Consider the following 53979-nt stretch of genomic DNA (forward strand, 5'->3'; position numbering starts at 1 on the left):
ATGGTGTCGCTGATGTCAGACGACAACCATTCGATCCTGCAGCGCAACCTCTATCTGGAATTTATCCTGCACGAGGATTGAGGAACGCTGCTGGCTGCCGAACGGTCACCATTCAGCCCGCCCTCGCCCCCGCCGTCGTCCTTTGAGTTCGCCCTTCGAAACCTTCCGCTGGCCAAGGCAGAGCGGGATGGCTTGCGCTCCGCAAAATACTTTAGTCCAAACTTGACAATTGACATTGATAGCGCAATACTCAAGTCCATGCTTAACTATCCAAAGATCGATGGCATCCTTCGTGCTCTTGTCGAGCCCAACCGCCGGCAGATCCTGGAAAGGCTGACTCGCGGGCCGGCCACGGTCAGCCAGTTGGCGGAGCCGTTCGGCATGACATTCGCCGCCGTGCTCCAGCATCTCCAGACGCTGGAGGCGTGCGGGCTGATCCGCAGCGAAAAGATCGGGCGGGTTCGCACCTGCAGGATTGAGCCCGGTGGGCTTGCCCCGCTTGCCGACTGGATCGCCGAGCGCCGCATACCGGCAGAACGCCACCTCGACCGTCTCGGCCAGGTTTTGGCGGAGACAGATCAACCGAACTCGAAAACTCAGAATGAACAAAAGGACGAAACGAAATGAACCAGATAGCCTCTGTGAAAGACGAGCATTCCGTCATCCACTCCACCTTCACCATCGAGCGGACCTACCCGCAATCGCCAGAATGTGTCTTCTTCGCCTTTGCCGACAAGGCAACGGTGCGGCGCTGGCGGGTGGGGGGCGATGGCTTTACGATCACCGAATTCAGCTTCGATTTCCGTGTCGGCGGCGGTGAGGTGTCGCGGTTCAGCTATCAGGGCGGCCCGGAGATCCGGCTCGACGCGCAATTCCAGGATATCGTCCCCGACCAGCGCATTGTGTTTTCGTACCGAATGGCGATCGGATCCCAGCCTCTGTCAGCGTCGCTCACCACCGTCGAACTGGCGCCTTCAGGTGATGGCACCCGCCTGACCTATACTGAACAGGGCGTCTTTTTCGACGGAGTCGATTCAGCGCAAGGACGCGAAGAGGGCACCCGTGGACTGCTGGAAGCCCTGGCTGCCGAACTCGAGAAGGCAAAATAGGGTTGTTGTTGGCGGCTGGTATCTGACCGGCATCTGGAAAATACGGGCCATTCTGCGCAAGGTGCAGGGTGGCCCTATCGCGCTGCCGGAGCGGTCGCGATCCAGATGACGTGGCGCGTGCCGCGCTTACCGTTGGCGCGCGTGTTGACCTCCTCGACCGCGAAGCCCGCCCGTTTCAGCCGCCGCGTAAAGCCACTGTCCGATCCTTGCGACCACACCGCCAGCACGCCGCCGGGCTTGAGCGCGGCACGAGCGGCACCGAGGCCGGCCGCACCGTAGAGGGCGTCGTTGCCCTTGTAGACGATGCCTTCCGGGCCATTGTCGACATCAAGCTGGATGGCGTCCCAGGCCGAGATACCCGAGCGGATGATGTGCCCGACGTCGCCCTCGCGGATGGTCACGCGGGGATCGTCGAGCGAACCGCCGAAGATCTCAGCCATCGGGCCGCGCGCCCAGGCAACGACTGCCGGGACCAGCTCCGCGACAACGACGCTGGCATCATTCGAGAGTCCTGCGAGGGCGGCGCGCAGGGTAAAACCCATGCCGAGGCCGCCGATCAGGATTTTTGGCTGCTTGCGGCCAGCAATCCTTTCACAGGAGAGCCTGGCCAGCGCTTCCTCGGAGCCGCTGAGGCGGCTGTTCATCAGCTCGTTGGTGCCAAGCATGATCGAGAATTCAGTGCCGCGCCGCTTCAGGCGAAGTTCTTGTTCACCATCAGGCGTTTTTGCCGAGTCTAGCTGGACCCAGGGTATCACTGGCTGACTTTTTGTTTGACCATGATCTTGCCCGAAAACCGGACTCCACTTTTCGGGATCATGGTCTAGGTCGCCAACGCCGGCTGGCTCCAGCGGGCGGCGAGCAGCCGGTAGGGGATCAGTGCCGCCACGGCGATGATCAGCTTCACCGAAAGGTCGCCGAGCGCCCAGGACACCCAGCGCATGGTCTCGACCGGCAGCACGCCCATCAGCGGCGCCGTTTCGAGCGCGAAACTGTCGTTCGGGCCGGCAAAGGCGAAGGCAGCCGAAAAAGCGACGGTGAAGAACACGACAGTGTCGAACACCGAGCCGACCAGCGTGCCGACGATCGGCGCGCGCCACCAACTCTGCCGGCGCAGCCGGTTGAACACGGTGACGTCGAGCAGCTGCGCGGTCAGGAAGGCAGCGCCCGAGGCAGCCGCAATGCGGACCAGCCGGTCGGCGGCGGTCTCGAACTCGATCAGGCCGTGGCGGAACAGGAAAGGCGGGACCAGGATTGAGCAGATCACCGCCGTCATGAAGCCGACAAAGACGATCCGGCGCGCCACGACCGGGCCATAGCGGCGGTTGGCGAGGTCGGTGACCAGGAAGGAGAAGGGGTAGGTGAAAGCGCCCCAGGTCAGGATGTCGGCCAGCGACAGGCCGCCGATCTGGCCCTGCATCGGGAACTGCACAAGGATGTTCGACGCCACGACGACAAGCGCCATGGCGGCCACGAAAGGCAGGTATCGCGAGAAGGAATTCATTTTTTTATCCTGGGTAATGAAACCAGCAAAGCGCTACCCAATCCGGACGGCGCTGCATTGCTCAAATATCTAGCCGAAAACCGTTTCGCGCCTTTCGGTGAGATGCCCGGACGGCAATCCGTCCGAACACGTCTCAGGCGGCGGGCTGCTCGGCGAGCTTCTTGGCGATTTGCTTCTTCAGCAGGCGCGCGCGCTGCGACAGCTCCTTGGCGTCGGCCTTGGCCAGGAACGCATCGAGGCCGCCGCGATGCTCGACCGAACGCAGCGCGTTGGCCGAAACGCGCAGGCGCACGTTCTGGTTCAGCACTTCGGAAATCAACGTCACATTGACCAGGTTCGGCAGGAAGCGGCGCTTGGTCTTGTTGTTGGCGTGGCTCACATTGTTGCCGGTCATGACGGCCTTGGCAGTGAGTTCGCAGGTGCGGGACATGGTTCTAACCTTCAGTTCTCGGTCTGGCCAAACCATTCAACCCGCGCCGGGTGGCGCGCGGTCTCGGTCAGGCGGCCTTATGGAAAAAGTTGGCGTTCCATAGTTGCATTTCGCTGGCGCGTCAAGCTCCGGCATGCCCAGCGCCTGTTTCATATAAAGGCCGGATTCTGGCCTATAAGCGGTCGCAAAGGGACATGCCAGCCTGAAGTTGTCCGCCTTCAGGCTGAAATCGAGGATCGATCCGCCGTCATGCTTCGTTCGTCATATGCCCTCTGCTCCTTGCTTGCCATTGCCCTGCCGGATGCAGCAGCCGCAGCCGCACCGCAGTCCTTCAAGGGCGAATATACGGTGTCGTTCCTCGGTCTTTCGGTGGCCAGGGCGACGTTCTCCAGCAGCTATCAAGGCGATACCTATTTGATCAATGGCACGGTCTCCGCCGCGGGCCTTGCCAAGCTGTTCGACGACACGAAGGGCACGATCTCGTCAAAAGGCACCATTTCCGGCAAGAAGATGCAGCCGCAGGCTTTCCGTGCCGATTACACGTCGGGCAAGAAGGCATCGGTTGTCGACATCCGCTTTGCAAATGGCGCCGTCACCGCCACCAAGGTCATCCCTGCGCCAGGCAAGCGCGATCCCAAAAGCTGGGTTCCGCTGGGAACCGGCGATCTGTCGTCGGTGCTCGATCCGATGGCGGCCACCGTCATCCATGCCGACAGTCTCGACAATGTCTGCGGGCGCACGGTGAAATTCTACGATGGCGAGATGCGCGCCGACCTGACGCTGACTTACGCATCGAAAGGTTCGATCTCGGTGCAAGGCTACAAGGGCGACACGGTGACCTGCCGCATGGGCTTCGAGCCGGTGGCGGGCTATCGCAAAGGCCGCAAGGCTTTGAATTACCTGAAGAACCGCAGCAGGATGATGGTGACGTTTGCGCCAGTTGGCCAAAGCGGGGTATATGCGCCGATCCGCGCCACGGTCGGCACGCAGATCGGCACGCTGACCATCAGCGCCGGGCGGTTCGAAGCAGTTAACTAGGCGCCGTCGCGCGCCGCCGGAGACGGGCATGGGGCGCGCAACACTGATCGGGTTCTCGGCGGTTGCCATGTGGGCGCTGCTGGCGCTGCTCACCGACGCATCGGGTGCCGTGCCGCCATTCCTGCTGTCGGCAATCACCTTCGCCATCGGCACCTGCGTCGGGCTCGCCGCGCGGTTGGTGATGCCAGCCGCCGACAAGAGCCAAAAAATTCCGCCGCAAGTGTGGGTGATCGGTATTGCCGGCCTGTTCGGCTACCACTTCTTCTACTTCACCGCGCTGCGCAACGCGCCGGCGGTGGAGGCGAGCCTGATCGCCTATCTGTGGCCGCTGCTGATCGTGCTGGGCTCCGCGCTAATGCCGGGCGAGCGGCTGGCCTGGAACCATGTCGTCGGCGCGCTTCTCGGTCTGGCCGGTACGATCCTGATCGTCACCAAGGGCGGCGGGCTCGCCTTCGACGCGCGCTATGCCTTCGGCTATGCGATGGCCGGCGTCTGCGCCCTTCTGTGGTCGGCCTATTCGCTGCTGTCGCGGCGGTTCCCGTCGGTGCCGACCAGCATCGTCACCTGGTTCTGCGCCGCGACGTCGGCGCTTTCGCTGGTCTGCCACCTCTTGCTGGAAAAGACGGTGTTGCCCGATGGCGCCGGCCAGTGGCTGGCCGTGCTTGGCCTCGGCCTGATGCCGGTGGGGGCGGCCTTCTACGCCTGGGACATCGGCGTCAAGCGCGGCAACATCCAGGTGCTGGGGGCAGCAAGCTATGCCGCGCCGCTTTTGTCGACGCTGGTGCTGATCGCCGCCGGCGTCGCCGAGCCGTCGCTGCGAATCCTCGCCGCCTGCGTGCTCATCACCGGGGGCGCTGCACTGGCGGCGAAATCGCTGTTCACGCGCAAGCCGGCGACAGGCGAGGCCAGCGCATGACGATGCCGTTCCCCGGCGGCATCGACGCCAACGCCAATGCGACACTGGTGTTTTCGCTGGTGGCGGCAGTGATCTATGCTTTCACACTCAGCATGCCGCCGAGGCTCGCGCGCTCGGCGGCAAAGACGCTGGCGGTGGCGATGCTGGCGGTGTTGGCCTTCATGCAAGGCGGGCCGTTTCTGCTCGTCGCGGCGCTGGCGCTGAGCGCCGTCGGCGACGCCTTCCTGTCACGTGACGGCGAGAAGGCCTTTCTCGGCGGGCTGGCCAGTTTTCTCGCGGCGCACATCTTCTACGTCGCGCTGTTCCTGCGCAGTGGCGGCGGGACAGGGCTGCTCGGCGCCGAGTCATGGCGCGGGGCGATCGCGCTGGCGATGGCGGCATTCGCGATCGCAATGCTGGCCGCCCTTTGGCGCCGTGTCGGCCCCACCTTGCGTCTTCCGATCGGCGTCTATGTCGCCGCGATCCTCGCCATGGGGATATCTGCGCTCACCACCAGCAACAGCCTGATGATCGGCGGCGCCATTCTGTTCATGGCGTCGGACGGGCTGCTCGCCACGGAACAGTTCCTGCTTGCCGCCATCTCGCCGCACCGCGTCTGGATGCGCTACGCGGTCTGGGGGCTTTACTATGCCGCCCAGCTGGTCATCACCTTGGGATTCCTGCTCAGCTAAGACTTTTCGGCTGCCAGCCAGGCTCGGCGAGCTCGAAGGCGGCGAAGTCGAAGCCCGGCGCCACGGTGCAGCCGACCAGCGTCCATTCGCCAAGGCTGCGCGCCGACTGCCACCAGCCGGCGGGCACCACGATCTGCGGCCGCTCGCCCGCCGCAAGCGCGGTGCCGAGCACCTGTTCGATGATTGTGCTGCCTTCCCCATACATGGACAGCGCCAGCGGCGCGCCGGCATAGAAATGCCAGACCTCGGCCGCATCCTTGACCCGGTGCCAGGCCGACAGCTGATCCACTTCCAGAAGGAAATAGATCGCGGTCGAGTGGCCGCGCGTGCCTTCCGCGCCATCGCGAAAGGTTTCGGCATACCAGCCGCCTTCCGGATGCGGCTTCAGGCCGAGCGTGGCGATGATTTCGGCGGCACTTGTCATCGATTGCAGGTTAGCACCGAGCTCAGAAATTGTCCTTGCGCTTGCGGATTTCGGCGAACACGTCGGCGTCGCTGGCCTTCTCCATGCCGAGATGCTTGCGGATTGCAGGGTCGTGCCAGCGCAGGAACGGATTGGTCGACAGTTCCTCGCCGATTGTCGTCGGCAGGGTCGGCTTGCCGTCGGCGCGCAGCGTCTCGATCCTGGCGGTGCGCTCCTTCAGGGCCGAATTGGTCGGGTCGACGGTCAGCGCGAAGCGGGCATTGGAAAGCGTATATTCATGGCCGCAATAGATGACCGTCTCGGCGGGAAGCGCCGCCAGCTTCTTCAGCGACTCGTACATCACCGGCGGCTTGCATTCGAACAGCCGGCCGCAGCCCAGCGCAAACAGCGTGTCGGCGGTGAACGCTACTTTCGAGGCCGGCAAATGGTAGGAGACATGGCCGGCCGTGTGGCCGGGCGTGGCGATCACGTCGACCCTCTCTTCGCCGAGGTGGACGACCGAGCCTTCTTCGACCGTTTCGTCAATGCCGGGGATCTTCGCCTGTTCCGCTTCCGGTCCGATGATGCGCAGCTTGAAGCGCTCCTTCAGCGCCAGATTGGCCTCGACATGGTCGACATGATGGTGGGTGGTCAGGATCATCGTCGGCATCCAGCCGGTGCGCTGGATCGCGGCCAGGATCGGCGCCTCTTCGGGCGCGTCGATGATCGCGGTCTGGCCGCTTCTGGGGTCATGCACGAGCACACCGAAATTATCGCTGCGGCACATGAACTGTTCGATTTCGACCGGCATTGCAACTCTCCATTTGTCGTCGGAGACATAGGGCGCTTGCCCGCCGATGTCATCTGGAATTGAGCTTTGTTGAACTCGGCAGATATCGCGGCTACCGTCCCGGCCATGCATTCCGATATCGTCGATCTCCGTTCCTTCTATTCGACCACGCTCGGCCGGCTTGCCGAACACTCGATCACCATGGCGCTGTCCTCGATATGGGCCGCGGTGCCGAATGAGCGGCTGGTCGGCCTCGGCTACACCCTGCCGTGGCTGGAGCGGTTCGGCGCCGATGCCGAGCGCGTCTTTGCCTTCATGCCGGCCACGCAGGGCGCCGTGGTCTGGCCGGCGACGGGTCCGACGGCGACGGCGCTGGTCTTCGACGAGGAATTGCCGCTGGTCGATTCCTGCATCGACCGCATGCTGCTCGTCCATTCGCTCGAGCATGTCGAGAACCCGCGCGAGACGCTGAACGAGATCTGGCGGGTGCTGTCGCCGGCCGGGCGCGTCGTCATCGTCGTGCCCAACCGTCGCGGCGTCTGGGCGCGTTTCGAGCATACGCCGTTCGGCAATGGCCGGCCGTTCTCGCGCGGGCAACTCACCGAATTGCTGCGCGAGGCGCATTTCACCCCGGCGGCATGGTCCGACGCGCTGTTCTTCCCGCCATCGCCGCGGCGCTTCATGATGCGGTTCCACAATGTGCTGGAACGGGCCGGCCGGCGGTTCTGGCCGATTTTTTCCGGTGTCATCGTGGTCGAGGCGCAGAAGCGGCTTTATCAAGGCGTGCCGGTCGCCCAGCGTGCATCACGCCGCGTTTTCGTGCCGGTGCTCTCGCCGCAAGGCGCGACCAGGCTCGGCCGGTCGCGCGGCGGGGAGGCGGCTCCCCCGGCCCGGGTGACGCGTTCGTGATCGGACCTGGGCTTTGTCAGTCCCTATCTGTCGGGTGCGGGGCCGCCGCCTGAACATGGCCGGTCATGGTTCTGACCGGCTCCACCACTCTTCCGAATGCAGGGAATATCACGCATGGCGGATCAAGCGGATGTCATAGCCGGTGCGGGACAGGCCGCCGTGTCGGTCGAAGCCAGCAGTCTCGGCGACCAGTTGAAGACGATCCGGCAGGCGCTGAAGACCTCGCCGGTGCGCAAGCCGCTCGCCTGGGCCTGCATCGGCATCGTCGCCGTCATCGTCGCGACCGCGATCGGCCAGGTTCTGCTCAACCGTTGGAACCAGCCTTTCTACGATGCGCTGGCGCGGCGCGACATGCAGGGTTTCCTGCATCAGCTTCTCGTCTTTGCCGAAATTGCCAGCGGGCTGCTGGTGCTCAATGTCGGCCAGACCTGGCTCAACCAGACGATCCGGCTGAAGCTTCGCGAGGCGCTGACACTTGACCTGATCGATGAATGGATGCGGCCGGCGCGCGCCTTCCGGCTCGCTCATGCCGGAGCCATAGGCGTCAATCCCGACCAGCGCATGCAGCAGGATGCCGCGCATTTGTCCGATCTGTCGACCGATCTCGGCGTTGGCCTGCTGCAGTCCTTCATCCTGCTTGCGTCCTTCATCGGCGTCTTGTGGGCGCTGTCCTCGGGCTTCGTCTTCCACATAGGCGGCCGTTCGCTGGCGATACCAGGTTACATGGTGTGGGCCGCGATCCTCTACGCCGGCATCGCCTCGTGGCTGAGCTGGCTGGTCGGACGGCCGCTGATCCGCTTCAACAGCGATCGCTATACGCGCGAGGCGGAGCTCAGGTTCTCGATGGTGCGCGTCAACGAAAATGTCGACGCCATCGCGCTGGCGCATGGCGAGGCTGACGCCAAACGGCAGCTTGAGCTCGATCTTGGCACGGTGCTCGGCGCCATGAAGCGCATCTACAGCGCGCAGATCAACCTGTCCTGGGTCACCGACGCCTATGGCTGGATCACCGTCGTCGCGCCGATCCTGGTCGCGTCGCCGGTCTATTTCGCCGGCGATATCAGCTTCGGCGGGCTGATGATGGCGGTCGGCGCCTTCAACCAGGTGCACTCCTCGCTGCGCTGGTTCATCAACAACATAGGCGGCATCGCCGACTGGCGGGCGACGCTGATGCGCGTCGCCGATTTCCGCATCGCGCTTGGCGAAACCGATGTCTGGCACGACAAGGAAAAGCGGATCGCATTCGCCGAGAATCCGGACGGCAGGCTGACCTTTGAGAAGCTTGAGGTCGCCTCGCCGGATGGATGCACCAAGCTCGCCGAGCCGGATGTTGAGATACGGGCGGGCGAACGCGTGATGATCACCGGCGACCCGCGCGCTGGCAAGACGCTGTTCTTCCGCGCCATTGCCGGCCTGTGGCCGTGGGGCAGCGGGCGGATCGGCATGCCGGCCGGCGAGGTGCCGATCTTCGTTCCACGCACCCCTTATTTTCCGCTCGGCACGCTGCGCGAAGTACTCAACCATACCGACGGCACGGCACCGGTCGAGGATGCCGAGATCGCGGCGGTGTTGGCCGAGGTCGGTCTCGGCCGGCTTGCATCTTCCCTCGACCGTTCGGCGCGCTGGGAGCATGAACTGGCCGATGACGAGCAGCGCCTGCTGGCTATTGCCAGGCTTGCGCTCAGGCGACCGAAATGGGTGATCATCGACGAGGCGCTGGATACGTTCGACGGCGCGACGCTGAGGCAGGTGCTGTCGATGCTGGCGCGGCGCCTGCCCGACGCCGCCATCCTCAACATCGGCCGCGGCCAGCACAACAACCAGTTCTTCCCGCGCTCGCTGACGATCGTGAAGGATACCGGCGGATCGGCACTCAAGCCCGCCCGCGTCAGGGCCGGCGCTATCGAGCCGCCGCCGGCTGCTGTACGCAGGAAGAAGTAGACCAGCTTTATTTTGCCGTGATCGCGGCGAAAATTGTCAGTATCACTCGGACGCACGCAGCCATGCTCGACATGCTCAGCCTGCTTGCCTGTTTCGCCTGTACCCAGGCAGCACCCCTGCCTGTGCCGGCCGACACGATTGCCGTGGATGTCGAACTGGTGCTGGCCGTCGACATCTCGCTGTCGATGAACGAGAAGGAGTTTGCCCTGCAGCGTGCCGGCTATGTCGAGGCGCTCAGGCATCCGGACTTCATCAAGGCTGTGCGTTCGGGCACAAACGGGCGCATTGCGCTGGCCTATTTCGAGTGGGCGGGCACCGTTCGCGACGACGCCATTCTCGCCTGGCAGATCATCGACGGCAGCGACAGCGCCAACGCCTTCGCCGACCGGATCGCGGCCCGCCCGTTCCGCAGCTTTCGTGGCACCTCGATTTCCGGCGCGCTTGCCTTCGGCACCGGCCTTTTCGAGAAAGCCGCCTTCGCCGGCGCGCGGCGCGTCATCGACATTTCAGGCGACGGCCCCAACAATATCGGCCCGCCAGTCACAGCGACGCGCGATGCGGCGCTGGCAAAGGGCATCGTCATCAACGGCCTGCCGATCCTGATCAGCCCTTCGCCGACCTTCAGCCATCTCGACAGCTACTATGAGCAATGCGTCACCGGCGGCCCAGGGTCCTTCGTGCTGCCGATCTATGCAGCTTCCGAATTTTCGACCGCCATTCGCCGCAAGCTCATCCTCGAAGTGAGCGGTATCGCCAACGCGACGACAGTCCGGATCGACGCGGCGGCGCCCGTCGACTGCCTGCAGGGCGAGCGTGACCGGCGGTTTTTTTCAGACCCGTATTTTCCGGAACTCGATCGATGAACCGAGAGTTTCCCGAGCCTCCGTTCTCGGGATGGTTCAGGCCGGCCGCGTGCCGTATTTCTTGCGGAACTCATCGTAGAGATCGCGGCGCCAGCGCCGACCGCCGACATAGCCGCGCAACAGTTGCGGCAGCGAATAGCCGAGCGCTTTCGACGACCGGTTGGCGAGATAGCCGGCGAATGCCTGGGAAACCCTGCCCTTCATAGCATCGGCGATGATCTGGCGCGCGATCATGTAAGGCGGGACGTCGGGATAGCGATCGGCGATGTAAGGGTGTTTGTCGATCAGGTTTGCGTAGGCTTCGACATAGCCGTCGCGGCGACCCGAGATCGAATTCTCCGAATTGTACTTCTTCCAGTCGATGTCCTCGGACAGCAGCGCCCCAGTGCGACGGGCAAACCGCAGCAGCAATTCGCGATCCTGCATGCGCGCGATGTCGCTGTCGTAGCCGCCGATCGCCAGCAGGGATTCGCGGCGGGCGGTTATCGCCGAGCCGGCAATGAAGATCGTCTGCCCGACCAGCGCCTTCTCCAGCGAACTGCGGGTCAAGAAGGCTTCGCGATTGACGCATTTGGTGCTGCGGCCGCCTTTCACCGAGACGAACGAGCTGATGAGGATTTCCAGCGATGGATTCTCGTCGAAGCGTGCCAGCGTCCGCTCCAGCCGGTCCGGCAGGTAGACATCGTCCGAATCAAGGAAGGCCACGATCGGCGCTCGCGCACGCTCGATGCCGGCGTTGCGGGCAGCGTTGGCGCCGCGCCATTTCGCGCCGACATAGACCAGCCGGGGATCGCGGATGGCGGCAAGCGCCGCGGCCGTGGCGTCGGTCGAGCCGTCATCGACAACGATGTGCTCGAACTGGGTAAGGCTTTGCGCCAGCACGCTTTCCACCGCGCGCACCACCTGGTCGCGACGATTGTGGGTCGGTGTGATCACCGTGATAAGGGGAGCCGGGTCGATGGTTTTGCCCATGCGGCTATGCCCCGGGTTCTACGATGTGCGGATAGATTTGATGACCGCCTTCCATGCCCACCCCGGGATTGCATTCGGTTCGAATGTACAAAAAAGAAGCGCCTGTGTCATCCCGACTGTCGGCGGGCAAGCCGTGCGCCCCGTCGAATTTCACAAGCCGCGCCTGAACTGCAACACCGTCTGTTGGCTGGCAAGCCCATCCGGAAGGAATGTCGGAGCCGATCCAACTGCCGCCAGGCGAAGTAGCTGCCGCTATTACCCGTCACGTAATCGACCTGCCTACCGCATGTCGGCAAGACTGCTCCAGTTGCACAAAAGGAGTTCAGCCATGACCGCTTACGCCGTTGCCCATATGAGCCAGGCCACATTGGGACCTGAGATTGTCGAATATCTGCACAAGATCGACGCCACGCTGGAACCCTTCGGCGGCCGCTTCCTGGTGCATGGTGGCGAGGTGGAGGTCGTCGAAAATAACTGGCCGGGACATCTGATCGTCATCGAATTCCCCGACCGCGACCATATACGCGGGTGGTACAGTTCGCCCGCCTATCAGGCGATCCTGGCGCTGCGCACCGAAAACTCGCAATCCGACGTCATCTTCGTCGACGGCGTCGAACATCCGCACAGGGCTACCGACGTTCTGGAATAGCGGCATGGCCGGCAGCCGGCCATGATCATCGCTTCAGCAGGAACACCGCCTGCTGGCCGAAGAAGTTCCAGAACCACCACGGCATCGAGAGGCCGATCTTCTGGCCGTTGGCGTCGAGAGCGGTCGCCCTTTCCACCGTGGCGCCGAGCTCCTCGACCAGATTGACGAAGTCGCGGATGGTGCAGAAATGGATGTTGGGTGTGTCGTACCAGGAATAGGGCAGGTCCTTGGTCACCGGCATCCGTCCCTTGACAAACAGCGACAGCCGCACCCGCCAGTGGCCGAAATTGGGGAAGGAGACGATGGCGCGGTTGCCGATCCTTAGCAGTTCGTCGAGCACCAGCTTAGGGTTGCGGGTGGCCTGCAGGGTCTGCGACAGGACGACGAAATCAAAACCCTTGTCGGGATAGAATTCGAGGTCCGTGTCGGCGTCGCCCTGGATGACGCTGAGACCGCGCGCCACGCATTCGTTGACGCCGCGCTGCGACAATTCCAGGCCGCGGCCGTCGACGTGCTTGGTCGCCTGCAGCAGTTCGAGCAGCAGGCCGTCGCCGGAGCCGACGTCCAGCACCCGCGACCGCGGCGGGATGAGACCGGCGACGACTTCAAGGTCGACGCGCTGGGCGCGGTTGACGCTCATGGCTTCGCCTCCTGCCTGGCGCGTGATCCCGGTCCGAAAAGTCCGCAACTTTTCGGGGTCATGCGCTAAGCCCTCTGGCCCGGGCGGCCGAGCCGATGAAGCCGTTGATGGCGGCGAACAATTCCGGTTCCTCGAGCAGGAAGGCATCGTGGCCGCGGTCGGTGTCGATCTCGACGAAGGATACGGAGGCGCCGGCGGCGTTCAGCGCATGCACGATCGAGCGGCTCTCCTCGGTCGGGAACAGCCAGTCGCTGGTGAAGGACACCAGGCAGAAGCGGGTCTTGGTGCCGGCAAAGGCATCGGCCAGCCGGCCGCCATGGTCGGCGGCGAGGTCGAAGTAATCCATGGAACGGGTCATGTAGAGATAGGAGTTGGCGTCGAAGCGGTCGACGAAGGTCATGCCCTGATGACGCAGGTAGCTCTCGATCTGGAAGTCGGCGTCGAAGCCGAACGTCAGCGCCTCGCGGTCCTGCAGATTGCGGCCGAACTTGCGGTGAAGTGCCGCTTCCGACAGATAGGTGATGTGGGCGGCCATGCGCGCCACCGCCAGGCCCTTTTCCGGGCGCTTGCCATGCTCGAAATATTTGCCGCCATGCCATTCCGGGTCGGCCATGACGGCTTGCCGGCCGACCTCATGGAAGGCGATGTTCTGCGAGGAATGGCGGGCGCCGGTGGCGATCGGCAACGCAGAGAAGACGCGCTCCGGATAGGTCGAGGCCCATTCCAGCACCTGCATGCCGCCCATCGAGCCGCCGAGCACGCAGAACAGTTTTTCGATGCCGAAATGGTCGACCAGCATAAGCTGTGCTCGCACCATGTCGCGGATGGTGATGATCGGCAGGTCGAGCCCGTAGGGCTTGCCGGTGGCCGGATTGGTCGAGGCCGGGCCGGTGGACCCGAGACAGCCGCCGATGACGTTGGAGCAGATGACGAAGAAACGGTTGGTGTCGATGATCCTGCCGGGGCCGATCAGCGCCTCCCACCAGCCCGGCTTGCCGGTCACCGGATTGGTGCTGGCAACGTGCTGGTCGCCGGTCAGCGCATGGCAGACGAGGATGGCGTTGGAGCGGGCATCGTTCAGCGTGCCATAGGTCTGGTAGGCGATCTGGAACGGCGACAAAAGCGTGCCGGCGTCGAGCTTCAGCGGCTTGTCGGCGCCGAAACGCAACACCGGGCTCGACGGTGCGTCGATCTCGTTGTTGGTTCTTCCAGGGCGCGGAGCGGCCATTATCTCTCTCTTGCATTACCCATCGTCCGGCCGGCGGCGGACAACAAAAAACCGGCAATGCCCTCGCAAAGCCGGTTACAGGATGCAAACGGCCCTTTAGCGAGTTGTTTAACGTGGCTGCAAGCCGACCGGCCAAATCACCACGGAACTGTCACATTCTTCTAGAACTCGCGCGCCTTGCCGTCAACGGCCGGTCGCTCGCGCCACTGCCGGCTCTCGACATTCCGGGCCACGGCTAGTATTTCCGCTGCGGCTTCCGGCGGAAGAATTCTCGATGGATTTGTTAGACATGAACAAGAGACCGGATCAGGCACGGCCAACGCCCCGCGCGGGCATCATGGACATCGACGCCTATGTGCCCGGCAAGAGCACGGCGCCGGACGGTGTCGCCAAGGTTTACAAATTGTCGTCGAACGAGAACCCGCTCGGCCCTTCGCCGAAGGCGATCGAGGCCGCGCGCGAGGTCGCGGCAAAACTCGATATCTATCCCGACGGCACCGCCAGGCGGCTGCGCGAGGCGATCGCCGAGGTGCACGGGCTGAATGCGGCAAACATCATCTGTTCCAACGGCTCCGACGAGATATTGGGCCTGCTGGCGCAGACCTATCTGGCGCCTGGCGATGAAGCGATTTTTACCGAACACGCCTTCATGGTCTACAAGATCTACATCCAGTCGGCCGGTGCGACGCCGGTCGCTGTCAAGGAGACCGACGAGCGCGCCGACATCGATGCGATACTGGCCGCCGTGACGCCGCGCACCAAGATCGTGTTCCTCGCCAATCCCAACAATCCGACCGGCACCTATGTGCCGTTCCAGGAGGTGCGCCGCCTGCATGCGAGGCTGCCCAAAAACGTGCTTCTGGTGCTCGATGCGGCTTACGCCGAATATGTCCGCCGCAACGACTATGAAGCCGGCATCGAGCTGGTCGGCGGAACCGAGAACGTGGTCATGACCCGCACCTTCTCCAAGCTCGGCCTTGGCGGGGCGCGGATCGGCTGGATGTATGGTCCGATGCACGTCGTCGACGCGATCAACCGCATTCGCGGCCCCTTCAACGTCAACGCCACGGCGATCGAGGCCGGGATCGCCGCCATCCGCGACCGCGCCCATGTCGAGCGCAGCGTGGTGCACAACGAGACCTGGCTGACCTGGTTGACTGAGGAACTGACAAAGCTGGGCCTCAGGGTAACGCCGAGCGTCGGCAATTTCCTGCTGATCCACTTTCCCGACGACAAGAAGCATTCGGCGGCGGCTGCCGACGACTACCTTACTGCGCGCGGCTTCATTTTGCGGCGCGTTTCCGGTTACGGCTTTCCCAACGCGTTGCGCATGAGCATCGGCACAGAAGAAGCCAATCGCGGAGTCATCGACGCCCTCACGACATTCCTGAAAAGCTAGAACACCATGACATCACCGCTGTTCGAAAAGATCGCGCTGGTCGGCATCGGCCTGATCGGCTCGTCGCTGGCCCGCGTCATCCGCCGCGGGGGCCTCGCTCGCCATGTCGCCATCTCGACGCGCAGCGAAACGACGCTGGGGCGTGCCAGGGAACTTGGGCTGGGGGATTCCTACACAACCGATGCGAAGGAAGCGGTGCGCGATGCCGACCTGATCATCGTTTCGGTGCCGGTCGGCTCCTCCGGCGCGGTCGCGGAAGAAGTCGCGCCGGCGCTGAAGAAGGGCGCCATCCTCACCGATGTCGGCTCGACCAAAGCCTCAGTCATCGCGCAGATGCAGCCGCATGTGCCGGAGGGCGTTCACTTCATTCCCGGCCATCCGCTGGCCGGCACGGAAAAATCGGGGCCGGATGCCGGCTTCGCCGACCTCTTCGACAATCGCTGGTGCATCTTCACGCCGCTGCCGGGCACCGATCCGGAGGCGCTGGAGCGGCTGTCGGAATTCTGGCGGCGTTGCGGCTCCAACATCGACACGATGGACCCGCAGCATCACGATATGACTTTGGCCATCGTCTCGCATCTGCCTCATATCATCGCTTACAACATCGTCGGCACCGCCGACGATTTGCAGTCGGTGACCAAGTCCGAAGTCATCAAATATTCGGCTTCCGGTTTTCGCGACTTCACCCGTCTCGCCGCTTCCGACCCGACCATGTGGCGCGACGTCTGCCTGCATAACAAGGATGCGATCCTCGAAATGCTGGCGCGATTCTCGGAGGATCTCGCCTCGCTGCAGCGGGCGATCCGCTGGGGCGACGGCGAAAAGCTGTTCGACCTGTTCACCCGCACGCGTGCCGTGCGCCGCTCGATCATCGAGGCCGGCCAGGACATCGATGTGCCGGACTTCGGCCGGCAAGCCGTCGAGCATCCGGCCAAGGGGTAGGGCTCACGCCTCCAAATTTGCCGGCCAGTGGGCCGCCATCATCGCCAGCGTCTCGGCCCGGTCCGGCGCGCCCAGCCGGCCGCCGAAGCGCAGGCATTTGAGCGCGGCGGCAGCACTGGCAAAGCGCAAGGCCTGCTCGGGAGGCATGGCCTCCGCGAGGCCGACGGCAAAGGCGCCGTGAAACACATCGCCGGCGGCAAGTGTGTCCACCGCCTTGATCCTCGGCGCCTCGACATGGCGCACACAGCCGGCGGAATGGTCATGCCACCAGCTTCCCGCCGCCCCGCCTGTCACCGCGACAAAGGCATCGGTGCGGCTGGCGAGGTCGGCGCAGGCAGTCTCCGGATCCAATGCCTGGCCGCAAACGATGCGTGCCGCAGGCTCGGAGGCGACGATGTGCGTGGCTAAAGGCAACAATTGCTCCAGCACCTCCAGCGGCGCGGTATCGGCGTCGAGGATCGCCGGACGGCCGGCGGCGCGTGCCGCGGTCAGGGCCAGTGCGGCAGCGCCCGGCCAGCGGACATCGACCAGCACGGCGTCGAAACCGGAAAGATCGGCAGGCAATTTCTCGGGATCGGCCTGCGCCTTCGGGTCGTAAAAGGGAACGATGATGCGTTCGCCGTGGGCGTCGACCAGGATCGCCGCCAGTGCCGAGCGCGCGCCACTGACGCGCCGGACAAGGCTGCAATCGACACCCTCGGCCTCGATGCCGGCAATGAGTTGGTCGGCGACGGCATCGTCACCGGCGCTTGCCCAGAGCGAAACCTCGGCGCCGAGACGCCGCGCGGCGCAAGCGGCGCTGGTAGCCATGCCCGAGGCCATCTGGGCAGCGTCGGAGGCGATAAACTTGCCCTGATGCATGGGCAGCGTGTCGAGGCGAAGGATCGTGTCCAGCGTCAACGCGCCAACGCTCAGGAGCCTTACCGGTCTGCTCATTCGTTGTTTCTAATCGACCGGCTTGATCTTGCCCAGCGGAATGAAGCCGAGCGACGCCTTGCCCTTGACGATCCGGAGCGGCATCGACGGTTCGTTGCCAAGCATTGCCAAGCCGGCAAAACCCTGTTCGATCTCGCTCTTGCGCTCAGGGATGGCGGCGCCGAGGATTGCCGCCACCGCCTTGGGATCTTTCAGCCTGATCGTCAGATCGGCGTCGATCAGACCCTCGGCATCGACCGACAGCGGTCCGGAGACCGTAACCCGCGCGGTGCCTGACGAGAGGTCCAGCTTGGCGATGTCGACGGCCTGGCCGCGCAGGCTCTTTACCTGCTTCCCGATCAGCGCGACGCCGTTCCTCAGCGTCGCCTCGCCGCTGCCGTCGAGCGCCGGCAGCACGCGGCCGCCGATTGCGTCTGAGTCGATTTCAAGATCGCCAAAATTCCCGAGATAATCGAGGTCCTGGCCGTTCGGACGCAGCTCTCCAGCCGCCGTGCCTGCGCTGAAGAGCTCGACCGGATCGGTGTCGTCGATCGGGTCGGTCTGGCCGGACAGCCCCTCCGCCTTCAGCGCAATACGCCGGGGCAGCGGCCAGGAGAGTTTGACGTCTGCCTGCAACTTATCCCAGTCGATCCAGAGCGGTGTCATGCCCGGCACGGAGGTCCTGAGCGGCCCGCGCAGGTCGGCGACCGGCGACAGAGGCCGGGTGATCTGCGCGACGGCATTGAAGCTGCCGGTCGAGGCGGCGACATTCCTGGTGTCGTCCTCATAGGCAAGCGTGTCGCAGGAAACGGCGAAGCTGAACGGATAGCCGCTGACGGTCAGGTTGGAGCAGCCGGCCTCGATGCCGTTGCCGTTGAGCGCGGCCACCGCCTTGTCGGCCCCACTCCTGACGCGGTCGGCCAGAAAGAACCAGCCGCCGCTGTAGATGGCGAACAGCACGGCAATGAATGCCGCAAGCCAGAACAGCCGGCGGCGAAAGTTCGGCGGGCGCTCGTCACTTGACGTCATGCTGCAGCTTTCATTAACGCCGCGTGTTGCGGGTGGACTGTCGCTTAGGCAACAAGCAGATAGGCGGAAAAACACCGATTCCGATTTGGAGTCGTCACTCTCGTGCAATCAGGCTTGGCGATATGGGCGATTTTTGGGTTTTTGGCTATGGGTCGCTGATCTGGCGACCGGGATTCGCGCATGTCGAAACGCGGCGCGCCCGTCTTTACGGCTACCGCCGGTCGCTCTGCGTCCATTCCTTCGTGCATCGCGGCACGCGTGAGCGGCCGGGCCTTGTGCTCGGCCTCGACCGTGGCGGCTCCTGCGTCGGGCTGGCGTTTCGCGTGCCCGGCGAGTTGCGCGACGAGGTGCTCGCCTATCTGCGTGAGCGCGAACTGGTGACCAGTGTCTACCTCGAACGCACGCTTGATATCCGCCTCGACAAGAACGGCACGACTGGGGGCGAGACGGTTACCGCGGTCGCCTATATCGTCGACCGCGCGCATGAGCAGTATGCCGGCGGGCTCGATGCAGCGCATGCGGCTGATATTGTGCGCGGCGCCGTCGGGCAGTCCGGCAGGAACGAGGACTATCTGCTCAGCACGCTGGAACATCTGAAGGCGCTGGGCATAAGCGACCACTGGCTGGAAGAGGTGGCCCGGCGCCTCTCACCTTTGTGAAGCGCTGGCCTGCAGGAAAGGGCAGCCAGGCCTTTGACCTTGGCATGGCGAGACCTAGCTTAGCTTCAGCCCCCGAATCCTTCGGGTTTCACCCGCCCCATTCCAGCATCACGGAGCCAATCTTGCAGAAACGCCGTCTCGGTCGTACCGACCTTTCCATCGCGCCGCTGGTTCTGGGCGGCAATGTCTTTGGCTGGACCGCCGACGAAAAGACCTCCTTCGACCTGCTCGACCGCTTTGCCGGCGCCGGCCTCAACGCCATAGACACGGCCGATGCCTATTCGCGCTGGCATGCCGGCAACAAGGGTGGCGAGTCCGAAACCATTATCGGCAAATGGATGAAAAGCCGCGGCAACCGCGACAAGATCATCGTCATCACCAAGGTCGGCTCGGACATGGGTCAGGGCAAGCGGGATCTCTCCGCTGCCTACATCGAAAAGGCAGTCGACCAGTCGCTGAAGCGGCTTCAGACCGATGTGATCGACCTTTATCTGTCGCATTGGCCCGATCCGGCCACGCCCTACGAAGAAACGCTCGGCGCCTACCAGAGCCTGCTTGCCAAGGGCAAGATCCGCCATGCCGGCTGCTCGAACCTCGACGCCGGCCAGCTGCGCGCGGCGCTGGATGTTGCAAGCCTGCGCAGCCTGCCGCGCTACGAAGCGCTGCAGCCGGCCTACAATCTCTATGACCGCTCATCCTTCGATGGTTCGCTGCGCGATCTCTGCCTCGCGGAGGACATCGGCGTCATCAGCTATTACGGTCTCGCTAAGGGGTTTCTGAGCGGCAAATACCGCAGCGAGACAGACCTCGGCAAAAGCCAGCGCGGCGGCGGCGTCAAGGACTATCTCAATCCACGCGGCATGCGCATCCTCTCAGCACTCGATGCCGTGGCCGAGCGTCATTCAGCCAAGCAGGCGGAGGTGGCGCTAGCCTGGGTGATGGCGCGGCCAGGCATTACGGCGCCGATCGCCAGCGCCACGACGCTCGCCCAGGTGGACAGCCTGGTGCGCGCTGCATCGCTGGCGCTCGGCGCCGACGATATGGCCGCGCTGGACGAGGCGAGCGCATAGCCGCCGGCGGCCTTGCGCCGACGCACGATCGTTCAAGACGCGCTGGGCTGTCTCGTCATAGCGTTTCGCATCGTGGCAAGATGCGGGAAGCCGAGATGGCCGCAGAGGTTCTTTCGCATACGCAGCAATTGCAGCAATTGCTGGTATTGGTGCTGGCGGCAACCGTCGTCATGGGCAGTCCGGGGCCGGCGACGATCAGCGTCACCGCCGTAGGCGCTGCGTTCGGCCTGCGCGATTCGCTCCGCTATGCGTCGGGGATCATCGCCGGCACGATCGCCGTGCTGCTGGTGGTGGCCACCGGCATCATGGCGGCGCTTGCCTCGATGCCGACGTTGGCGCCGCTGCTGGCGATCGCTTCCGCTGCCTACATCCTCTACCTCGCCTTTAAGATAGCGACGGCGCCGCCGCTGGCCGCGCGTGACAGTGGCGCTGCCCGTCCCACTTTCCTCGGCGGGTTCCTGCTCGCCGTCGCCAATCCGAAAGCCTATGTGGCGATTGCCGCCGTACTCGCCGGCTCTTCGTCGGGAGCCGGGGATCTCGGCATCTCGGCCAGGCTGGCGGTCCTTGCTCTGATGATCGTCGCCATTCATGCGCTGTGGCTTCTCGCCGGGGCGGCATTCGCCCGCTTCCTGCGTCAGCCGCTGGCTTCGCGGATCATCAACCTGGTGTTCGCGGCAACGCTGGTGCTGACCACGGCACTGGCGGCATGGCCATGAGCCGACCAGCGGGACTGTTGGGAATCAGGCCTTCGCCTTCTTCGCCGCGCCGAGTTCCGCCAGCCGCTTGACCGCCGTCGGCGGCATCGGCGGCGGGTTTGGCACGCGCGCGGCCTCGACGAGGAGCTGATCGCAGGCGGCTTCCGTCTCGCCGATCAGCCGCTCCATGAACTCTTCCCTGTCGAGCCCGGCCGGGATCGGCGGCAGGAAGCGAGCCTTGATTGTGCCGGGGTAGCGCAGGAACTTGCGGCGTGGCCAGTAGAGGCCAGCAACATGCGCAACGGGCACCACGGGGACGCCAAGCTGGGTGTAGAGCTCGACGATGCCGTACTTGTAGGCCGGCTCGTCGCCCGGTGCGCGACGCGTGCCTTCGGGATAGATGATCAACTGACGCGGATTGCGTGCCATCTCTTGCCTGGTCGCGGAGACCACCGCCTTCAGCGCCTTGGAGCGGCTGCCGCGATCGACCGGGATCATGCGCATCTTCATGATGTACCAGCCGAAGAAGGGAATCCAGGTCAGTTCCCGCTTCAGGATGTAGAGGGGGTCCTGAAGGAAAGGGAAAAAGGCGATCGCGTCCCAGAACGACTGGTGCTTCGGCGCCAGGATGAAAGAACCCTCGGGCAGGTTTTCCAGGCCGGTGATCTCGCCCTTTGTGCCGGCGATCTTGTCGTAGAGCCACATGCAGGTGCCCGACCAGAATTTCGGCACGAACCAGGCACGGTGGCGCGGCGACAGGAAGTAATACGGGGTCCAGAGGATCATCTGGACGATCAGGTTGATATAGAAGACGAAGTTGAACGCCAGCGAGCGGATATAGAGCATGCAGGAAGGGCCCGGTGAGGAGGTGTGCGTTGGTTACACCAAGCGCGGGCAAAAAGGAAACGCGCGATGCCGGGAACGATCCCGGGCTCGCGCGCCATCCGTCTACCACATGGCCTGCGTCAGGCGCTCCTTCAGGCGCGGCGCGGCGAAATCGAGAAAGGCGCGCAATTTTACCGGCAGCAGGCCCTGGCCGGCATGGACGAGACTTACCGGCCATGGCGGCGGCTCGAACTCCTGCAGGATGGGGCATAGCGTGCCGGAGCGTACCTCGGCGGCGATCTGGTAGGACAGCAGCTTCGTCACCCCGACACCGGCGACCGCAGCATCGATCGCGGCGTCCGCCGTGTTGACCCGAAGCCGGGAGCGGACCGGAATGGCAAGTTCGCTCTTGCCCATACCGAAGGTCCACGCGGCGGGAGCGGAGAGGTTCTCGAAGGTGATACGGCTATGCGCCGTGAGGTCTTGCGGGGTTTTCGGCGTGCCGTGGGCGGTAAGATAGGCGGGACTCGCGCAGACGACGCGGCGGATCGAGCCGACGCGGATGGCGACCAGGCTGGAGTCGGGCAGTTCGCCGATACGCACGGCAAGGTCGATATGCTCCTCGACCAGTTGGGTTATCCGGTCGGCGAGCGTCATCCGGACCGCCACTTCGGGGTAGGCCGCGAGGAAGGCGGTGACGACCGGCAGGACATGCAGTCGGCCAAAGACGATGGGCGCGGTGATGATCAGTTCGCCGGTGGGCGCGCTGTATTCGCCGGCAGCGCTGCGTTCGGCCTCGCCCACCTCGTCCAGAATGCGACGGCATGCGGCCAGATAGGCCTGCCCGGCATCGGTTAGCGTCAGCCGTCGCGTCGACCGGTTCAAAAGACGCGTCTTCAGATGTCTTTCCAGGTCGGAGACCTTGCGGCTGACCGTCGCCAGCGGAATGCCGAAACGGCGTCCCGCCGCGGAAAGGCTTCCGGCCTCCACCGCGGCGACGAACAGCGACATGGCCTCGAGACGATCCATAATTCTCCCAAAAAATGGAAGGTTAGATTGCAGATATGCCATCTACATCCGAAGGATGGAAGGCCATAGTTACTGTGGGCAATAGCCATAGGGTGCGGCCGCGAGGAGGGCTTCTCATGAATGCTCACAGCTTCACCAGCGATGTCGCCTTCACACCGACCGTCAAGGCGATCCAGAGCCGCAAGGGTTCGCGCGACGCCTATGCCCGCGTCGAGGCGCGCGGCGGCTGGCAGGCAGTGATCACGGCCGATCTCGCCGGTTTCATCGAGGCGCAGACCAGCATTTTCCTGGCGACGGCCAACGGCGAGGGCCAGCCCTATATCCAGCATCGCGGCGGGCCCGCCGGCTTTCTGAAGGTGCTCGACGAGTGCACAATCGGCTTTGCCGACTTCTCCGGCAACAGGCAGTTCATCACCCAGGGCAATCTGAGCGACAATTCTCGGGCTTTCCTGTTCCTGATCGACTACGCCCGCCGGCAGCGCATCAAGATCTGGGGCACGGCCCGCATCGTCGAGGACGACGCCGACCTCATGGCGAAGCTGATGCCCGGGGGCTACAAGGCGCGTCCCGAGCAGGTCATCCTGTTCACGGTGTCGGCCTGGGACGCCAATTGCCCGCAACACATTCCGCAGCGCTTCGAGGCGGCCGACGTGGCAGCCGCACTGGCCGAGCGCGACCAGCGCATAGAACGTCTCGAAGCGGAGATTGCCGACCTGCGCGCCGCCCTGGGCACTGCTGCCGCAGGTTGATGCCGGCCAGAGCGGTTCATCGTTTCGCGGAAACGCATGGCCGCTCTATCTCTTTGTTTTGACGCAATTCCGGACGGAAAACCGTTTCACACTTTTCCTGGAATTGCTCGAGCAGTGCTCAGTCGTGCGCTGTCGCGGCTTGCGCCACCGCGATGCTGCCGGTCTGGCGAGCCGGCACGATGCCGCGCGCCAGCGCCAGCACATATTTGCTGTATTCGGTCAAAAGTACGCGCAGCGCCTCCGGCTTGGTCAGCCAGCCGCCATTGCCGAGATTGGTGTTGACCACCGGGTAGGGTTCGAGCCTGGCGCCATGCAGCAGCCGGCTCATCTCCAGCAGGCTGCGCGGCATGTGATAGTTGTTGGTAACGAGGATGACGGTGCCGTAGGCGTGGCTCTCCACCCATTTGGCGCTCTCCTCGGCGTTGCCGATCGTGTCGAGCGCGGCGCGGTCGATGTCGACGCAGCAGGAAAACAGCGCCTTGTCGCCGCCGGTTGCGGCCTGGAGCTGGCGGCGACTGGCCGAAGGGTGGACGCCGCTGATCAGCAGCCGCTCACCCTTGCCGGAGGCCAGCAGGTCCATCGCGGCATCGAGGCGCGACTGGCCACCGGTGAGCACGATGATGGCGTCGGCCTTGGCCGGATTGGCCGGAGTCGTCATATGGCTGACGGTGCTGGCGAACCAGCCGAAGCCGCCGGCAAACAATGCGGCCAGCGCAAGAATAGAGAAAGCGGAGATGCGCAGGGCTCTTGCCAATCGGCTCGGCCTGCCTCGGGCATGCAAAAGGGAACCAACCACTGGCATCTGTCCAGCCGTTCCGGTTGAGTCCATCGCGTCCATCATCCTATGGTTAATCCTGAAATGTGGCCTTTGATAGGAAAAAAAGCGCACATTGCGTTACGTCAGTTTTCTACCCGTGATCGTTCCTGAGCCTGTTTCGTTCATGCATGCCGCCATCCCATGCATCAGCCCGCGTCCGGCTGACGGATGTCGATGTCGCTGAGATAGGTGACCACGGTGGCGTGCGACGTCGCCGCCGTCAGCGCGCCGATTACCAGGACCATCAGGCCGACGCCGAGATAGCCTGCCGATCCGATGGCGAAATTGCCGAACAGGGCGGTCGCCTGGTCGGCCTGCGGCGTCGCCATGTTGCGCGACGACCACCAGGAAAAGACGATGAATACCAGAATGGCGGCGGCCCCGCCGGCGGCGGCACCCTTCATGCCGGTGACCAGGAAGTGCCAGCGGAATTCGCGCGCGATGAAGCGCGCTTCGGCGCCGACGAAATGCAGCACCTCGATGATGTGGCCGTTGCCTGCCATGGCGCCACGCGTCGCGAACACCACCGTCAGCACGGTGGCCGACAGCATCAGCGCCAGAACGGCGATGCCGATGGTCACCGTCGTGCGGGCCATGGCCACCAGGCGGTCGACCCAGGTACGATGATCGTCGAGTGCGGCACTCGGCAGCTTGGGTGTGATCGCGGCGCGCATGGCGGCGAAATCGGGCGGGTTGTTCTCGTCGATGGTGACGATGACCAGGCGCGGCACCGGCAATTCGTCGATGTTCAGGCCCGAACCCAGCCACGGCTCCAGCAGCCGGGCGGTGGCGTCGCGGTCGATGATCTTGGTCTCCTTCACGCCGGGGAATTCGCCAGCGATCTGCGAGGCCTGGGCAAGGGCCGCCTCCATGTCGAGGCCGTCGACAGGCTTGATCTGGATCGTCGCCTCGCGCGAGATCTGGTTCTCCCAGACCGAAGCGGTGTCGCGCACCAGCGTTACCGCGCCGAAGGTCAGGCAGGACAGGAAGGTCATGATGGCGATGACCAGCACCAGCGCCCGGCCGGCAATGTTCTGCGCCGGCACGATTGGCGCCATCTTGCGCTGCACGCGCTGCACCGCTCCGGCCATCTCGGTGGGCTGTTCGTGAAGGTGTTCGACGGAAAGTTCAGTCATAGACGTCCAACCTTCCGCCGGCCAGGATCATGCGGCGCGCGTCGACCTGCTCCATCAGGCCGAGATCGTGGGTTGCAATCACCACCGCGGTGCCGAGACGGTTGAGCTCGATGAACAGCCGTAGAAGCCGGCGTGCCAGCGGCGGGTCGACATTGCCGGTCGGCTCGTCGGCAAGCAGGATCTCGGGCTGCTCGATCAGCGCACGCGCGATCGCCGCGCGCTGCTTCTCGCCACCCGACAGCACGGGCGGCAGCACATGCATGCGCTCGCCGAGGCCGACCCATTTCAACAGCTCGGTGACGTCGGTGCGATAGCTCGCCTCCTCGCGCCCGCGTACGCGCAGCGGCAAGGCCACGTTCTCATAGGTGGTCATGTGGTCGAGCAGACGGAAATCCTGGAACACTACGCCGATGCGCCGCCTCAGATGCGGCAGCTCGCTGCGCGAAATGCGCGAGCGGTCCTTGCCGAAGATGGTGATCAGCCCGCGCGTCGGCTTCAGCGACATGAACAGAAGGCGCAGCAGCGTCGTCTTGCCGGCGCCCGACGGGCCGCTCAGGAACTGGAAGGAGCGCTCCGGAATGTGCAGGGAAATGTCGCGGAGGATTTCCGGACCCATGCCATAGCGGAGGCCGACATTTTCGAAGCGGATCACGTTCGACGACCTGAAACTTGCGGCGGCGAAACGCCTGCCTTTTCTCTTATAAGACCATCGGTCGGCATGGTTAACCGTCGGTTAATTTTCGGTGTTTTTCGGTTCGTCACAGCGGTTCCGGTGGGGAAGCGTTAACCATTTCCGTTTACGCAAAAGAAACGAAGACTAAACAAGGGCCATAATGGCTGAAGATCGAACCGCGCGCCCCGTTTCCGGCGAAATCATGACCGGCACGGCATCAAATGCCGCGCCGGAACGCTTTGCGCGCGATGCTTCGGCCGACGTCGTCGATGCCGATTATGAGGTGCTGCCGCGTTTCACCGCCAATGCGGAAGCCTCGGCCGCCAGACCGCAACCGCACGTAGCCGCTCCGCCGCCGATCGAAGGCATGGAGATGCTGCGCAAACCCGAAGCCGCTGCAGAGCGGCCGCCGGCATCGCGCGGCGGGCCGATCTTCTGGATCGCCGGCGTCGGTGCAGCACTTGCCGCCTTCTGGGTCTCGGGCGGCCACGCGCTGGTGCGCCAATCGCCGTTCTGGGCCGCCGAGCAGCCAGCCGGTGTCGCGCTCAGCATCTCGAGCGTCACCTCCCGCATCGACGCTTCAGGGCCGAAGCCGGTCCTGTTCGTCGATGGTGAAGCCGCCAATGACGGGGCGAAGGCCGCGCCGTTGCCGCCTCTGGAGATCCGGGTCACCGGCAATGACAGCCAGGTAACGCGCTATACGCTGGGGACATCCAGCCGGTCCTTGGCGCCCGGCGAAAGATTCGGCTTTTCCAGCCGCCTCGATGTGCCTAGAAACGGGGTCAAGTCCGTATCGGTCACATTCGCCGGCTAAGGCTCGATCCAGAAACCGGTTTCCTGGGATCGTGTGCAAAATCAAAAAGGTCTACAGCGCTTCCGCAGACCCAAAAGGTCGTGGCCCTGTAGGCAGAGCGCCTGGAGGGCCAAAAATGCCAGTTGTGCGTGGCAAGGACATCGAGGTCCTGTTTTCGGCGTCGGCGATCGCCCGGCGCAATCTCGAACTCGCCAAGGAGATAGCCGGTCACGATTACCATGACCTCCTGGTGATTTCGGTGCTGAAGGGGTCCTTCATCTTCGCCGCCGACCTCATCCGCGCCATGCACGATGTCGGCCTGTCGCCGGAGGTCGAGTTCATCTTCATTTCCAGCTATGGCGCCGGCACCACCAGCGGCGAGGTGAGGGTGCTGCGCGACATCGACAATGAGGTCGCCGGCCGCGACGTGCTTCTGATCGACGACATTCTCGAATCCGGCAAGACGCTCTCCTTCACCCGCGACCTGATGCTGTCGCGTGGCGCCAAAAGCTGTTCGATCGCCGTGCTGCTCGACAAGCGCATGCGCCGCCAGACGGCGCTCAACGCCGATTATGTCGGCTTCGACTGCCCCGACTATTTCGTCGTCGGCTACGGCATGGATGTCGCGCACGCCTTTCGCGAATTGCCGTTTGTAGGCGTCGTCAAAGGGGATGCATAAAAGCCGTTCGCGGTTCAGGAAAAGTCAACTTTTCACCGCCAAATATGCCGCCCATGGCAAAGCTTCTGATCGTCGAGGACGATGAGTCCGTCCGCACTCTCGCCGCCCGCGCGCTTGAACGCGATGGGCACAGCGTGGCTGTTGCCGCCGACGGCGCACAAGGGCTTGCGCTGATCCAGCAGTCCCGCGGCGGCTACGATCTGGTGGTTTCCGATATCCGCATGCCGGAGATGGACGGCATCGAGATGGCGATAGCTGCAGCGAAGCTGTTTCCGGCGATGAAGATCATGCTGATGACCGGCTATGCCGACCAGCGCGAGCGCGCCGAGGAACTGAACGGCATCATTCTCGACGTCGTGCAGAAACCGTTCACGCTGGCCGAGATCCGCGCCCGTGTTGGACGCGCGCTGACCTGTTTCGCCTGATAGGTGTCAGGCTGGATCGCCGCTCGCGGCAAGTACGGTCGCCGTCTGCCTGCGCCGGCTAGCGTTAAGCGCCAACAGGCCGGCGCCGATGATCAGCGCTGCACCTAGCATCGTTGTTCCCCTGGGTATCTCGGCGAAGAACAGAAAACCCCAGAGCGGCGACCAGAGGATGCCGGTGTATTCGAAGGTGGCGACGCGGTTGGCCGGCGCCAGCCGGTAGCCCTGCGACAAGAGGATCATGCCGGCCGAGGCGACGAAGCCGCAGGCAGCCATCTTGAGGAAGTCCGGCAGCGCCGGCCACACCCATGGCCGCACTAGGAATTCGAGGCTCGGATGGACCGCATGGGTGATGCCGGCGAGGTGAAACGCGCCGGCGACCACGATGGCGCCAGTGAGATAGGCGCCGTTCTGGTAGAAGGCCATCACCGTCGACGATTCGGTATCGCCGATCCTGCGCGCCATAAGTTGCGAAAAACCGTAGAGCGCCGCCGAACCGAGCGAGAGCAGGGCCGCCCAGTCGAACAATCCGGCGCCGGGGCGCAGCATCACCAGAACGCCGACCAGGCCGATCAGAACGGTCGCCAGCGTCTGCCATGAGACGCGCTCGCCGAGATAGGGGCCGGCGAGGGCCATGATGAACAGCGGCGCCATGAAATAAAGCGCCACCGCGTCGGCCAGCGGCAGGGCGGCGATCGCCAGATAATAGACCGTGTAGGACGAGAACTGGATGAAGGCGCGCAACGTCAGCAGGCCGAAGCGCCGCGACAGCAATGCCCGCAATCCGACATCGGCGTGGACGAGAACGATCAGTATGGGAAGGGCGACGATCGCGCGGATCGCCATCACCTCGGTCACCGGATAGGCTCCCGACACCGCTTTGACGAGCGGGTCCTGCAGCGAAAAGACCAGGACGCCCAAACAGAGGCTCAGGATGCCAAGCGTCATCCGGTTCTGCATATGTTTCGGCCCCCCGCGAGCCACTGCGTACCAGTAAAAAGAACCCGCCACCGTTTTCGGGTGGCGGGTATGAGTGAGGACTCTTCGATTGGTCCGCAACCGATTTCGCGGTCGCATATCCAATGGGAGAGGGGACTATCGGCCGGCGTTTGACATGTTGCAAACGAATTGGAATGATGCCAGCAATCAAAAATTCTTATGGCGAAATGCGATGAAGCCTACCCTCGACAGCGACCTCCTGCGCACCTTCGTCGCGGTGGCCGAGACCGGCAATTTCACCAAGGCGGCGGAACAGGCCGGCCGCACCCAGTCGGCGGTCTCCATGCAGATGAAGAAGCTCGAAAGCATGGTCGGTGACAGCCTGTTCGAGCGCGGCTCGCGTGGCGTTTCGCTGACGCGCCGCGGCGGCGAATTGATCGTCAATGCCAGGCGCATCGTTTCGCTGCTCGACGAGACGGCGGCGTCGCTGGTGGCGCCGCCGCTCGACGGTCCGGTCCGAATCGGCATTCCGGCCGAATATGGCCATTCGATCCTGTCGCGCGCGCTCGGCGCCTTCGCCAAGCGCCATCCGCAGGTCGAGGTTACGGTGCGGTACGCCCACTCCGACTCGCAGATGCGGGCGCTGGCGGCGGGCCAGCTCGATCTCGCCGTGGTGTTCGAATGGGAAGGCCTTTCGGGCGGCGAGGTGCTGATGCATGACCCGACGGTCTGGGTCACGTCCGCCATCCATCACATGCATGAGGAGCGGCCGGTGCCGATCGCACTCTACAACCGTGGTGGCTGGTGCCGCGACTTCGCCATCAAGTCGCTGGAGCAGCGCGGCGTCGGCTACCGCGTCGCCTATACCAGCGACACCAATGGCGGCCTGACGCTCGCCGTGACCTCGGGCCTCGCGATCGCGCCGATCTCACGCAGCAACGTTCCCGCCGGCTGCCGCGAGCTCGGCGCAGCCGACGGCTTCGGCGACATCGATTCCTCGAATGTCGTTCTGCACCGCAATCCGAGCGTTTCCGGCGAAGCCATCGACAGCATGGAACAGGCGATCCGCGAGGCGTTCATGCTTACCGGTCAGGCGGGTATCACGCCGGATCTATGACTCCGGGGTGGGCATGTCCTCGTAGAAGGTCAGGCGATTGCCGAACGGATCGCCGACGGTGACCTCCTTCGTCCGCCAAGGCGTCTCTTCCAGTCCCGGCCTGGCAAAGCGGTATTTCTTGCCGATCAGTTCGCCATACGCGCCTTCCGGCAGACCTCGGGAACCGGCGCTCCCTCCCCGGTCTGCCGCAGAATGAAGGCGATGTGCGCCTGCGTGAACGTCGACTTTTTTCATGCCGAAAACTCCGTTTAGACTGGAATTTTCCAGCCCCAACCGGTCCAGAAAACCGGAGGTGTCAAAGCGGCAACAATGCGTCGGGCTTCACATCACCGATTGATGCGTAAGTGTGCGTTTCCCTGACACCAGGAAGCGGCAGAATGACCCGCTGCAGGAATTCCTGAAACGTCGCCATGTCAGCTATTCGTGCTTTGACCAGGTAGTCGAAACCACCAATCACCATATGGCATTCGATGATTTCGGGTGCCTTCGCAACAGCCTCTGCAAAGCGGTCGAAGACGTGCGGCGCGGTATGATCGAGCCTTACCTCGACAAAGACGAGCGTGCCGCGTCCTATCTTTGAGGGCTCCAGCACAGCCCGCACTGCGCGGATAAAGCCTTCACTGAAAAGGCGCTTGATGCGCTGTGATGCGCCGGTCGGTGACAGTCCAACGCGTTGGGCGAGGTCAAGTACGGTCCGGCGACCATCTTCTTGCAACAGCCCGAGCAGCATCCGGTCGATACGGTCCAGATCGTTCATTTCGGATCCACACTTTCTTGGGTCTAAATGCGTGAAAATCACGCAAAGAGCTCGAAATTGATATATTTCATCACGCCAGTTGCCGCAATACGGTTGGAAAGGCACACAACACCTAACCGGAACGAAGGCAAGCAACATCATGGACAGCACACAACCTGCCTCGAGCAATCACACAAAGGGTGAGATCAAGATTCTCTCGCTGAGCGAAGCGGAGATCAAAAAATGTATCGACCTACGCAAGCTGCTCGACGCGCTAGCGGACGGGTTCAAAGCGCTTTCCGACGGTCGTGTCGTCAATCCAGCGCGGCCACAACTCGATATTCCGAATGCAGGCTATTCGTTGGCGATGCCGGCCTGGATGAAGGGCATGTATTTGACCGTAAAACTGGTCAACGTGTTCGAAGGCAATATCGCCCGGGGCATCCCAAGTCACCTCGCAACAATACATCTCTTCGATCCAGAAACAGGAATGCCTGTTTGCATCATGGATGGCACCTACATCACGGCCGTACGCACGTCTGGCTCGGCCGTCCTCTCAGTGCGAGAGCTCGCCAGGCGTAATGCCAAGATCGCGACCGTCGTGGGCGCTGGCGTTCAAGCTAGCCAGCACCTTCACCTGTTGCCACTCGTTCGAGATTTCCAGGAAATCCGAGTTTTCTCGAAGGAGTTTGCTGATGCGCAGGCGCTGGCTTCACGTCACTCAGGTATCACCGCCGTCGAGGACCTCGAGGGCGCGGTACGCTCTTCAGATGTCGTGTGCCTCGCGACGCACTCCTACGTCCCCGCGATATCCGCAGAATGGGTTCAACCAGGAACGCACGTGTCCTCGGTTGGTGTCGCGCCACCCGGCGGCGAACTTCCGATCGAGTTGATCGCCCGCGGCAAGCTCTTCGTTGAGACGCGCGACGCCTTCTCGCCAACACCCGTGGGTTGTTGCGAACTTGCAAATATCGATCCCGATGCAGGCACTGATCTTGGCGCGATGTTGCTGGGACTGCGACCAGGTCGGACGTCAGATCAGCAGATCACGATCTACAAGGCCATGGGTGTCGCCATGGAGGATATGGTGGCAGCCGACCTCGCTTACCGCGAGGCCAGACGCCTGGGTGTGGGCCAAGCTATTTCTCTCTAGGCGGCGTGGACAGTTACCTGATCAATGGGACGGTGCTGCGATGGTGACGACGGCGAGGTAGTTTCTCGCCGTCTTCTCGAAGCGTGTAGCGGCGCGCCTGAACTGCTTGAGTTTCGAAAAGCAGCACTCGATCAGATGCCTCTCGGCACAGAGGTGACTATCGAGCGGGGGGTTTGCGGGCTCTGGACGGGTTGTTTGGGATGACGGCAGTCGCGCCCTTGTGGGGCGACATCCGCTCCCACTGCTCGTCGCTCAGGTCCAGACACTCCAGAACACCCAAGGCTGCCTCCCAAAGAGAAGCCTTGAATCACGATCCGACCGTCAAGGGGAATCCCAGGCAATGTCGAAGATGCGCAGGATCGGGGTGATGGCACCGAGCTTCGGCATGGCGTTGCGACCGTTCGAAGAGGTTGGAAGTGGCAGGACCCGCTATTTCAGTTCCAGCAGCCGCTCGAGATAGCTGCGTTCGATGTCGGGGCTGAGCGCATTGCCGAGCCGCTTGCGGATTGCTTCCAGGATCTGGCGCGCGCGCTGGACGTCGATCTCGTCAGGCACCTTGACCTCTGTGCCGTCGTCGGGGCCCCTTGTGGCGCGCGGCCGGCCGAGCGGGTCGCGATCGGCGTTCTGCTGGCGGCCGCCCTGCTCGCTGCCGCCCTCGTCGCCCTGCATGGCCTGCATCTGCTTCATCATGTCCTTGGCGCCCCTGCGCAGCGCCTCCAGCGCGCGGCCCTGGTGACCGACCGCCTGGTCGCCCTCGCCTTCGCCGAGCGCCTGCTCGGCATTGCCCATGGACTTGCCGGCCTCGCCGAATCCCTCACTGGGCTGCATGCCCATGCCTTCCAGCCCCTTCTTCAACTGCTCAAGGTCGCTTTGGAGCTTGCCCTGGCCTTCCTGAAGCTGCTTCAGCGCTTCGGCGAATTCCTGCGGCGTCATCTGCTTCGGGCGGGCGAGCGGATCGCGGTCGTCGCCCGGGCCGGGTTTGTCCTCATCCTGGCCGCCACCGTTTTCGCCAAGCTGCTCGTCGCGATTCTCGCCGCGCTGGCGCTGGCCGCGCTGCATCTGGTCCATGCGGAAGGTATCGTTCATCATCTCCTGCTGGCGCCGCATGATCTCGCCCAGCTTGTCCATCTGCTGGCGCATCTCGCTGTCCTGCTCGCCGCCGGGCTGGCGACGGCCGGCCTGCAGGTTGTTCATCATGTCCTGCAATTCCGACAAAAGCTGCTGGGCGCGGTCGCGGTCGCCTGACTTCGCCAGGTTCTCGATCTCGTCCATCATGCGATCGATGTCGCTCTGGCGCAGCTCCTGGCCGTTCTGCTGCATCTGCGGTGCGTTCGGGTTCTGCTGCGCGCGCTCGGCGAACTCCTGCAGGAACTGGTTCATCGCCTCGCGCAGTTCCTTCATCAACTTGTCGATCTCTGCGTCGCTGGCGCCGTTCTTGATGGCGTCCTGCAGCGCCTGCTGTGCCTGGCGCAGCCGCCTTTCGGCCGCCGACAGATTGCCTTCCTCGATGCCGAGCGCGATCTCCCACAGATAGGACACCACGTTGCGCAGCTGGTCGTCGCTGCCGGCCATCTTCAGCCGGCTGTGGGCGCTCATGATGGCGAGGTAGTGTGCCATGTTGTCGAAGGTGTCTTCGGGGCGCAGCGTGATGGCATCCATCAGGTCGAGCACGCTAGGCTTGGCATTGGCGTCGAGCGCCAGTATGCGGCGCTGCTCGATCACGGCTCTTGCCAGCGGATTGGAGAAGGGCCGTTCCGGCATGACCAGCGTCTTGGTTTCGCTGCTCGCGGTGTGTCCGGCGTCGTCGGTGGCGACAAGCGTCAGCTTGATGTTGCTGCCGGCCCAGACGTGCTCAGTCAGGTCCTTGCTGGTCTTGGCGGCATTGCCCTTGCCGCCGCGGCGCGGCAGCACCAGCGGCAAGTCGGGCGGTCCATAGAGCGGATGCGCATTCGGCGCCTGCGGGTCGGCGGGCGCGAAAACCGCCTTGGCGGAGGCGGCGCCATAGTCGTCGTCGATCTGGTAGTTGAGCTCGAAGGCGCCGTTGACGGCACGCTTGGGTTCGCCGACGAAACGGATCGTCGGCGGCTTGTCCGGGATCACCGCAAAGGCCCAGTGGCCAAGGTCGTCCTCGCCCGACTTCAAAGTCAGCGTGCCGTCGCTGGTCAGCTTGCCGGTGAACTGGCGCACCTTGGGCGCCGCCGTGTTCGCCACGGGCTTGGCTGCCGGCGACCCAGCCGGGTCGATGGCGCGGGCGCTGCCATTCTTGCCGGCGTAGGCAAGCGTCTCCTCGCCCGAACCGCCGGTGACGCGCAGCGAGACATCGCTGCCTTGCGGAACGGTGAAGGTGGCGGCGGCCTGGTTGGCGTCGGCGGTGAGGAAGATCGGCGGCTTGCCGGTATAGGCAGGCGGCGTCACCCACGCATCGATGCGTGGCGGAACAGTGTCGCGCGCCGCACTCGCGACGAAGCCGTCGCTCAACTTGCCGCCCGAGGGGCCGAAGGAGAAGGCAAAGGCGGTGACGAGCAGCAGCACCGCCACGGCGCGCAGGCCCCAGCGGTCGCGCTCCGGCACGCGGGTGCGCGGCCGGTCGGCGCCAAGGTTGCCCAGCCGCTCCGCCATGCGTTTCTGGTGTTCGCGCCACAACGCCTGCGAAAAGATACTATCGCGGCCGCTTGGCCGGTCGGTCTGCACCAGAACCGGGCTGTGCAGAAGCTCGTTGGCCGCTTCGATGCGCCGATCGATCTCGGCGGCGGAGGGCAGACGGAAAAAACGCAGCGGGTAGAGGGCGGCAAGGCCAGCGATGGCGAACGCCGCGAGGAGGCCGATGCGCACCGGATCGGGCAGAAGCGAAAACAGGCCAAGCCATGAAACACTGAGGAACAGGCTGGCGACAATGCTCAGCGGCAGAAGCAATGGCCAGCCGCGTTCGACAACCATTGAGACCCGCGTCGCCAGCCGGCTCAAGGCAAGGCGCCCGGCCAGTCCGCGATCGCCGCTGGAAGTGGGTCGTTCCGTCATCGGCCCTTCCTGTCCGGGCGGGATAGCCCGAACCTTACGACTCCAAGTTTACCAGCAAACACGGCAAAGGCGAGGCGGTTCCGAAAACGAGAAGAATTCTTGACCGGTTATGGTCAGAATTTTGCGGGATTGGCGTTCGCGCCGCACACCAGAACCGCGATCCGCTCGCCCGGCGCCGGCTGGTAGCGGCCGGACAGCACCGCCGCGAAGGCCGCCGCACCGCCCGGCTCGGAGATGATTCGCACCCGGTCCCACAGCGCTTTCTGGGCGGCGGCGATGTCGTCGTCGCTGACCAGGAGGGAACGCTCGACATAGGCTTCGGCGATCGGGAACATCATTTCGCCGACCCGCTTCGGCGCCAGTGAATCGGCGGCGATGCCTTCGGCCGGCGCGTCGACGGGCCGTCCGGCCTCGAAGGCGAGATGCAGCGTCGGCGCGCCTTCCGGCTCGACGGCGACGATCCTGATGCGGCCGGCAAACCAGGCGGCGATGCCGCCGATCAGGCCGCCGCCGCCGACGGCGACGAGCAAGGTGTCAATCTCGGGCAGGTCGGCCTCGATTTCGAGACCGAGCGTGCCCTGGCCGACCAGCGTCTCCTCCTGGTTGAAGGCGTGGATCTGTAGCGCGCCGGTTTTCTCGGCGAAGCTTTCGCTGGCGGCCAATGCCTCGGCATAGCGGGCGCCGCCGACAACCAGGTCGGCGCCGTAGCCGCGGATGCGGTCGAGCTTGGCCGGCGGGCTGACTTCGGGAACGAAGATGGTGGCCTTGTGGCCGAGCCGCATGGCGGCATAGGCGACCGCCGCGCCATGGTTGCCGCCCGACGCGGCAACGACGCCGGCCGCGGGCACGGGACGTTCGAGGAGATTGGTGAAGGCGCCGCGCGCCTTGAACGAGCCGGAGTGCTGCAGGCATTCGAGCTTGAGGTCGACGGCCAGAGGCGGGCGGCCGAAATCGGCCATGTCCACGCGCAGCACCGGCGTGTGGCGCACGAAGGGCCGGATGCGGGGCTCCATCGCGGCAATGCGTTCGCGGGTGATCAAAATGCCGTCGGCCATGGCTTGCTCCTGGGGATTAACGCGGACTTCGGTTCAAGACGACGGTCTATTCAACCAGTCGGGCACCGAATCCAGTCCAATCAGTTCGTCATAGGTTTGGCGCGGGCGCACGACGTGGAAACGGTCGCCGTCGACCAGCACTTCCGGCACCAGGAGCCGGGTGTTGTAGGTTCCGGCCTGCACCGCGCCATAGGCGCCGGCGGTGGAAATTGCGATCAGGTCGCCGGCCTTCAGCCTGGGCAGGTCGCGGTCGAGACCGATATAGTCGCCGGTCTCGCAGACCGGGCCGACTACGTCGACCGTCATGCGCGGTGCTGCCGCCGGCTGCTGCACCACCGGCCTGATGTCGTGGAAGGCGTCATAGAGCGTCGGCCGGATCAGATCGTTCATGGCGGCGTCGACAACGAGGAAATTCTTGGCGTCGCCTTCCTTCACGAAGATCACTTCCGAGACCAGGATGCCGGCATTGCCGACGATCAGCCGGCCCGGCTCGAACATCACCTTCAGTCCCAACTTGGTGACGTGCTTCCTGACGATCTCGGCATAGGCATCGGGCAGTGGCGGCGGGCTGTTGTCGACGCGGTAGGGAATGCCAAGGCCGCCGCCGAGATCGACATGCTCGATGGCATGCCCGTCGGCGCGCAGCGTGCCGACCAGATCCACGAGCAGGGCAAAGGCATCGTCGAAGGGCTGCAACTCGGTGATCTGGCTGCCGATATGGGTATCGATGCCGGTGACCTTGATGCCAGGCAGCGCTGCCGCGCGGGCATAGACCTGCCTCGCCCTTTGCCAGGGGATGCCGAACTTGTTCTCGGCCTTGCCGGTGGAGATCTTCTTGTGGGTCCTGGCGTCGACGTCCGGGTTGATGCGCAGCGAGACCGGCGCCACCTTGCCGAGTGCTGCGGCGCGGGCCGACAGCAGCTCGAGCTCGGGCTCGGATTCGACGTTGAAGCAGAGGATGCCGGCTGAAAGCGCAAAATCCATTTCGCGCGCGGTCTTGCCGACGCCCGAAAACAGAATCTTGCTGGCCGGGATGCCGGCGGCCAGCGCGCGGCGCAATTCGCCTTCCGAGACGACGTCGGCGCCGGCGCCGAGCCTGGCCAGCGTGCGCAGCACCGCCTGGTTGGAGTTTGCCTTCATGGCATAGCAGACCAGCGCGTCGAGCCCGGCAAAGGCCTGGGCAAAGACGCGAAAATGCCTGGTCAGCGTCGCCGTCGAATAGCAATAGAACGGCGTGCCGACGCTTGCGGCGATATCTGATATCGCCGCGTCCTCGGCGTAGAGCACGCCGTCGCGGTAGTCGAAATGGTTCACGAGAGTGGTTCCGGAAGTTGGAGCACGATGAGATCGGGTGATCTCATCGGCTTTAGAGCAGCGGGTCGAGAATGAACTTCTTGTCCTCGACCGGTTTTTCCGGCTCCGGCGGCACGGGCTGCTTGGCCTTCTCGGCGTCCTTGCGGGCCTGCACGGCGGCCTCGTAAGGGGTGTCGAGGCCGGCCTTCCTGCCGCAAGCCGTCACGGCGGCCATCGCCGCCAGCAACGTCAGCGTCACCAAAATCCTGCTTCCGGTCATCGATCCATCCGTCCGAGAAAAATCCGTTGCCTGCTTCTAGCGAAATTTTTGGGCCTTTGCACCCCGGCAAATCAGGCTGCTGCCGAGGTCACGCCTTGGCCAGACGCTTTTTCCAGTAACGGATCTGCTTCCTCACTTCCGACGGCGCGGTGCCGCCGAAGCTCACGCGGCTCTTGACCGACTTCTGCACGGCCAGCACCGAAAAAATGTCAGCGGTGATGCCGGGATGGATCGACTGCAGAGCCTTGAGCGAGAGCTTCTCCAGACCTAGCTTCTTTTCCTCGGCCAGCGCCACCGCGCGGCCGGTGACGTGATGCGCCTCGCGGAACGGCAGGCCGAGCGTACGCACCAGCCAGTCGGCAAGGTCGGTCGCGGTCGCATGGCCGAAGCCCGCCGCCTTCTTCATGGCGGCTGCATTCACCGTCATGTCGCGCACCATGCCGCTCATCGCCGCCAGCATCAGGTCGAGCGTCTCGGCGGCGTCGAAGACGGATTCCTTGTCTTCCTGCATGTCCTTGCCATAGGTCAGCGGCATGCCCTTCATGACCGTTAGCAGGCCGACCAGGTGGCCGGTGACGCGGCCGGTCTTGCCGCGCACCAGTTCGGCGGCGTCGGGGTTCTTCTTCTGCGGCATGATCGAGGAGCCAGTGGAGAAACTGTCCGACAACCTGACGAAGCCGAATTGCGGCGTCGACCAGATGATGATCTCCTCGGCGAGTCGCGACAGATGCGTGGCACAGATCGCCGCCAGTGCCAGGAACTCGAGCGCGAAATCGCGGTCCGAGACGCTATCGAGCGAGTTGCGCATCGGCTCGCGGAAGCCGAGCGCCTTGGCGGTCTGGTGCCGATCGATGGCAAAGCTGGTGCCGGCAAGCGCCGCCGCGCCCAGCGGGCTTTCGTCCATCCGTTCGATGGCGTCGCGAACGCGCGACAGGTCGCGCGAGAACATCTCGACATAGGCCATGCAGTGATGGCCGAAAGTCACCGGCTGCGCCGCCTGCATGTGGGTGAAGCCCGGCATCACGGTTGCCGCATGCTCCTCGGCCCGTTCCAGGAAGGCCGCGATCAGCCCCTTCAGCGCTTCGGCGACACGGAAACATTCGTCCTTGATCCAGAGCCGGAGGTCGACCGCGACCTGGTCGTTGCGCGAGCGGGCGGTGTGGAGGCGGCCGGCGGCCGGGCCGATCAGATCGGTAAGGCGAGCCTCGACATTCATGTGGATGTCTTCCAGCCTGGTCGAGAATTCGAATGTGCCGGCCTCGATCTCTTTCAGAATCGTGTTCAGCCCGTGAGCGATTTTTTCTTGATCGGCCGCCGAAATAATGCCCGTTTGCGCCAGCATCTCGCTATGGGCGATCGAGCCTCTGATGTCCTGCGCGTAGAGTTTGCGGTCGAACGAGATCGATGCGTTGATCGCTTCCATGATCGCGGCCGGACCCGAGGCAAAACGTCCGCCCCACATCTGGTTGCTGGCCTTCTTGTCGCTCATCGCTATAACCCGTGCTCCGGAGCAGTTTTAAGAAAATGGCAGACGGCAATAGATTATTCCCGGCTCCGCGCCTCATCCTCGCCGCTTTGGTGGCGGGCGTGCTGGCCGGCGCGGTCGCGGTATATGTCAGCGAGAGCCGGTCTGGCAACAACGTGCCGGCGCAAGCCACAGCCGGCGACGGCAAGGACGATGCCGTCTGCGCGGCGAAGGCCGACCGTGCCAAGAAGATTGCGGCTGCCGCCACCGGCCAGGTTGCAGCGCTGTTGCCGGCCGACCCGCCGCAATCGCTGAAAAGCCTTGCCTTCAACGGTCCCGACGGCAAGCCGATGACGCTTGCCGATCATGCCGGAAAGACGGTGCTGCTCAATCTGTGGGCGACATGGTGCGCACCCTGCCGTGCCGAGATGCCGGCGCTCGACGCGTTGCAGAAGGAAAAGGGCAGCGATGCCTTCCAGGTCGTCGCGGTCAATGTCGATACCGGCGACGACGCCAAGCCGAAGAAGTTTCTCGCCGATATCGGCATCGAGACGCTCGGCTACTACCGGGATTCGACGATGGGGCTGTTCAACGACGTCAAGAAGCGCGGCTTGGCATTGGGCCTGCCGGTGACAATGCTGATCGATGGCGAGGGCTGCCTGATCGCCCATATGAACGGGCCCGCCGAATGGTCGAGCCCCGATGCCAAGCGGCTGGTCGAAGCCGCACTTGGCCCGTCAGATTGAGCGCAGCGCCGCGGCCGGCTCCAGCATCAGGATGCTGCCGCCGCGTTGCCTGGCGTCGTCGTTGACCGCTGGCCCCGTCACGCCGGTCAGTTCGCCGAACGTCTCGATGGGGCTCGGCCTGCCAAGATAGAAGCCCTGCCCGATCTCGCAGGCTTCGGCGTCGAGGAAGCGCAGCTCGCCCAATGTCTCGACGCCCTCGGCCAGGACCGGTAGGCCGAGGCCGCGACCCAGTCCCAGCACGGCGCGTACGATCGCCGCGACCTGGCCGTTCCTGTCGACCGATTTGATGAAGGAGCCGTCGATCTTGATCTTGTCGAAGGGAAAGGCGCGAAGGTTGGAAAGCGAGGAATAGCCGGTGCCGAAATCGTCCATGGCGACGCGGACGCCGAGCGCCTTGACCTGCCGCAAGGTCGCCAGCGCGCGCGGCATGTCCTTGACCAGCGCGGTTTCGGTGATCTCCAGCTCGAGCCTGCCCGGCGCCAGGCCGGATCGAAGCAGGACTTCGTGCACCTTGCGGCTGAAATTCGGATTGTGCAGCTGCACGACTGAGACATTGACGGCGACGGTCAGCGGGTTCTTCCAGCGGGCGGCTTCCTCGCAGGCCGTCGCAAGAACCCATTCGCCGATCTGCAGGATGGCGCCGCTGTCCTCGGCCACCGGGATGAACACGGCCGGGGAAACCTCTCCACGCTGCGGGTGCTGCCAGCGGATCAGGGCCTCGAAGCCAATCATCCTGCCGCTGCTGATTTCCTTCTGCGGCTGATAGACGAGGCGAAATTCGTTGCGCGCCACCGCCTGGCGCAAATCGTGTTCCAGCACCCGCCGGTCGCGCGCCTCGGCGCCCATCGAGGCCTCGAAATAGCGGTAGGTGTCCTTGCCTTCGGCCTTGGCGCGATAGAGCGCGGTGTCGGCATGGCTGACGAGGGCTGCCTGTTCGTCCGCATCGAGCGGGTAGAGGGCGATGCCGATGCTGGCCGAGACAAGGCCGCCGCCGGGCGACAGCTTGTTCTCCTCGCGCATTGCGGCAAGCATCGCCTCGGCGATTCGACCCGCCGCCTGGGGATCGGGAAGGTTCGGCGCGATGATGGCGAATTCGTCGCCGCCGAGGCGCGCCAGCATCTGCCCGGGGCGAAGTAAGGCTGACGCGCACTGCGCAACCTTTTGCAGCATGGCGTCGCCGGCGGCATGGCCGAAGAGGTCGTTCACTTCCTTGAACCGGTCGAGGTCGAGCAGCAGCAGCGCGAGATTGCCGCCCTTGCCGCCTCGGCCCGCCACGGCAATTTCGGCTTCGAGGCGGCCCGTGAAGCTGCGGCGGTTGGCAAGCCCGGTCAGCGGGTCGAAATGAGCGAGGCGGACGATCTCCTGCTCGGCCTTCTTGCGTTCGCGGATGTCGCGAACGGCGACCACATCGTGCGGCTTGCCGCAATAGTCGATGCTTCTGGCGATCAGCTCCACGGGTATGCGGGTGCCGTCGTGGCTTCGGAGTTCGGCTTCCTGCGCCTGTCCTTCGACCATGCTCGACGCGGCGCGCTCGCCGAACAGATCGCCGAGCAGCATCGTGTTCAGCGTGCCTGCCGCGATGCCGGTCAGCGCCGCGATGCTGTCATTGGCGCTGACAATGCGGGTGCCGTCGCAGACGATGAGACCCTCCACGGCGGCGTTGGCCAGGCCATGCATGCGCTCGGCCTCGACCTTGTGACGGCGGAAGCGCAGATCGATCCAGAGTGCCGCGGCCGAAAGCACGAGGATCATCAGGCTGACCGCGGCGGCGGCAAAGGCCTGCGACATCGGTTCGACAGTGTATTTCGATATTTCTATGGAGCTGTCCGGGTAGATCGACACCGCGGCCATGGCGATGAAATGCAAGGTGCAGATCGCCAGCGTCAGAAGCACCGCGGCGCCGATTGTCCCCGATGTCGAGGGCCGGCGCAGCACGACGAGAAGCGAGAGTGCGGCAAGCGTGATGCCGGCCACCAGCGAGACGGCGACGAGGAGCTGATCCCAGACGATCCGGCCCTGCACCTCGAACGCCGCCATCCCGGTATAGTGCATGGTGGCGATGCCGCTGCCAAGCACGGCGCCACCGACAAGGTAGTGATCGATGCCGCCGCGCAAGGTGGCGATCCACATGCCGACGGCGGTCAGGATGACGGCGGCGGCAAGCGAAAGCACGGACAGTTCCGCATCGTATGCGTTCGGTATTCCCGGCGAGAACGCAATCATCGCGATGAAGTGGGTCGCCCAGATGCCGAATCCGGTCGAGGTGGCGGCAATCATCAGCCAGGCGAATCGGTTTCTGTTGGTCGACCGATCGACATGGCGAAGCAGATTGATCGCGGAGAAGGAAGAAATGCCACAAATAAGCGCCGCCAGCGCAACCAGTCTCAGATCGTGTTCGTGCACGATACAATTATAGACGGTCAACATCTCGCTTCACCTGATCTTCCCGCAACAATCAAGGCAGTGGTATTGATTAGGGCTCGACGGTTGAAGAATCAGTTATTGCGCATGCAACCGCAGCGTGCTGTGCCGGGTTGTATCGTTCGACGGGCCATTTCGCATTGTTTTATCCGGGCGATCGACCGGTCGTCATTCCAAGCGGACTGTCACGACCAGCGACTCGTGATCGGGGCGGTTCGTCCATCAACTTAGCCGGATAACCACTCGTGTTTGTTCGGGTCTTTGCGCCACCCTGCTGCGCCCTAGCTACCCGGTGCGCCGGTTGTGACGGTTTCATGCCGGCGTGCCGTCGCGGGGAGGAGAGGTTGGCTGTCCACAGGCCTGAAAAGGCACAACAGAACTGTCACATACCTTCTCTATGAGAGCGGCAAAGGACTTGCGCAAAGCCTGATGTCATCAGCCACTCAAGAGGGAATGAAATCCATGTCGATCATCAAGCAGGGCTTAGCTGCCCTTGCCGCCGGCGCTCTCGGTATCGCGCTGGCACGGCCGGCCGCCGCGGAACCGGTCAAATTCGATTTCTGGTTCGGCCTTTCGGGCGACCTGGCACGCGTCGTCGATACGCTGTGCAAGAACTTCAACGCATCGCAGGCCGACTATGAAGTCGTCTGCACCAGCCAGGGCAACTACGACGCCACGCTACAGAACACCATCGCCGCCTTCCGCGCCGGCAAGCAGCCCACCGTCGTCCAGGTCTATGACGTCGGCACCGCGACGATGATGCTGTCGGGCGCCTACAAGCCGGCCGACAAGCTGATGGAAGAAAACGGCTACAAGATCGACTACAGCGACTATTTCCCCGGCATCGCCCGCTACTACGCGACGTCGAAGGGCGAGATGCTGTCCTTCCCGTTCAATTCCTCGACCGCTCTGATGTACTGGAACAAGGACGCCTTCGCCAAGATCGGCAAGACCGAGGCGCCGAAGACCTGGGAAGAGGTCGGCGCCGACCTTCAGGCGATGAAGGACGCCGGCTATGAATGCCCGATGGCGATCAACATCTCCGCCAACGAAAGCTGGCAACTGATGGAGCAGTTCTCCGCCATCCACAACCAGCCGATCGCCTCCAAGAACAACGGCTATGACGGTCTCGACGCCCGCCTCGAAGTCAACAAGACCAAGTTCGTCCAGTATGTCGGCGACCTCAAGAAGTGGTATGACGCCGGCCTGATCAAGATCAAATCCAAGGATCTCGGCCAGGACATGGTCCAGGCCTTCGCGTCCGGCACCTGCCAGGTCATCATGAGTTCGGTCGGCGACCACGGCACCGTCGGCAAGACGCATAAGGAAGGCATGAGCTGGGACGTCGCCGAGCTTCCGACCTATGCCGGCACCGAGCGCAAGAATTCACTGGTCGGCGGCGCCTCGCTGTGGGTGCTGTCCGGCAAGTCGGATGCCGAGTACAAGGGCGCGGCCGCGTTCCTGAACTTCATCCACGACCCCAAGACGGCTTTGTTCTGGTCGACCAACACCGGCTACATCCCGGTGACGAAGTCGGGCTTCGAGTACATGAAGTCCACTGGCTTCTACGACAAGGCGCCCTACAAGGGCCGTGAAACCGCGATCGCCAGCCTGACCGCGTCGGAACCGACCGAGATTACCCGCGGTATCCGGCTCGGCAATTTCACCCAGATCCGCGCCGAATTCGGCACTGAGATGCAGGCAATCTTCGCCAACAAGGTCAGCGTCCAGGAAGGCATCGACACGCTGGTCAAGAACGGCGATGCGATCCTCGACCGCTTCCAGCAGACCTATCCCGACAAGACGCTGCCCTGATTTCAGGTACTGCCACGGCCGCCCGCCGAGAATCGACGGGCGGCCATTTCGCATCTAGTGTCCTCTCGGGAAAGCGGGCTGGCGGTTCAACGGCGTCGGCGGATCGATGGAAAAACGCGTCACCTTCAGCAGATGGTCGATCGGCATCCTGTTCGCGGTGCCGCAGCTGATCCTGATCTTCACCTTCTTCTACTGGCCGGCCGGCCAAGCCGTCTATTGGTCGCTGACGCTGCAGCAGCCCTGGGGCGGCGGCAACATCTGGGTCGGGCTGGATAATTTCCGCTCGATCCTGTCCAACGCCGATTACTGGAACTCGATCACCGCCAGTCTGACCTTTGCCGCGATCAGCACCGGTCTTGCCATGCTCATCGCCCTGGTGCTCGCCACCTTGACGGACCGGCAACTGGCCGGCTCACGGCTCTATCGCGTGGTGCTGATCTGGCCCTACGGCATCGCCGCGCCGGCGCTGGCGATGGCTTTCCGTTTCATCCTGGCACCGGAAGCCGGCTTCATGGCTGTCGTCAACCAGGTCTGGCCCGGCTTCTGGGACCCTGGCCTTGACGGCACCGATGCCATGGCTTCCATCATCGTTGCCTTTTCCTGGAAGTATGTCGGCTACAACTTCATCTTCTTCCTCGCCGCCCTGCAGGCCATCCCGCGTTCGCTGATCGAGGCGGCGGCAATGGACGGCTCCGGCGTCATCAGGCGGTTCTGGGATATCCAGTTCCCGCTGATCACGCCGACGATCTTCTTCCTGCTGGTCATCAACATCACCGAGAGCTTCCAGGATTCCTTCGGCATCATCGACATCATGACATCGGGCGGGCCGGCCAACGCGACCAATTTGATGGTCTACAAGATCTATTCCGACGGCTTCAAAGGCCTCGATTATTCGGGCGCGGCCGCACAGAGCATCATCCTGATGCTGCTCATCATCGTGCTGACCATCTTCCAGTTCCGCTTCATCGAGCGGCGCGTGCATTATCGCTGAGGCGGCCATGGTCGAGCGCACCCCGATCCTCAATTTCCTGACGCATGTGATCCTGTTCGTCGGCTTCGTTTTTTGCGTCGCGCCGTTCGTCATCGTGGCGATCGCCGCGTCGCACAATCTCAAGGACGTCAACGACGTGCCGATGTCGCTGCTGCCGGGCAGTGACTTCTGGGTGAACATCAAGACAGCGTGGACGACGGCCGACCTCGGCCCGAAACTGCTCAACAGCTTCATCATGGCCGCCGGCGTGGCGGCGGGCAAAGTCATCATCTCGGCGCTTACCGCCTTCTCGATCGTCTATTTCCGCTATCCCGGCCGCATGCTGATCTTCTGGTTGATCTTCGTGACGCTGATGCTGCCGCTCGAAGTGCGCATCGTGCCGACATACGCGGTCGTCGCCAACGTGCTGTCGCCCTATCAGACCATCCTCGACCTGACCGGCCTGAGCTGGCTTATCGAAAAAGTCTCGGGCGTCCAGGTTTCGCTCAGCCTTGGCCTTCTCAACTCCTACAGCGGATTGATCCTGCCGCTGATCGCCACCGCCACTGGGACCTTCCTCTACCGGCAGTTCTTCCTGACGGTGCCGGACGAGCTGACCGAAGCCGCGCGCATGGACGGCGCCGGCGCGGTGCGCTTCTTCATCGACATCCTGCTGCCGCTGTCGCGCAACAACATGGCGGCGCTCGGAACCATCATGTTCCTGTGGGCGTGGAACCAGTATCTGTGGCCGCTGCTCATCACCACCGATCAGTCGCATGCGACGGCAGTGACCGAACTCAAGCAGCTCATCCCGAATGTCGGCGGCATACCGGAATGGAACATCGCCATGGCCGGCACGCTCATCGTCATGCTGCCGCCACTGGTCGTCGTCGTGGTCATGCAGCGCTGGTTCGTGCGCGGCCTGATCGCCACCGAAAAGTAGGAGACGAAAAGATGGCCTCCATCACCATTCGCGACGTCCACAAAAGTTACGCCAAAATGCAGGTCGTGCATGGCGTCGACCTCGACATCGTGTCGGGCGAATTCGTCGTCATCCTCGGTCCATCCGGCTGCGGCAAGTCCACGCTGCTCCGGATGATCGCCGGGCTGGAGGAGATTTCCGGCGGCACGATCGCCATCGACGGCACCGTGGTCAACAAGCTCGAGCCGCGCGAGCGCGGCTGCGCCATGGTGTTTCAGAACTATGCGCTCTATCCGCATATGAGCGTGGCGCAGAATATCGGCTATTCGCTGAAGGTCGCCGGCGTTCCCACCGCCGAGCGCACCCAGCGCATCCAGGCAGTCGCCCGGATCCTGGAGCTAGAACAGCTGCTCGACCGCAAGCCGATGGCGCTGTCGGGTGGCCAGCGCCAGCGCGTCGCCATGGGCCGTGCCATGATCCGCGAGCCCAAGGTTTTTCTCTTCGACGAACCGCTTTCCAACCTCGACGCCAAGCTGCGCGTGCAGATGCGTTCGGAAATCCGCAAGCTGCACCGCCGGCTGAGCGCAACCTCGGTGTTCGTCACACACGACCAGGTCGAGGCGATGACGCTCGCCGACCGGCTGGTGGTGATGAATGGCGGCCGCGTCGAACAGGTCGGCACGCCCAGCGAAATCTACAGCCGGCCGGCGAGCCGCTTCGTTGCCACCTTCGTCGGCGCGCCAGCCATGAACATGCTCGAAGGGACCGTCACGCTCGACGGGCTGTCGCTTCTCGATGGCAGCCGGCGCCTGGCCGTTTCGCGTGCCGGCCTGCCGGTCGGCACTAAGGTCGCGGTGGGTATCCGGCCGGAAGCCGTGCGCCTGGTCGCGCCCGGCACGCCGGGCGCACTCAATGCCACCGTCGATCTAGTCGAGGAACTGGGCGCGGGCCGCGTCGTCTATGTCGACCTCGACGGCGCGGCGTTTTCCGTGATGACGTCGGAGGCTGTCCATCCGGCGCCGGGCAGCTCGGTCGGCCTGCAGTTTTCCGAGGCCGACCTGCATTTCTTCTCCTCCGAGACGGGAAGCCGCCTCGACGTCTTCAAGGCATCGGTGCCGGTCCCCGCACTCTGATCTTCGCGGCCGTTCGCAAGGTCATTCCTGCCCTCTCCGGGCGTTCAGAAAATTCCCCCGTCGGATCGAAGAAGGGCCGCGCAATGAAAATCATCCAGGTCACCGACGTGCATCTCGGCCGGCGAGGCGAAATTCGCTACGGCGCGGATCTGCATGAGCGGCTCGATCGCTGCATCGCACATATCAACGCGCGTCATGGTGATGCAGCGCTTTGCGTCCTCACCGGCGACCTGACCGAATCCGGTGAGGCCCAGAGCTATGCCGATCTGAAATCGGCCCTGGGCCGGCTTTCCCTGCCTTACCGGCTGCTGCCCGGAAATCACGACAGGCGCGCCAACCTCGTCGCGGCATTTCCCGAAAACCCGGTCGACGACGATGGCTTCGTGCAGTCGGTCTTCGAGACGCCTGAAGCCTCGCTGCTGTTCCTCGACAGCCTGGCCGAAGGCCGCGTCACCGGCGAATTGTGCGACAAGCGGCTTGGCTGGCTCGACGCGCGGCTCAGCGAAGCAGCAGGACGGCAGGCCTACATCTTCCTGCACCATCCACCGGTCGAGCTCGGCCTGCCGCTGCTCGATCCGCTCGGGCTCGAACAGCCCACGCGCTTCCTGGAACTGCTCAAGCGCCACGGCAATGTCGGCCACATCTTCTTCGGCCATGTCCATCGCGACATTGCTGGCACAGTCGCCGGCATCCCGTTTACCGCGCAACGTGGGCTGCATGCCCGCTTCGCGCTCGATCTGGTGGGAGAGGAGGTGGTCGAGCAGGCGCCGCCCACCTACGCGATCGTGCTCATCGACGCTGCCGCCCGACGGGTGGTCGTGCACAATTGCGACTTCCTCGAACAGTGGCCCACCTATTCGACGGCGACGGGCAAGCTCATCGCCTAGCAGCGCCGGCCCCAGCCGGCGCAGGACCAGTCAGGCAAACACATGCGCCTTGCCTGAAACTGTCAGCCGGACGATCTCGCCAAGGGCCGGCGCGTCCATGCCGGGCTTGCGCAGGATGAGCGGCGTGTTGCCGATGGCGGCGGCGTCCGGCGGATCGGGGCTGTTCAGGAGCCGCACGGCGATGGTGCACATGGAACCAGCGAATTCGGATTCCGTAACCTCGCCGAACAGCATGTCCGGCGTGCCCGACATGCCTTCGCGCGACGTCCTTTTCAGCATCACCTGCTCCGGCCGCAGCATGATGCGGGCGACGTCGCGCCGCTCGGAGGTGTCGACGGCGATGCGGCCGAGCGGCGAAGTGGCGAAGCCGTCTGCTATCCTTGCCGGTAGGATGATGGCGTCGCCAAGGAACTCGGCGATCATCCTGTCCTTCGGCTGGAAATAGAGCTCGCGCGGCGTGCCGACCTGCGAGAACAGGCCGTCGCGCATCACCGCCACCTGGCTGGCGAAGGACAGCGCCTCGGCCTGGTCGTGAGTGACCAGGATGGTGGTGATCCCCGCTGCTTCCAGAAGCTCGGCCACGGCCTTGCGCATCGAGGCGCGCAGGCCGGTGTCGAGGGCCGAGAACGGCTCGTCGAGCAGCATCAGCCTGGGTTTCATCGCCATGGCGCGGGCCAGCGCCACGCGCTGCTGTTGGCCGCCGGAGAGCTCGTGCGGGCGGCGTTTCAGGATCGCCTTGTCCAGCCCGACGATATAGGCGAGCTCGACGATGTGCTCGGCGCGCCTGTCGGCGCCGCGCGCCATGCCGAAACCGATATTGTCGGCAATGGTCAGATGCGGGAACAGGGCGCCGTCCTGCGCCACAACGCCGATGCCGCGGCGATGCGCCGGCACGGCGGCACCGCCATTGGCCAGCACCTCGCCGTCGAGCGTGATGCGGCCCTGGTCGGGCGCTTCGAAACCGGCGATCAGCCTGAGCAGGGTCGTCTTGCCGCAGCCGGACGGTCCGACGATCGCCGTGCGGCTGCCGCTGGCGACGCTGAGGTCGACGCCGGCAAGTGCCGCCACCGGGCCGTAGTGCTTTTGCACGCCGCTGAGTTCGAGAAAGCTCATCGTCCAGCCATCCTTTTCGACTGGACGTAAAGCAGCCAGGTCAAAGGCAGTGACATCGCCACCATGATGAGGGCGTAAGGGGCGGCCGAGGCATAGTCGATCTCGCCGCTATAGGACCAGAACGCCATCGCCAGCGTGCGGGTGCCGTTGGGCGCTAGCATCTGGGTTGCGGTCAGTTCGTTGGTGATGCCGAGCGCCACCAGCGCCATGCCGGCCGCAGCACCGGGCGCCGACAGGCGGATCGTCGTCGCCCACAGCGCCTTGAGCGGCGGCCGGCCGAGGCTCGAGGCAGCGCGTTCGAGTTCGACCGGCGCCTGCGCGATCGACGCCCTTAGGCTGATCAAAGCGCGCGGCAAGAACATCAGCGCATAAGCGAAAAGGATGGTGAACAGGGTCTGGTAGAGCGGCATGGCGATGCGCACCGTGATGGTGACCAGCGTCAGCGCGATGACGACGCCGGGCAGGGAGCCGACGATGTAGTTGCAGCCTTCGAGAAGGCGTTGCAATGGTCCAGGCGCGCGGATCGAAATCCATGCCATCGGCATGGCGGCGATCGTTGCGAGCAGCGCGCCGCCAAGCGCCAGGAAAAGGGTCTGGCCAAGTGCAAGGCCGATCTCGTCGAGGCGCCAGACATCGGCGCCGCCGGCGATCAGCCAGCGGCCGATGGTGACGAAAGGCACGCCGAGCGAAAGCAGCGCGGTGACGGCGGGCAGCGCCAGGCAGACAAGCGTGGCGCGGCCGAGCCGCGTGCGCTGCTGCTGGCGCGCCGCACCGGAGCCGACCCGGGCATAGCGCTCCTCGCCGCGCACCAGCACTTCCACCCCGAGCAGCACGAAGCAGCACGTCACCAGCACCGCGGCCAGCATGTTGGCGGCCGGTCCGTTGAAGGTCGACTGGAACTGGTCGACGATCGCGGTGGTGAAGGTGTCGAAGCGGATGAGGACGTAGAGGCCGTATTCGGCAAGCAAATGCAGGCCGACCAGCAGCGAGCCGCCGCAGATGGCGAGCCTCAGCTGCGGCAGCACGACGCGGGCGAAGACCCGCCATGGGCCGAGACCAAGGGCAGCGGCGGCATCCTCAAGCGCGGGGTCGAGACGACGCAGCGCGGCCGCGATCGGCAGGTAGAGGAACGGTAAATAGGCAAGGACCGAAACCAGCACCCCGGCCCACAGGCCGTGCAGTCCCGGCACCAGGCTGATCCAGGCATAGGAGTGGACGAAAGCGGGGATGGCGAGCGGCGCCACCGACAGCCACGCCCACAGGCGGGCGCCGGGCAGGTCGCTGCGTTCGGTCAGCCAGGCCAGCGTCACCGACAGCACGATCGAAATCGGAACCGCCACCGCCACCAGAAGGACGGTGTTGAGCAGGAGTTCGCCGACGCGTGGACGGAAGACCAGCGCCGATGCGGTTTCCCAGCCGGTCTGCGCCGCCACCCAGACGATGAAGGCAAGCGGCAGCAATGCGAGCAGCGAGACAAAAGTGGCCGCGAGCAGGATCCAGGAGAGGGGCCGACGGCGCGTCCCGTGCCCGGCCACGAGGCCGGCCGGCAGGCCCGGACGCGGAAGGTCGACCGCTTGCATCAGGCCGGACGCCGTGCCGCTTCCGCCTGCTGGCGGAGGTCATCGAAGGCACGCCGAAGGCGGCCAGAAACGCAGCTTGTCGTCATCGACGAATGCCACCTCGAAAACAGAGCGCTCCCGCGGAAGGCGTATTCCCGCGAGAGCGCAGTCGGTTGCCCTTTTAGGACGAACGCGAACTAAAGCAAGCCGGCTGCCGTCATCAGGTCGGTGACCTTCTTCGAGTTCAGCGTCGCCGGATCGACCCTCGGCGCCTGCAGATCGGCCAGCGGCACCAATTTCGGATTGGAGTCGGCGCCCTTGCCGACCGCATATTCGAAGGACGTGCCGTTCTTCAGCACCTCCTGGCCACCCTTGCCGGTCACCCACTTCAGGAAGGCCTGGGCTTCCTTCTGGTGCTTGCTCGAGGCCAGCACGCCGCCGCCGGAGATCGAGACGAAAGCGCCCGGGTCCTGGTTCTTGAAATAGTGCAGGGCGACGTTCTTGCTGTTCTCGCCGGTCTTGGCCAGATCGCCGATGTAGTAGTAGTGGTAGATTACGCCGCCCTCGATCTCGCCGGCGTTGACCGCCTTCATCACCGTGCTGTTGCCCTTGTAGGCGGTGAAGTTTTCCTTCATCGCCTTCAGCCAGTCCGCCGTAGCGGCTTCGCCCTTCAGCTGCAGCAGCGCGCTGACGATGGCCTGGAAATCGGCGCCCGAGGGGGAGGCGGCCCAGCGGCCCTTCCAGCTCGGATCGGCGAGCTCAAGCAGTGACTTGGGCAGTTGGTCGTCCTTCAGCTTGGTCTTGTCGTAGGCAAAGACGGTGCTGCGCGCGGCGACACCTACCCATTTGCCGGTGGTAGGCTGGTATTCCTGCGGAACCTGCGCCAGCGTGTCGGCATCGACCGGCGTGAAGAGGCCGGCCGCCTCGACCAGCGCCATGGCCGGCGAGTTCTCGGTCAGGAACACATCGGCCGACGAGGCAGCGCCTTCGGCGACGATCTGGTTGGAGAAATCGCTGTCGCCGCCATTGCGCAGCGTGACCTTGATGCCGGTTTCCTTGGTGAAGCCTTCGGCCCATTCCTTGGCCATGCTCTCATGCTGGGCGTTGTAGACGACGATGCCGGCATCCTCGGCCATGGCCGGGGCGGCGATCAGGCTGACCGCCAGCGCGGTGGCGCCAGCGAGAGCGGAAAGGGCATATCTCATGGGGCGTCGTCCTCGATCTTGTTGGTTGGTATTGTTGGTCCGGTCTTGGGCACGGCTGCACCTACCAATACCTGATTGTCCGAGTCAACATTGGTGAACTGGTTTAATCGGCCGCCGGGGCGCAAACTTTCGTGATTCCCCGACAGTTTGGCTTGGACATTATTTCGCCGGGCACGTAACAAATCAGCGCCGAGACGCGAACATCGGGGGAGTGAACTCTTGTGACCGGCAAGGACGAGGCCGAGCTTTCCCGGCTGCTCAAGGCCGCGATCGCCGGAGATGAAAGGGCCTACGCCGACTTTCTGCACCGGACGGCTGCTTTCGTTCGCGGCTTTGCCCGGCGCAAGATCGTACAGGGCGGGGTCGACCCCGAGGATGTCGTGCAGGAAACCTTGCTGGCCATTCATGTGAAACGGCATACCTGGCGCGACGATGCGCCGGTGCTGCCATGGGTCTATGCCATCGCGCGCTTCAAGCTGATCGATGCCTTCCGGCGGCGCGGACGACGTGTCGAGATCGAGATCGACGAAATCGCCGAAACCTTCGCCGAGCCTGAGACCGAGACCGTAAGCGAGCGCGACATCAACCGGGCGCTGGACAGCCTGCCGCCGGCGCAGCGCTCGGTGGTCTCGGCGGTGTCGGTCGAAGGCCGTTCGATCGGTGAAACGGCGGCGAAATTCAGCATCACGGAGACGGCGGTGCGGGTGTCGCTGCATCGCGGCCTTGCCGCCATTGCCAGGCGTTTCGGGCGGGAATGACATGAGGACCGAGGATCTCATCAAGGCATTGGACGCCGACGCCCGCAGCAACGCGGTGCCGCTGCGCTTGGCCTGGTGGATGGCCACCGCTGTTGCGGCGGTGATCGCGGCGGTGGTTTTCTGGTTCACCATCGGTCCACGTTCCGACATCATGATCGCCATGCACACGATGCGCTTCCTGTCGAAGTTCGTCTTCACCATCGTGCTTGCCGGCACCGCCTTCGCGCTGATCCACGCTTTGTCGACGCCCGGTGCTTCGACAGGCAGGGCCGTGGCCTGGATGGCCGCTGCGCCGCTGCTCGTCATCGTTGCTGTGGTTCTGGAACTCTTCGCGGTGCCTGAGGCGCAGTGGGGCACGCGGCTGGTCGGCTCCAACATGATGATTTGCATGGGCTTCATCCCGCTGATCGGCATTGGCCCGCTGGCGATTTTCCTGTGGATGCTGCGCTACGGCGCGCCGACGCGGCCGGTGCTTGCCGGCGCGGTTGCGGGCCTGCTTGCCGGCGGGCTGGCGGCGACCTTCTATGCCGCGCACTGCTTCGACGATTCGCCGCTCTTCGTCGCCACCTGGTACACGGTCGCGATCATCATCCTTACGGCGCTGGGAGCCCTGGGCGGGCGGCTTTTCGTGCGCTGGTAGGGCAACGCACACCGATCCTTAATCATGCCGGCAATTGTTTGCCGGTTAGCATCGTCGCCGGGACTGCCAGCGCAACCTTTCCTTAAAATCGATCCGCCAGGGTTGCAGCAACGTGCAATTGCGCAACGGGTGGATCCGCATTGTGACGTGGACGTGGAAAGGCCTGCGGGCCGACAGACATGCTGCGCTGGTGTTGATGGTGGTCGGCCTTGTCGCCGGCCTTGCGTCGATCCTGTTGTCGCGCCTGGAGCTCAGCGCCGAGGCCCTGAAACTCTGCCTGCAGATAGCGGTCGCCATGATTGCGGCGTCGCTTTTCCTCACCGCCCTGTTCGTTCGCCAGATCGTCGAGGACCGCCGGCAGATAGGCGAGAGCGAGCAGCGTTTCCGCCGCGCCATGGAGGATTCGGCGATCGGCGTCGCCATCGTCGGGCTCGACGGCCGCATCCTGCAGACCAATCCGGCTTTCGCCACCATGCTTGGCTATAGCCGCGAGGAGATCGAGGCGCTGACCTTCTTCCAGATCACGCATCCCGATGATCTGCAGATCGGCAGGGACACGATGATCAGCCTGAAAGAGGGAAAGATCGACGCTTTCCACTTCGAGAAGCGTTACCTGCGTAAGGATGGGACGCCGGTCTGGGCGCAACTTGCCGGCTCGGTTATCCGCGACGAGGACAGCGGCCGTCCGCTCTACCTGGTTTCACAGATAGAGGACATCGATGCCCGCAAGCAGTCCGAGGCCCGCATCGCGGAAGCCGAAACGCGTTGGAACTTTGCGCTGGCCAGCGCCGGCCAGGGCGTCTGGGATCTCGACATGCGCAACGGCGGCACGACCTATTCCGGCACCTGGGTGAAGATGCTC

Annotated in this window: 57 protein-coding genes, 1 pseudogene and 1 riboswitch (2 of these 59 running past the window's edge); of the genes and pseudogenes, 30 read left to right on the forward strand and 28 right to left on the reverse strand. The window is 64.1% G+C overall.

Annotated features, from left to right (window positions below; all coding sequences use genetic code 11):
• The 3 genes from AC1RUK_RS32330 to AC1RUK_RS32340 all read left to right on the forward strand — a co-directional run.
• A protein-coding gene (locus AC1RUK_RS32330) for an esterase-like activity of phytase family protein (RefSeq protein ID WP_481837389.1) crosses the window boundary here: on the forward strand, positions 1-81 show its 3' end. It extends 942 nt beyond the left edge of the window; 81 of the gene's 1023 nt are visible here — the last part of the coding sequence; its start codon lies beyond the left edge, outside the window; its stop codon occupies positions 79-81.
• 177 nt (positions 82-258) lie between these two features.
• Positions 259-627 carry an ArsR/SmtB family transcription factor gene (locus AC1RUK_RS32335; protein ID WP_481839333.1) on the forward strand — a complete coding sequence of 123 codons (369 nt, stop codon included), beginning with the start codon at positions 259-261 and terminating at the stop codon, positions 625-627.
• Positions 624-1109, forward strand: a complete 486-nt coding sequence (locus AC1RUK_RS32340) for an SRPBCC family protein (protein ID WP_481837388.1) — start codon at positions 624-626, stop codon at positions 1107-1109. The genes AC1RUK_RS32335 and AC1RUK_RS32340 overlap by 4 nt, the downstream gene beginning before the upstream one ends.
• Before the next feature lie 74 nt (positions 1110-1183).
• On the opposite strand, the gene AC1RUK_RS32345 is transcribed toward AC1RUK_RS32340, so the two are convergent.
• The 3 genes from AC1RUK_RS32345 to rpmB form a co-directional block, all read right to left on the reverse strand.
• Positions 1184-1864, reverse strand: a complete 681-nt coding sequence (locus AC1RUK_RS32345) for a hypothetical protein (RefSeq protein WP_481837387.1) — start codon at positions 1862-1864, stop codon at positions 1184-1186.
• A gap of 65 nt (positions 1865-1929) precedes the next feature.
• A complete protein-coding gene (locus AC1RUK_RS32350; protein WP_481837386.1) occupies positions 1930-2610 on the reverse strand; it encodes a queuosine precursor transporter in 681 nt (226 codons plus the stop codon).
• Between the two features lie 133 nt (positions 2611-2743).
• The gene (gene rpmB, locus AC1RUK_RS32355; RefSeq protein WP_192182457.1) at positions 2744-3040 is read right to left on the reverse strand and encodes a 50S ribosomal protein L28; all 297 of its coding nucleotides are present in this window, start codon (positions 3038-3040) and stop codon (positions 2744-2746) included.
• Positions 3041-3289: 249 nt separating this feature from the next.
• On the opposite strand from rpmB, the gene AC1RUK_RS32360 reads away from it, so the two are divergent.
• The 3 genes from AC1RUK_RS32360 to AC1RUK_RS32370 are packed head-to-tail and all read left to right on the forward strand — an operon-like array spanning position 3290 to position 5665.
• Positions 3290-4078: a DUF3108 domain-containing protein gene (locus tag AC1RUK_RS32360; RefSeq protein ID WP_481837385.1), complete on the forward strand. Its 789-nt coding sequence runs from the start codon at positions 3290-3292 to the stop codon at positions 4076-4078.
• Between the two features lie 28 nt (positions 4079-4106).
• Positions 4107-4994 (forward strand): aromatic amino acid exporter YddG, encoded by an 888-nt coding sequence (yddG, locus tag AC1RUK_RS32365; RefSeq protein ID WP_481837384.1) that lies wholly within the window; start codon positions 4107-4109, stop codon positions 4992-4994.
• Entirely contained in the window at positions 4991-5665 is a 675-nt protein-coding gene (locus tag AC1RUK_RS32370; protein ID WP_481837383.1) for a lysoplasmalogenase family protein, read from the forward strand. Before yddG ends, AC1RUK_RS32370 begins: the two co-directional genes overlap by 4 nt.
• Here AC1RUK_RS32370 and AC1RUK_RS32375 read toward each other — a convergent pair.
• Together AC1RUK_RS32375 and gloB are read right to left on the reverse strand one after the other, a co-directional pair.
• Entirely contained in the window at positions 5658-6089 is a 432-nt protein-coding gene (locus AC1RUK_RS32375) for a cupin domain-containing protein (protein ID WP_481837382.1), read from the reverse strand. The two genes, AC1RUK_RS32370 and AC1RUK_RS32375, sit on opposite strands and share 8 nt — an antisense overlap.
• A 22-nt stretch (positions 6090-6111) precedes the next feature.
• On the reverse strand, positions 6112-6879 hold the full coding sequence (gene gloB, locus AC1RUK_RS32380; RefSeq protein ID WP_481837381.1) for a hydroxyacylglutathione hydrolase: 768 nt from the start codon (positions 6877-6879) through the stop codon (positions 6112-6114).
• Positions 6880-6984: 105 nt separating this feature from the next.
• Between gloB and AC1RUK_RS32385 the strand changes: the two genes are divergently transcribed.
• The 3 genes from AC1RUK_RS32385 (at position 6985) to AC1RUK_RS32395 (ending at position 10571) form a co-directional block, all read left to right on the forward strand.
• The gene (locus AC1RUK_RS32385) at positions 6985-7767 is read left to right on the forward strand and encodes a class I SAM-dependent methyltransferase (RefSeq protein WP_481839332.1); all 783 of its coding nucleotides are present in this window, start codon (positions 6985-6987) and stop codon (positions 7765-7767) included.
• 114 nt (positions 7768-7881) lie between these two features.
• The gene (locus AC1RUK_RS32390; protein WP_481837380.1) at positions 7882-9708 is read left to right on the forward strand and encodes an ABC transporter ATP-binding protein/permease; all 1827 of its coding nucleotides are present in this window, start codon (positions 7882-7884) and stop codon (positions 9706-9708) included.
• 62 nt (positions 9709-9770) lie between these two features.
• Entirely contained in the window at positions 9771-10571 is an 801-nt protein-coding gene (locus AC1RUK_RS32395; RefSeq protein WP_481837379.1) for a DUF1194 domain-containing protein, read from the forward strand.
• Positions 10572-10607: 36 nt separating this feature from the next.
• Here AC1RUK_RS32395 and AC1RUK_RS32400 read toward each other — a convergent pair whose 3' ends face one another.
• Positions 10608-11543 carry a glycosyltransferase family 2 protein gene (locus tag AC1RUK_RS32400; protein ID WP_481837378.1) on the reverse strand — a complete coding sequence of 312 codons (936 nt, stop codon included), beginning with the start codon at positions 11541-11543 and terminating at the stop codon, positions 10608-10610.
• A 328-nt stretch (positions 11544-11871) separates the two neighbouring features.
• On the opposite strand from AC1RUK_RS32400, the gene AC1RUK_RS32405 reads away from it, so the two are divergent.
• Positions 11872-12192, forward strand: coding sequence for a DUF1330 domain-containing protein (locus tag AC1RUK_RS32405; protein WP_481837377.1), 321 nt, complete (start codon positions 11872-11874; stop codon positions 12190-12192).
• Positions 12193-12217: 25 nt separating this feature from the next.
• Here AC1RUK_RS32405 and metW read toward each other — a convergent pair whose 3' ends face one another.
• Both metW and metX read right to left on the reverse strand, forming a co-directional pair.
• Positions 12218-12832: a methionine biosynthesis protein MetW gene (gene metW / locus AC1RUK_RS32410; RefSeq protein ID WP_436173851.1), complete on the reverse strand. Its 615-nt coding sequence runs from the start codon at positions 12830-12832 to the stop codon at positions 12218-12220.
• A 58-nt stretch (positions 12833-12890) separates the two neighbouring features.
• The gene (gene metX, locus AC1RUK_RS32415; protein WP_481837376.1) at positions 12891-14060 is read right to left on the reverse strand and encodes a homoserine O-acetyltransferase MetX; all 1170 of its coding nucleotides are present in this window, start codon (positions 14058-14060) and stop codon (positions 12891-12893) included.
• A 76-nt stretch (positions 14061-14136) separates the two neighbouring features.
• Positions 14137-14214, reverse strand: a riboswitch (SAM riboswitch).
• 135 nt (positions 14215-14349) lie between these two features.
• On the opposite strand from metX, the gene hisC reads away from it, so the two are divergent.
• Together hisC and AC1RUK_RS32425 are read left to right on the forward strand one after the other, a co-directional pair.
• Positions 14350-15459, forward strand: a complete 1110-nt coding sequence (gene hisC / locus AC1RUK_RS32420; protein ID WP_481837375.1) for a histidinol-phosphate transaminase — start codon at positions 14350-14352, stop codon at positions 15457-15459.
• 6 nt (positions 15460-15465) lie between these two features.
• Positions 15466-16401, forward strand: a complete 936-nt coding sequence (locus tag AC1RUK_RS32425; RefSeq protein ID WP_481837374.1) for a prephenate/arogenate dehydrogenase family protein — start codon at positions 15466-15468, stop codon at positions 16399-16401.
• 3 nt (positions 16402-16404) lie between these two features.
• On the opposite strand, the gene AC1RUK_RS32430 is transcribed toward AC1RUK_RS32425, so the two are convergent.
• Together AC1RUK_RS32430 and AC1RUK_RS32435 are read right to left on the reverse strand one after the other, a co-directional pair.
• Positions 16405-17337, reverse strand: a complete 933-nt coding sequence (locus AC1RUK_RS32430) for a sugar kinase (RefSeq protein ID WP_481837373.1) — start codon at positions 17335-17337, stop codon at positions 16405-16407.
• A gap of 9 nt (positions 17338-17346) precedes the next feature.
• Positions 17347-18345: a DUF2125 domain-containing protein gene (locus AC1RUK_RS32435; protein WP_481837372.1), complete on the reverse strand. Its 999-nt coding sequence runs from the start codon at positions 18343-18345 to the stop codon at positions 17347-17349.
• A gap of 122 nt (positions 18346-18467) precedes the next feature.
• On the opposite strand from AC1RUK_RS32435, the gene AC1RUK_RS32440 reads away from it, so the two are divergent.
• From AC1RUK_RS32440 to AC1RUK_RS32450, 3 genes are all read left to right on the forward strand, one after another.
• The gene (locus AC1RUK_RS32440; RefSeq protein WP_481837371.1) at positions 18468-19004 is read left to right on the forward strand and encodes a gamma-glutamylcyclotransferase; all 537 of its coding nucleotides are present in this window, start codon (positions 18468-18470) and stop codon (positions 19002-19004) included.
• 122 nt (positions 19005-19126) lie between these two features.
• Complete coding sequence (locus AC1RUK_RS32445) at positions 19127-20074, forward strand: aldo/keto reductase (protein WP_481837370.1); 948 nt, start codon at positions 19127-19129, stop codon at positions 20072-20074.
• Positions 20075-20169: 95 nt separating this feature from the next.
• Complete coding sequence (locus AC1RUK_RS32450) at positions 20170-20790, forward strand: LysE family translocator (RefSeq protein WP_481837369.1); 621 nt, start codon at positions 20170-20172, stop codon at positions 20788-20790.
• Between the two features lie 24 nt (positions 20791-20814).
• Here AC1RUK_RS32450 and AC1RUK_RS32455 read toward each other — a convergent pair whose 3' ends face one another.
• Together AC1RUK_RS32455 and AC1RUK_RS32460 are read right to left on the reverse strand one after the other, a co-directional pair.
• Positions 20815-21615, reverse strand: a complete 801-nt coding sequence (locus tag AC1RUK_RS32455) for a lysophospholipid acyltransferase family protein (RefSeq protein ID WP_481837368.1) — start codon at positions 21613-21615, stop codon at positions 20815-20817.
• 102 nt (positions 21616-21717) lie between these two features.
• Positions 21718-22623, reverse strand: a complete 906-nt coding sequence (locus AC1RUK_RS32460) for a LysR family transcriptional regulator (protein ID WP_481837367.1) — start codon at positions 22621-22623, stop codon at positions 21718-21720.
• Between the two features lie 116 nt (positions 22624-22739).
• Between AC1RUK_RS32460 and AC1RUK_RS32465 the strand changes: the two genes are divergently transcribed.
• Positions 22740-23372, forward strand: a complete 633-nt coding sequence (locus AC1RUK_RS32465) for a pyridoxamine 5'-phosphate oxidase family protein (protein WP_481837366.1) — start codon at positions 22740-22742, stop codon at positions 23370-23372.
• Positions 23373-23490: 118 nt separating this feature from the next.
• Here AC1RUK_RS32465 and AC1RUK_RS32470 read toward each other — a convergent pair whose 3' ends face one another.
• From AC1RUK_RS32470 to ftsE, 3 genes are all read right to left on the reverse strand, one after another.
• Complete coding sequence (locus tag AC1RUK_RS32470) at positions 23491-24213, reverse strand: YdcF family protein (protein WP_481837365.1); 723 nt, start codon at positions 24211-24213, stop codon at positions 23491-23493.
• 122 nt (positions 24214-24335) lie between these two features.
• Entirely contained in the window at positions 24336-25325 is a 990-nt protein-coding gene (locus tag AC1RUK_RS32475) for a cell division protein FtsX (protein WP_481837364.1), read from the reverse strand.
• Complete coding sequence (gene ftsE / locus AC1RUK_RS32480) at positions 25318-25977, reverse strand: cell division ATP-binding protein FtsE (RefSeq protein WP_006200215.1); 660 nt, start codon at positions 25975-25977, stop codon at positions 25318-25320. Before ftsE ends, AC1RUK_RS32475 begins: the two co-directional genes overlap by 8 nt.
• Positions 25978-26155: 178 nt before the next feature.
• On the opposite strand from ftsE, the gene AC1RUK_RS32485 reads away from it, so the two are divergent.
• The 3 genes from AC1RUK_RS32485 (at position 26156) to AC1RUK_RS32495 (ending at position 27895) form a co-directional block, all read left to right on the forward strand.
• Positions 26156-26812: a hypothetical protein gene (locus tag AC1RUK_RS32485; protein ID WP_481839331.1), complete on the forward strand. Its 657-nt coding sequence runs from the start codon at positions 26156-26158 to the stop codon at positions 26810-26812.
• 115 nt (positions 26813-26927) lie between these two features.
• Positions 26928-27470 (forward strand): hypoxanthine phosphoribosyltransferase, encoded by a 543-nt coding sequence (gene hpt, locus AC1RUK_RS32490; protein ID WP_006200213.1) that lies wholly within the window; start codon positions 26928-26930, stop codon positions 27468-27470.
• A gap of 53 nt (positions 27471-27523) precedes the next feature.
• Positions 27524-27895 carry a response regulator gene (locus AC1RUK_RS32495; RefSeq protein ID WP_481837363.1) on the forward strand — a complete coding sequence of 124 codons (372 nt, stop codon included), beginning with the start codon at positions 27524-27526 and terminating at the stop codon, positions 27893-27895.
• 6 nt (positions 27896-27901) lie between these two features.
• Here AC1RUK_RS32495 and AC1RUK_RS32500 read toward each other — a convergent pair whose 3' ends face one another.
• Positions 27902-28852 carry a DMT family transporter gene (locus AC1RUK_RS32500; protein WP_481837362.1) on the reverse strand — a complete coding sequence of 317 codons (951 nt, stop codon included), beginning with the start codon at positions 28850-28852 and terminating at the stop codon, positions 27902-27904.
• Positions 28853-29063: 211 nt separating this feature from the next.
• Here AC1RUK_RS32500 and AC1RUK_RS32505 point away from each other — a divergent pair, with 211 nt between their 5' ends.
• Positions 29064-29948 (forward strand): LysR substrate-binding domain-containing protein, encoded by an 885-nt coding sequence (locus AC1RUK_RS32505; protein ID WP_481837361.1) that lies wholly within the window; start codon positions 29064-29066, stop codon positions 29946-29948.
• Here AC1RUK_RS32505 and AC1RUK_RS32510 read toward each other — a convergent pair.
• Positions 29943-30182, reverse strand: coding sequence for a glyoxalase superfamily protein (locus AC1RUK_RS32510; protein WP_481837360.1), 240 nt, complete (start codon positions 30180-30182; stop codon positions 29943-29945). The genes AC1RUK_RS32505 and AC1RUK_RS32510 overlap by 6 nt on opposite strands.
• Before the next feature lie 61 nt (positions 30183-30243).
• Positions 30244-30705: an Lrp/AsnC ligand binding domain-containing protein gene (locus tag AC1RUK_RS32515; protein WP_120016320.1), complete on the reverse strand. Its 462-nt coding sequence runs from the start codon at positions 30703-30705 to the stop codon at positions 30244-30246.
• 139 nt (positions 30706-30844) lie between these two features.
• Between AC1RUK_RS32515 and AC1RUK_RS32520 the strand changes: the two genes are divergently transcribed.
• Positions 30845-31837 (forward strand): ornithine cyclodeaminase family protein, encoded by a 993-nt coding sequence (locus AC1RUK_RS32520; RefSeq protein WP_481837359.1) that lies wholly within the window; start codon positions 30845-30847, stop codon positions 31835-31837.
• 21 nt (positions 31838-31858) lie between these two features.
• Here the strand turns inward: AC1RUK_RS32520 and AC1RUK_RS32525 are convergent.
• From AC1RUK_RS32525 to argH, 6 genes and pseudogenes are all read right to left on the reverse strand, one after another.
• A pseudogene (locus tag AC1RUK_RS32525) lies at positions 31859-32057 on the reverse strand (IS5/IS1182 family transposase); the annotation flags it as partial.
• A 209-nt stretch (positions 32058-32266) separates the two neighbouring features.
• Positions 32267-34855, reverse strand: a complete 2589-nt coding sequence (locus AC1RUK_RS32530; RefSeq protein WP_481837358.1) for a TIGR02302 family protein — start codon at positions 34853-34855, stop codon at positions 32267-32269.
• A 113-nt stretch (positions 34856-34968) separates the two neighbouring features.
• Positions 34969-35910 carry a threonine/serine dehydratase gene (locus AC1RUK_RS32535; RefSeq protein ID WP_481837357.1) on the reverse strand — a complete coding sequence of 314 codons (942 nt, stop codon included), beginning with the start codon at positions 35908-35910 and terminating at the stop codon, positions 34969-34971.
• Positions 35911-35943: 33 nt separating this feature from the next.
• On the reverse strand, positions 35944-37224 hold the full coding sequence (lysA, locus tag AC1RUK_RS32540; RefSeq protein ID WP_481837356.1) for a diaminopimelate decarboxylase: 1281 nt from the start codon (positions 37222-37224) through the stop codon (positions 35944-35946).
• A 52-nt stretch (positions 37225-37276) separates the two neighbouring features.
• Positions 37277-37483 (reverse strand): hypothetical protein, encoded by a 207-nt coding sequence (locus tag AC1RUK_RS32545; RefSeq protein WP_120016324.1) that lies wholly within the window; start codon positions 37481-37483, stop codon positions 37277-37279.
• Between the two features lie 88 nt (positions 37484-37571).
• Complete coding sequence (gene argH / locus AC1RUK_RS32550) at positions 37572-38972, reverse strand: argininosuccinate lyase (protein WP_481837355.1); 1401 nt, start codon at positions 38970-38972, stop codon at positions 37572-37574.
• A gap of 35 nt (positions 38973-39007) precedes the next feature.
• On the opposite strand from argH, the gene tlpA reads away from it, so the two are divergent.
• Positions 39008-39694, forward strand: coding sequence for a thiol:disulfide interchange protein TlpA (tlpA, locus tag AC1RUK_RS32555; RefSeq protein WP_481837354.1), 687 nt, complete (start codon positions 39008-39010; stop codon positions 39692-39694).
• Here the strand turns inward: tlpA and AC1RUK_RS32560 are convergent.
• Positions 39686-42121, reverse strand: coding sequence for an EAL domain-containing protein (locus tag AC1RUK_RS32560; protein WP_481837353.1), 2436 nt, complete (start codon positions 42119-42121; stop codon positions 39686-39688). The genes tlpA and AC1RUK_RS32560 overlap by 9 nt on opposite strands.
• A 456-nt stretch (positions 42122-42577) precedes the next feature.
• Between AC1RUK_RS32560 and AC1RUK_RS32565 the strand changes: the two genes are divergently transcribed.
• The 5 genes from AC1RUK_RS32565 (at position 42578) to AC1RUK_RS32585 (ending at position 47842) form a co-directional block, all read left to right on the forward strand.
• Complete coding sequence (locus AC1RUK_RS32565; RefSeq protein ID WP_481837352.1) at positions 42578-43930, forward strand: extracellular solute-binding protein; 1353 nt, start codon at positions 42578-42580, stop codon at positions 43928-43930.
• Between the two features lie 106 nt (positions 43931-44036).
• A complete protein-coding gene (locus AC1RUK_RS32570) occupies positions 44037-44921 on the forward strand; it encodes a carbohydrate ABC transporter permease (RefSeq protein ID WP_481837351.1) in 885 nt (294 codons plus the stop codon).
• Between the two features lie 7 nt (positions 44922-44928).
• Positions 44929-45843, forward strand: coding sequence for an ABC transporter permease subunit (locus tag AC1RUK_RS32575; protein WP_481837350.1), 915 nt, complete (start codon positions 44929-44931; stop codon positions 45841-45843).
• Between the two features lie 11 nt (positions 45844-45854).
• Positions 45855-46955, forward strand: a complete 1101-nt coding sequence (locus tag AC1RUK_RS32580) for a sn-glycerol-3-phosphate import ATP-binding protein UgpC (protein ID WP_481837349.1) — start codon at positions 45855-45857, stop codon at positions 46953-46955.
• Positions 46956-47038: 83 nt separating this feature from the next.
• Entirely contained in the window at positions 47039-47842 is an 804-nt protein-coding gene (locus AC1RUK_RS32585) for a phosphodiesterase (protein ID WP_481837348.1), read from the forward strand.
• Between the two features lie 30 nt (positions 47843-47872).
• Here AC1RUK_RS32585 and AC1RUK_RS32590 read toward each other — a convergent pair whose 3' ends face one another.
• From AC1RUK_RS32590 to AC1RUK_RS32600, 3 genes are all read right to left on the reverse strand, one after another.
• Positions 47873-48955: an ABC transporter ATP-binding protein gene (locus AC1RUK_RS32590; protein ID WP_481837347.1), complete on the reverse strand. Its 1083-nt coding sequence runs from the start codon at positions 48953-48955 to the stop codon at positions 47873-47875.
• Positions 48952-50535, reverse strand: coding sequence for an ABC transporter permease (locus AC1RUK_RS32595; RefSeq protein WP_481837346.1), 1584 nt, complete (start codon positions 50533-50535; stop codon positions 48952-48954). The genes AC1RUK_RS32590 and AC1RUK_RS32595 overlap by 4 nt, the downstream gene beginning before the upstream one ends.
• Before the next feature lie 176 nt (positions 50536-50711).
• Complete coding sequence (locus tag AC1RUK_RS32600; RefSeq protein WP_481837345.1) at positions 50712-51719, reverse strand: iron ABC transporter substrate-binding protein; 1008 nt, start codon at positions 51717-51719, stop codon at positions 50712-50714.
• Between the two features lie 221 nt (positions 51720-51940).
• On the opposite strand from AC1RUK_RS32600, the gene AC1RUK_RS32605 reads away from it, so the two are divergent.
• The 3 genes from AC1RUK_RS32605 to AC1RUK_RS32615 form a co-directional block, all read left to right on the forward strand.
• Complete coding sequence (locus AC1RUK_RS32605; RefSeq protein WP_481837344.1) at positions 51941-52477, forward strand: sigma-70 family RNA polymerase sigma factor; 537 nt, start codon at positions 51941-51943, stop codon at positions 52475-52477.
• Position 52478: 1 nt separating this feature from the next.
• Positions 52479-53117, forward strand: a complete 639-nt coding sequence (locus AC1RUK_RS32610) for an NrsF family protein (RefSeq protein ID WP_481837343.1) — start codon at positions 52479-52481, stop codon at positions 53115-53117.
• A 196-nt stretch (positions 53118-53313) separates the two neighbouring features.
• On the forward strand, positions 53314-53979 hold the 5' portion of the coding sequence (locus AC1RUK_RS32615) for a PAS domain S-box protein (protein WP_481839330.1). The gene runs 1326 nt beyond the window's last position; only the first 666 of its 1992 coding nucleotides appear in the window; the start codon lies at positions 53314-53316; the stop codon falls past the right edge of the window.

The sequence above is a fragment of the Mesorhizobium monacense genome (assembly GCF_056781675.1).

Bases quoted from the DNA above. Each gene is read 5' to 3' on its own strand.
- AC1RUK_RS32335 (WP_481839333.1), top strand. From the start codon at position 259: ATGCTTAACTATCCAAAGATCGATGGCATCCTTCGTGCTCTTGTCGAG.
- AC1RUK_RS32340 (WP_481837388.1), top strand. From the start codon at position 624: ATGAACCAGATAGCCTCTGTGAAAGACGAGCATTCCGTCATCCACTCC.
- AC1RUK_RS32350 (WP_481837386.1), bottom strand. From the start codon at position 2,610: ATGAATTCCTTCTCGCGATACCTGCCTTTCGTGGCCGCCATGGCGCTT.
- rpmB (WP_192182457.1), bottom strand. From the start codon at position 3,040: ATGTCCCGCACCTGCGAACTCACTGCCAAGGCCGTCATGACCGGCAAC.
- AC1RUK_RS32360 (WP_481837385.1), top strand. From the start codon at position 3,290: ATGCTTCGTTCGTCATATGCCCTCTGCTCCTTGCTTGCCATTGCCCTG.
- yddG (WP_481837384.1), top strand. From the start codon at position 4,107: ATGGGGCGCGCAACACTGATCGGGTTCTCGGCGGTTGCCATGTGGGCG.
- AC1RUK_RS32370 (WP_481837383.1), top strand. From the start codon at position 4,991: ATGACGATGCCGTTCCCCGGCGGCATCGACGCCAACGCCAATGCGACA.
- AC1RUK_RS32375 (WP_481837382.1), bottom strand. From the start codon at position 6,089: ATGACAAGTGCCGCCGAAATCATCGCCACGCTCGGCCTGAAGCCGCAT.
- gloB (WP_481837381.1), bottom strand. From the start codon at position 6,879: ATGCCGGTCGAAATCGAACAGTTCATGTGCCGCAGCGATAATTTCGGT.
- AC1RUK_RS32385 (WP_481839332.1), top strand. From the start codon at position 6,985: ATGCATTCCGATATCGTCGATCTCCGTTCCTTCTATTCGACCACGCTC.
- AC1RUK_RS32390 (WP_481837380.1), top strand. From the start codon at position 7,882: ATGGCGGATCAAGCGGATGTCATAGCCGGTGCGGGACAGGCCGCCGTG.
- AC1RUK_RS32395 (WP_481837379.1), top strand. From the start codon at position 9,771: ATGCTCGACATGCTCAGCCTGCTTGCCTGTTTCGCCTGTACCCAGGCA.
- AC1RUK_RS32400 (WP_481837378.1), bottom strand. From the start codon at position 11,543: ATGGGCAAAACCATCGACCCGGCTCCCCTTATCACGGTGATCACACCG.
- AC1RUK_RS32405 (WP_481837377.1), top strand. From the start codon at position 11,872: ATGACCGCTTACGCCGTTGCCCATATGAGCCAGGCCACATTGGGACCT.
- metW (WP_436173851.1), bottom strand. From the start codon at position 12,832: ATGAGCGTCAACCGCGCCCAGCGCGTCGACCTTGAAGTCGTCGCCGGT.
- metX (WP_481837376.1), bottom strand. From the start codon at position 14,060: ATGGCCGCTCCGCGCCCTGGAAGAACCAACAACGAGATCGACGCACCG.
- hisC (WP_481837375.1), top strand. From the start codon at position 14,350: ATGAACAAGAGACCGGATCAGGCACGGCCAACGCCCCGCGCGGGCATC.
- AC1RUK_RS32425 (WP_481837374.1), top strand. From the start codon at position 15,466: ATGACATCACCGCTGTTCGAAAAGATCGCGCTGGTCGGCATCGGCCTG.
- AC1RUK_RS32430 (WP_481837373.1), bottom strand. From the start codon at position 17,337: ATGAGCAGACCGGTAAGGCTCCTGAGCGTTGGCGCGTTGACGCTGGAC.
- AC1RUK_RS32435 (WP_481837372.1), bottom strand. From the start codon at position 18,345: ATGACGTCAAGTGACGAGCGCCCGCCGAACTTTCGCCGCCGGCTGTTC.
- AC1RUK_RS32440 (WP_481837371.1), top strand. From the start codon at position 18,468: ATGGGCGATTTTTGGGTTTTTGGCTATGGGTCGCTGATCTGGCGACCG.
- AC1RUK_RS32450 (WP_481837369.1), top strand. From the start codon at position 20,170: ATGGCCGCAGAGGTTCTTTCGCATACGCAGCAATTGCAGCAATTGCTG.
- AC1RUK_RS32455 (WP_481837368.1), bottom strand. From the start codon at position 21,615: ATGCTCTATATCCGCTCGCTGGCGTTCAACTTCGTCTTCTATATCAAC.
- AC1RUK_RS32460 (WP_481837367.1), bottom strand. From the start codon at position 22,623: ATGGATCGTCTCGAGGCCATGTCGCTGTTCGTCGCCGCGGTGGAGGCC.
- AC1RUK_RS32465 (WP_481837366.1), top strand. From the start codon at position 22,740: ATGAATGCTCACAGCTTCACCAGCGATGTCGCCTTCACACCGACCGTC.
- AC1RUK_RS32470 (WP_481837365.1), bottom strand. From the start codon at position 24,213: ATGATGGACGCGATGGACTCAACCGGAACGGCTGGACAGATGCCAGTG.
- AC1RUK_RS32475 (WP_481837364.1), bottom strand. From the start codon at position 25,325: ATGACTGAACTTTCCGTCGAACACCTTCACGAACAGCCCACCGAGATG.
- hpt (WP_006200213.1), top strand. From the start codon at position 26,928: ATGCCAGTTGTGCGTGGCAAGGACATCGAGGTCCTGTTTTCGGCGTCG.
- AC1RUK_RS32495 (WP_481837363.1), top strand. From the start codon at position 27,524: ATGGCAAAGCTTCTGATCGTCGAGGACGATGAGTCCGTCCGCACTCTC.
- AC1RUK_RS32500 (WP_481837362.1), bottom strand. From the start codon at position 28,852: ATGCAGAACCGGATGACGCTTGGCATCCTGAGCCTCTGTTTGGGCGTC.
- AC1RUK_RS32505 (WP_481837361.1), top strand. From the start codon at position 29,064: ATGAAGCCTACCCTCGACAGCGACCTCCTGCGCACCTTCGTCGCGGTG.
- AC1RUK_RS32510 (WP_481837360.1), bottom strand. From the start codon at position 30,182: ATGAAAAAAGTCGACGTTCACGCAGGCGCACATCGCCTTCATTCTGCG.
- AC1RUK_RS32515 (WP_120016320.1), bottom strand. From the start codon at position 30,705: ATGAACGATCTGGACCGTATCGACCGGATGCTGCTCGGGCTGTTGCAA.
- AC1RUK_RS32520 (WP_481837359.1), top strand. From the start codon at position 30,845: ATGGACAGCACACAACCTGCCTCGAGCAATCACACAAAGGGTGAGATC.
- AC1RUK_RS32530 (WP_481837358.1), bottom strand. From the start codon at position 34,855: ATGACGGAACGACCCACTTCCAGCGGCGATCGCGGACTGGCCGGGCGC.
- AC1RUK_RS32535 (WP_481837357.1), bottom strand. From the start codon at position 35,910: ATGGCCGACGGCATTTTGATCACCCGCGAACGCATTGCCGCGATGGAG.
- AC1RUK_RS32545 (WP_120016324.1), bottom strand. From the start codon at position 37,483: ATGACCGGAAGCAGGATTTTGGTGACGCTGACGTTGCTGGCGGCGATG.
- argH (WP_481837355.1), bottom strand. From the start codon at position 38,972: ATGAGCGACAAGAAGGCCAGCAACCAGATGTGGGGCGGACGTTTTGCC.
- tlpA (WP_481837354.1), top strand. From the start codon at position 39,008: ATGGCAGACGGCAATAGATTATTCCCGGCTCCGCGCCTCATCCTCGCC.
- AC1RUK_RS32560 (WP_481837353.1), bottom strand. From the start codon at position 42,121: ATGTTGACCGTCTATAATTGTATCGTGCACGAACACGATCTGAGACTG.
- AC1RUK_RS32565 (WP_481837352.1), top strand. From the start codon at position 42,578: ATGTCGATCATCAAGCAGGGCTTAGCTGCCCTTGCCGCCGGCGCTCTC.
- AC1RUK_RS32570 (WP_481837351.1), top strand. From the start codon at position 44,037: ATGGAAAAACGCGTCACCTTCAGCAGATGGTCGATCGGCATCCTGTTC.
- AC1RUK_RS32575 (WP_481837350.1), top strand. From the start codon at position 44,929: ATGGTCGAGCGCACCCCGATCCTCAATTTCCTGACGCATGTGATCCTG.
- AC1RUK_RS32580 (WP_481837349.1), top strand. From the start codon at position 45,855: ATGGCCTCCATCACCATTCGCGACGTCCACAAAAGTTACGCCAAAATG.
- AC1RUK_RS32585 (WP_481837348.1), top strand. From the start codon at position 47,039: ATGAAAATCATCCAGGTCACCGACGTGCATCTCGGCCGGCGAGGCGAA.
- AC1RUK_RS32590 (WP_481837347.1), bottom strand. From the start codon at position 48,955: ATGAGCTTTCTCGAACTCAGCGGCGTGCAAAAGCACTACGGCCCGGTG.
- AC1RUK_RS32595 (WP_481837346.1), bottom strand. From the start codon at position 50,535: ATGCAAGCGGTCGACCTTCCGCGTCCGGGCCTGCCGGCCGGCCTCGTG.
- AC1RUK_RS32600 (WP_481837345.1), bottom strand. From the start codon at position 51,719: ATGAGATATGCCCTTTCCGCTCTCGCTGGCGCCACCGCGCTGGCGGTC.
- AC1RUK_RS32610 (WP_481837343.1), top strand. From the start codon at position 52,479: ATGAGGACCGAGGATCTCATCAAGGCATTGGACGCCGACGCCCGCAGC.